This window comes from Paludisphaera sp. (genome assembly GCF_037189885.1).
In the GTDB taxonomy this organism is placed as follows: domain Bacteria; phylum Planctomycetota; class Planctomycetia; order Isosphaerales; family Isosphaeraceae; genus Paludisphaera.
In genome coordinates, this window is record NZ_JBBCIR010000037.1 from 1 (window position 1) to 55,290 (window position 55,290).

The following is a 55,290-nucleotide window of genomic DNA, read 5'->3' on the forward strand; positions in this document are numbered from 1 at the left end:
GACGAAGACGCGCTGGCCCGCCGCGCCGTCGAAGCGGTAGACGTGGGCCGAGCGGCCCGGGTCGAGCGTCGCCGACCGGGCCTCGTCCAGGCCGAGGGCCATCGCCGGGGCGGCGGCGACGTCGATCAGCCGGAACGCGTAATCCGTCGCCGTCGCGCTCTGGGGATCCAGGCGGAGGTAATACTCGCCCGCCTGGGTCAGCGTGAACGGGCCGTCGTCGTTATACGCCCAGCCGGAGCTGACGGACGAACCGTCGGGGTTGAACAGCGTGTAGTAGGTCAGCTCGGAACCGGTGGCGAGGCTGTCGAACAGCAACCGCTGGCCGGGGGCGCCGGTGAAGCGGTAGAAGTCGGCCTCCTGGTTCGGCGTGGTCCCGCTGGTCGCGGCCCCCAGCGTCAGCGGGGTGGAGTCCGCGGCCAGGTTCAGCAGCCGGAAGCGGTACGAGCCGGTGGAGGTGGCGTTGCTCCCCCGGATGGTGAGCGTGTACGTCCCCCCCTTGGGGAGGGCGAGAGGCCCGTAGTCGGACGAGTCGATATAGGCCGTGTAAAAGACCAGGCCGTCGGGGTCGGTCAGGGTGGCGTACAGGGGATCGTTGCCGCGGTCCTGGCTGTCGAAATAGACCCTGGTCCCGGCCGCGGCCGAGAAGGTCGACGTCACGACCTGGCCGGCGGCGAGCGTCCCCGAACGGACCGCGCCGAAGTTGTCCGTGGGCGCCGAGCCGGTCCCGGAAACGGTCGCCTTGAAGGCGTAGCCGATCGAGGCGGCGTCGCTTCCGCCCTGGATGGCCAGGTAGTACGTCCCGGTCTCCGGCGCGAGGACGCTGGTATCGCTCGTGCCGTTGTACCACCAGTTACCGGCCAGTTGCCGGCCCGACGGGCCGTAGAGCGTCCATTGCGCCCCGAAGCTGACGTCGCCCCCGGTCAGCGCCTGGAGGTCGAGGGCGATCGTCTGGCCGGCGGCGGCCGTGAACTTGTAGAGGTCGGTCGCGCGCCCCGGGGTGAGCGTCCCCGACCGGTCGGTGCCGGCCGTGTAGGCGACGGCCTGGTCGAGGTCGGAGAGGCGGAAGGAGTAGGCGCCGGTGGCGTCGCCGGAGCCGTCGACCACCAGGCGGTAGGTCCCGGCCTGGGCGAGCGTCACCGGGCCGCGGTCGCCCTGCAGGTCGGCGAAGCCGAGGACCGTCGCGCCGGCGGGGCCGTAGAGGGCGGCCCGGATCCCGGCGGCGGCGGCGCGGCCGTCGAGGTAGAGCCGCTGGCCGGGCGAGCCCTCGAAGGTGTAGGCGTCCTGCTCGCCGGGGGCGGAGATCGAGCCGGAGGCCGTCGCGCCGAGCGTCAGGGCCGCCTCCGAGTCGGCGGTGGCGTGGATCCGGAAGGAGTAGGAGAAGGCCGCGGCGCCCCCGCGGCCGGCGACGGCCAGGTAGTAGGTCCCGGCCGCGGGGGCGTCGAACTCGCCGTCGCCGGAGCCGCCGCCGCCGGGGTAGAGGTAGTCGCCGGCGAGCCGGCGGCCGTCCGGGCCGTAGACGTCCCACTGGGCGCCGAAGGTGTCCCCCGCGCCGCCGAGGTTGTCGAGGTAGGCGCGCTGGCCGGCCGCCAGGCTGAAGCTGTAGGTGTCGACCTCGTTGGTCGGGTTGAGCGTGCCGTCCCGCCTCGTCCCGACGGCGTACGCGACGGTCGGGGCCTGGTCGAGGTCGGAGAGTCGGAAGGAGTAGGCCCCGGTCGCGTCGCCGGAGCCGTCGACCACCAGGCGGTAGGTCCCGGCCTGGGCGAGCGTCACCGGGCCGCGGTCGCCCTGCAGGTCGGCGAAGCCGAGGACCGTCGCGCCGGCGGGGCCGTAGAGGGCGGCCCGGAACCCGGCGGCGGCGGCGCGGCCGTCGAGGTAGAGCCGCTGGCCGGGCGAGCCCTCGAAGGTGTAGGCGTCCTGCTCGCCGGGGGCGGAGATCGAGCCGCTCTTGAGCGTCCCGAGCGTCAGGGCCGCCTCCGAGTCGGCGGTGGCGTGGATCCGGAAGCTGTACGAGAAGGCCGCGGCGCCCCCCTGGCCCTCGATCGCCAGGTAGTAGGTCCCGGCCCTGGGGGCGACGAACTCGCCGTCGCCGGAGCCGCCGCTTGCGCCGGGGTAGAGATAGTCGCCTTGCCACCGGCCGGCTTCGTCGTAGATTTTCCACTGGGCGCCGAAGGTGTCCCCCGCGCCGCCGAGGTTGTCGAGGTAGACGCGCTGGCCGGCCGCCAGGCTGAACCGGTAGGTGTCGACCTCCTTCGTCGGGTTGAGCGTCCCCGACTGCGTCGTGCCGACGGCGTACGCCACGGTCGGCGCGGCGGCGACGTCGATCAGGCGGAACTTGTAGTCCGAAGCCCCCGCCTTCCGCCCCTGGACGCCGAGCAGGTACGTCCCGGTTTCCGCCAGCGGGAAGAGCGTCGAGTCGCCGCGCGCGTCGTTCCCGCTGAGCCAGACCACGTCCCCCGTCGGGTCGATCAGGTAGACGTACGTGCTGTCGCTGGTCCCCTGGCCGTCATAGATCAGCCGCTGTCCGATCGCGCCGTCGAACTTGTAGAAATCGGTCTCGAAGTCGGGCACGCCTCCCTGGACGACCTGCCCCAGGCTGAGGCTGGGGGCCGCCTGCGGCAGCGCGAGGATCCGGAACTTGTAATCCCCCGTGCCGGTGATCCGGACCTGGTACGTCCCCGACATTCGCAGCACGACCGGCGCGGAGGACGGGTCGGAAGTGGTCAAAGCGGAGGAGATCGAGTAGACCGCGTTGCCGGCGGGATCGATGAGCTGGACGGCGGCGCCGGAGCCGGGTCGGAGGTTGTCGAAATAGACGAGCTGGCCGGCCGACGCCGGGTACTCGATCGTCCGGCTCTGGCCAGCGGCGAGCGTCCCGGACTGGACCGCGCCGAAGTTCGACCCGAGCGCGACCTCGGGGGGCGTCACGTCGAAGATCCGGAAGCTGTAATTCGGCTCGGCGAGAGTCCCCCCCGGCCCCGCGACCGCCAGGGTGTACGTCCCTGTCCAGGGCAGGAGGCCCTCGAAGTCACTTCTCAAGCCGGCGCCGGCCAGGTGGGTGCCGTCAGGTCCGTACAGGAACCACGAGCCGGGGGCGTTCGCGGTGGTGGCGTCGAACAGCAGCGTCCGGCCCGCCGTCGCCTGGAACTGGTAATAATCGGTCTCGGAACTCGACTCGAACGACCCTTGGACCTGGACGGGGCCGCTGTTCCCCTCCAGCAGCGAGACGTCGACGATCGAGATCGATAGCAGCGTCCGGTCTTCCAGGCACGTGGACCACGGGGCGAACCTCGCCCGCGCCCTCGCCTCGTTCCGCCGCCGGGCCCGCCGCTCCTGGCCATGCTTCCGATGCGTCGATCGCTTCATAGGGATGCGCCTTCCTCTGGTGCCGAGTCGTTGGTGTAGGGGCCAAGGCCCGCGTCGCGGGTGCCTGGGAGGGGATTCCGTTGCCTCTGAGTCCGTCTCCGCCCTTCGTGGGCATGATTGGGATATTATTAGCCCAGCTTCAGATTCAAGGGATTGATGGCGTTCGGTCTTGTCGAGATAGTGCAGGAGGGAAAGAGTATTGTTGTTGCTTGAACATTTCAAGCATCTACCGCGATTACATGCTGGATTTCAATGGAGCCCGCGTCCAGGGTTACAAGCATGAGAACGATGATGGCGAGTGGTCGATGAAGCCACGTTCGTCTCGGCGGAGACTATGTGTACCTCGCGCGGGCAATCGCGAGCCAGCCGCCGACACCGGTCTCCCCGGGCCGTCGTGGTCGCGTCCGACCGAGGCGGCCTGCCGAGGGCCGTGGCGCGATTCCGCGAAAAATTCGACGGCTCCCCCTCGCCAGCCACGCCGTCGCCGGTTATACTCCCCTGGGTCGAGTCCGCCCTTCGCGGCGGAACACGAGGTCGAAAGCAGTCGCTGATACTCGGCGACTTTCATTCGACCATCGGCGGTCGACGACTCAGGGGCGGTAGCTCAATTGGGAGAGCGCAGCGTTCGCAATGCTGAGGTTGAGGGTTCGATCCCCTTCCGCTCCACTGGCCGACGCCGGCCGACACTCACGGGAAAGAGCGATTGACCCGAGGTATACTGGCGCATACCATCGCGGGTTCATCGCACGGAGGCCCGTCCAACGCCTCGTAAGCTCCCCCCGCCGGTTCGATCCGCCAAGATGACAGGGCCGGCGGGGGGCCTTCCTTAGCCTCGCCATGGCCGACGAGTCACGGCAATGCTTCGAGACCCCCTGGGCGTCGTCCGCCTCCAGCTCGGCATCCTCGCGTCGGTGCTCCTGAGCATCTTCTCGCTCGCCGCCTTCGCCACGTTCCTCGTCTGCGTGGGCGGCGCCTACTACTTCATGCCGGCGTTCGGCGGCTGGCTGTTCCTCCTCATGGCCGTGCCGTCGCTGGGCGTCTCGCTCTACATGGGCGCCCTGGTGCTCGTCGCGACGTTCGGGATGATGAGGGAAGCTTCCAGGAGCGCCGAGTCCGCGAGCGACGTCGCCGGCGAGTTCATCGCCACCGCGTCCCTCGCCGTCGGTACCGCGAGGACCGCCGTCGAGACGGCCGCGATCGCGGTTGACGCCGGCAAGACGGCCGTCGCCGTGGGCCGAAGCGCGACCCGGGCCGTCGGCGCGGCCGTCGAGGTTGCCGCCGGCAAGCGGAAGGTCCCCAAGGTATCCCTCCGGCCCGCCAAGGTACTGGGGGCGATTAGCAAGGCGGCCGGCACCGCGGCGAACCTCGCCGAGGCCGCGGAGCGGAAGGTGGAGGCGAAGGGGCTCCCGGCCCCGGCCGCCGGGCCGAGGAAGACGGCCCGGACCAAGGTCGTGGGCGTCACCCACCGGAACGAGGACGGCTGCGACCGGCAGGAACTGATCGCGCGCCATTGCAAGCCGGGCATGAGGCTCGCCCTGGTCCACGAGGCCGACAATCCCGTCGACCCGAACGCCGTCGCCGTCTACGTCGAGGCCAAGGGCGTCCTCGGCCGCAAGCGGCATCGGATCGGGTACCTGAAGACGGGGCTGGCCGCGACGTTCGTCGCCGAGATGGGAACGGGGCTCACGGCGAGCGCCGTCATCCTCGACGTCACCGGCGGCGGCGAGGGCCTGAGCCGTGGGGTCAACATCCTGATCGAGCTGGGGTGACGTCGTCCCGGTGGACGTGTCGCCTTCTCGCGGAACGTTCATCGCAAGGTCTCCAGTGGACTATAGGCCAGGTATCCAGGGGCCCGGCCGGGTCGAAGGGATCGGGAAGGCTTTGCCTCGGGAGAGGCATAGGTAAGCGGGATAGGGGCGGCGGCGAGGAGGGTGGGGTGTCACAAGCGGCGCGGTCGTCAATCTCCGACACGGCTCTCGCTGCCCCCCCCCCCCTGCATTTAACGCATCGAACGCCTTTGCACGCCGTCCCCCGGGCGGTCGCCACAAGTCGTTAGAGCTTAGGCCGATCCGCTGAATCGGCCCGAGCCCGGATTTTCGGACCCCCTACGCATTTAACGCATTTGCTCCGACGCCCCCCGAGCAAGTGCGTTAAATGCGTAGGGGGGGGGTGGGACGGCCCCGACGCGGCGAACCGCCTAGACGGGGCCTAAGTCGTTGCGCCTCAGAAGATTGGCGGCCCCTCGGGGGGGGAAGTGCGTGGAAGTGCGTTCGATGCGTTAATTGCAGGGGGGGGGGGTGTCGGAAGGTCCATCCCCAGCTTCCACGTCGTGACGGGCTTCGAGGAGCCGGTCACGCCTTTCTTGACCACTCGGTGGATCAGCCCGGAGTGGGTCATCCGCCCCAGCAGGCGGCCCAGGCGGTCGGCCGGCATGTTGGCGCCGAAGACTTCCCGGTAGATCCGCGACTGCGGGAGGCCGTCGGAGCCGGCGTCCTTCAGGGCCTTGAGGAGCTTCTCCGCGTCGGGGTCGCCCAGGCGGTCGCCGAAGATGAACTCGACCGAGCGGACGCAGTAGTCCCACAGCTCGAGCGCCGCCTCCAGGTGGGGCGTGGCGATCTCGAACGAGGCGTCGGCCGCCGCGTAGATCGCCGCCATCCGCATCGCCTGGGCCGGGCCGCGCACCAGCATGTCCCCCAGGTGCCCCGGGCGGGGCTCGTTGAACCTCTTGAGCGCGGACCGCCACAGCTCCTCGGCGTCCGCGTCCAGGGTCATCGGGATCCGGGCCGCGTCCTCGTGGGCCCGCATGAAGTCGGCCGAGCGCCGGAGGACCTGGAGCATCGGCGCGATCATCGACTTCCGGAACGCCCGCCCCCCCCGATGGCCGGAGAGGTCCTTGGAGCGGATCGACCAGCACCAGAGGAAGCGGTTGCCCAGCCCGTTGGCGACCTCGGCGAGCGAGAGCTGCTCCCGGATGGCGCCCGGCGTGGTGTGGCCGATCAGCGAGATGTGGCCCCCCGTGCAGGTCACCGGGTTCTTGCGCGACAGGGCCCCGTTGTCGCCGTGGTCCCACATCTGCCGCAGCACCACCGAGAGCGAGTCCCCCTGGCGCGTGAAGACCGACAGGATGCGCTCGAACTCCGGCTCGTACATCAGCAGCCGCTTGTCCTGGACGCCGCGGACCATCCCGCCGGTCCTCAGCTCCATCTCGTCGCCGACCTCCTCGATCAGCTTCTCGCCGGAGTTGATGCCGGCCTTCACCCGCTCCTTGCGCCAGTCGTAGTCGATCGCGTCGAAGTTGTCGCCGACGTACCCCCAGCCGGTCCCCTTGCGGCCGAGGGCCGTGGGGCCCACGATGCACGCGAACAGGTTGAGGTGGTGCCGGGTCGACTCGTGGACCCAGTGCGGGCCGTGGCCGACGATGGACCCGAACGCGGTCAGCATCTGGAGCAGTATCGCCGGGAGCGACGCCTCGGTGTAGGGGTCGATCGCCTCCACCATCGCCCCGATCGGCCCGTGGAACGCCTTCGCCGAGGGGGGGGTGGGGTGGTCGCGGATCTCGAACTCGTCGTCGTCCCGCGACGGGGTCGTGACCTCGATGATCGTCAGCCCCCCCTTGACCTTCCGCACCACGTCCGTCGACGTGTACCGATTCGAGTACACGGCGTCGAGCGTCTCGGCGCACAGCAGCGCGACCCGCCGCATCGTCGCCTTCTGGAGCACGATCTCGGCGTGGTGACGGCAGTTGGCGACGCCCGCGATCGAGCAGGCGATCTCCAGCAGCGTGTCGTCGCCGCCGATCCGCTCCAGCTGACCGGCGCGCTCCAGGTCGTCGGCCACGGTGGTCGCGTCGACGCCGACCCCCTTCGAGTGCAGGACCAGGATGGAGCGGAAGATCACCTGGTGCGCGTCGCGGAAGAAGTCGTCGGGGGACAGAAGCGAGGCCACGTCGGCGACGAGGGTCTCGTCCCGCGCGTCGGCGGCCATCAGGCAGCCGGCCAGGACGTTGCGCTCGGCCTCGATGTTGGCCGGCGGCATCCGGTCCCCCAGCGCGGCGGCGGGGAAGCCGATCACCGGCGAAACGGGGCGGGCGCCGGGAGCGGGGCCGGCGGGGGGCCTGGGTAGGGCGGTCATGGCTCAGGCCCCCCCCTTCAGCGTGGACCCGGACGTCAGCGCGAGCGCCCGGTAGCGGACGATCGGCGCGCCGAACAGCGGGCAATCCGGGTGGGGCTCGATCTCGACGCCGATCCGCCCGCGGGCGGCCAGGTCGTCCAGGGCGGCGATCAGGGCGGCCGAGCCGACGCCCTTCAGCACGGGCGACGTCGCCAGCTCGTGGAAGGTCGGGGGGAGCTTGCGGGACAGGACCGCGACGGCGGTCAGGATCCGGCCCTCCAGCACCCGGAGGTCCGTCGCGTCGCGGTGGGCCCGGCCCTTGGTGCGGCGGTCAGCGGACATCGGCGCCCCCTTCCGTCTCGTCGAGGGGGGCGGACCAGACGACCAGGTCGGTCCACGCCGGCCAGGCATCGGCCGGGACGGGGCGGGCGACGGGCTCGATCGTCGGCCGGGGGGCCGTCGCCCGGCCGTGGGGCGTCCTCCCCAGGGGCTCGATCGCGGGGGGGGCGGAATGAAGCGCGCGGGGGTCCCTCGCGGCGGGACGACGCCCGCCGCGGCGAATCTCTCTGTCCATGAATGGGGCTCGTAAGCTGGGATCGTCCGCCGTGCCCGATCCGCCAAGACAGGGCGAGGGCGGTCGATCGTTCCGGGTTGTCGGGCATCGGATGGCGTCACCCGAGCCGCTTCAAGGTTACAGCCCGCCTGGATAGGCGGCAACGGATGCGTGCTCGGGACACGTCCCGATCGCACGGGGTTTGCGGGGGGGCGTCCGGTCAGGACCGGCGCCGGGCCTTGGTCTCGGCCTTGGCCTTGGGCTTGGGCTTGGTCTCCGGGCCGGGATCGGGCTCGGCCTTCCCGGCCGCCGCGGCCTCGGCCCGCTTGCGCGTCGGGTACTCGCCGACGATCTCCAGGCCCGCGGGCGTCCGGCGCGCCAGGCCCCAGCCGCCGGCCGTCTTGACGACCTCGGCCGGGGGCGACAGCACGCCCTCGCGCCGCAGCGACTCGTATTCCTTGTCCGCGAGGTAGCGGATCGTCGCCGACCGGCCCTTGATCCCGGGCAGGGTCGACTCGACCGCGGCGAGCTGCTCCAGCGTCTCCTCGGGCAGGGTCACGTTGATGACCTTGTGCTCCCGGCCCGACGTCCTGGTCTGTTTCGGCCGCTTCTCTTCCACGCTCTCGACTCCCATGGCCCCGGCCGCGGCACCGCCCGCGTCGACGGGACACTACCCGCGTAGTCCCCAGCGGTCAAGGGGGCCCCGGGGGATTCCGCCCCCGGGGCCCCGGCCCGTCTGCCGGCCGGCGGGGCCAGCTCGAACCCCCCGCCGCCGGCCGGCGTCCCGGCCTTCCGGGCGGCGGCGGCCTCGCAGCGGCGGCGGTTCTCTCGCCGCATCCAGACCATCCGCTCGGCGAAGGTCCGGCAGTCGTGATAGCTCGCCGGGAGGGCCGCCTCGTCGATCGCCGCCGCTTCCGCCTTGACCCTGGTCGCGTTCATCTCCGGTCCCCCCTCGCCTCGCGTCTCGTGGCCGTCTCTCTCGCGTCCACAACCAGATAGTACCTGCTCAGTCCTCATTTGTCAACGGGGCTCCCGGGATTTCCCGCCGATCCGTCCCGGCGGCCGATCGGGGTCAAGCCGCGCGCGCCCTCGCGCCGATGACGTGTCGTGACGTGGGATGGATATCCACCCGGGGAGGCGAGAGGGAGACATGGAAACGGATCAAGGCGCGAAGAAGCGTGGACGTAAACCCGCCCAGAGGCCCAGGCCGGAGGAGGGGGAGCGCCTGAAGCGGACCATCATGATCGAGGCCGAGGTGGACCTCCGGCTCACCATCCTGGCGGCCAAGCGGGGCGTGTCGCGGAGCGACATCGTCGACGAGGCGCTCCGGGCGGCCACCCGGGGCATCGTGGTTTCGTTCCGATCCGGGAATCCCGGAGAAGAGGCGACGGCCGCGTAGACCTTGCGGCCGCGACCTTGTCGGATGTGCGAACCTTGATGACAGCCCCTCCCCCGCCCCGGCCGGGGGAGGGGAGGGGGCGAGAGACGGGCCGCGACCGCCATCCTGGCCGTCGCGGCCCCCGTCGCGCGCGGGGGGCCCCGCCTCGCGACCGTTGGCCCGACTCTAGCGCCCCCCGCCCGGCGCGTCGAGGGCCGTCCGCCGGACGCCGGCCCGGCGCATGAAAAAACCGCCGCCACCCTCGGCCGAGGGATGGCGGCGGTCGGTCTCGACGGCGGGATCGCGAGCCCCCTCGCGATCCCCGATTAAGGCCCCGGGATCGACCACCCGGGATGGTAGGCCGGCGTCGACCGCGGGCCGTTGTGGCCCCGGGGCTCCCGTCGAGGACGCGCGCATCGTATCGGGATCGGCGCGCGCGTCAACGCCAAAAGGAAACGCCGCCGGCCCCCTCGCGGGAGACGGCGGCGGGTGTGCGGTTCGGCGGTCGCCGCGCGGCATGCGGCGGCCCTCTTGGCCCCCCGGATCGACCCCGCCGCGGGTAGGCCGGACGTCGGCGTCCGGTCGTTCGGGCCCGGGGAGGCACCCGGCCGTACAGTCCCCCATCATCCCGCAATCGGGATAGGCCCGTCAATCACGTTTGGATGCAGTTTCCGCGTTATTCGCCGCCCCAGTTCGGCAGCGTCGCCGGGCTGACCTCCCCGCCCAGGGCGGCCTGGATGAGGGCGTCGGCCTGGCCGGCGACGCCGACGAACAGCGACGGGTTGGCCGCGACGATCGCCCGATACTGGGGGCCCGGGAAGTAGAGCGACCGCGTCCAGCTCTCGGCGTCCGGGTCGTGGGCGGCGGTCGTGGAATTCCAGCCCCGGGCCAGGATCTTGACCTCCTCCCGGGCGTGGTTGAGCGTGATTTCCTCGGCGTAGATCCAGGCGTCGACGACGCGGCCGGGCTCGCGAGGGTCCGGGACGGGGACGTTGATGACGGGCATTGTCGAGGTCTCCAGGGTTAGCCGACGAGGCCGTGGACGTCGGGCTGGAGGCAGAGCAGGACGCTCCCCCCGCCCGCCGACTCGATGACCACCCGGGCGAGGCCGACCTGGTGGCCGGTGTAGCCGCGGTTCGCGATCCTCAGCCGGTGGACCCCGGCGGCCGGGGCGATTTCGAAGACGAATTCATGCCAGTCGGTCCACGTCCCCGTGACGCCGGTCTCGTCGATGAGCACCAGGTCGCCGACCGTCACCCGGAGCCGGCCGTGGGTCGACACGCGGCGGGCCGTGATCTTCAGCCGGCACGGCGACCCGTCGAAGGCCAGGTCCTGGTAGCAGGCCGATTCGGTCGAGCTGCTGTTGTTGGCGAAGAGGGACGCCGACTGGTCGGGCCACGAGTTGGCGCCGGGGCCGTAGACGCGGCACCAGTTGGACCCGACGCCCGGATCCCAGGTCCAGCCGACGCCGGCGCCGGTCGGATTCGTGACGAAGTTGCCCGGCGTGAGGGCCGGGACCGAGAAGTCGCCGTTGACGACGGTCGGGATGGCCATCAGACCTCCCGGCCGTAGACGTCGACCACGAGGCCCCGGACGTCGCCGCCGATCGCCGTGATCGAGGGCTTCACCGCCGCGAGGGCCGGGATCGAGCCGAGGTTGAACGCGGTGAACGCCGTGGGCGCCGTCGTCCCGCCCGCCAGCGTGATCGCCAAGGCGAACAGGTTGGAGCCGCCCACGGTTATCTGGACGCTGGCCCCGGTCGTGTTGACGATCGCCGAGAGGACGACGTAGGCCGGGACGGCCGCGACGGGGGAGGCGACGAGCCGCCCGTCCATCTCGCCCGTGGAGCCGGCCGATGTCGTCGGGGTCGACCAGCGGCCCAGGTGGATCAGGCCCTTGGGCGGGGTCCTGAAGATCCGGTCGTGGGCCAGGAACTGGCCGGACGACCCCGCCGGCAAGCTGTCCTGCTTGCCCGCCAGCCCGGTCGTCAGCGCCGTGGTCGTGGCGTAGCCGGCCAGCGCCGAGGCGTCGGCCTTGGTCGCCAGGCCGCTCGTCAGCGCGGACGTCGTGGCGTAGGAGGCGAGGACCGAGGCGTCGGCCTTGCCCGCCAGCCCGCTCGCCAGGGCCGACGTCGTGGCGTAGCCCGACAGCGCCGAGGCGTCGGCCTTGCCCGCCAGCCCGCTCGTCAGGGCCGACGTGGTCGCGTAGTTCGACAGCGCCGAGGCGTCCGCCTTGGCCGACAGGCCGGCCGTCAGCGCGGAGGTCGTGGCGTAGCCCGCGAGGTCGGCCGCGTCGGCCTTGTCGGCGAGGAGGCCGTCGACCTCGCCCTTGTCGTAGTATCCCGCCAGGGCCGAGGCGTCGGCCTTGGTCGCCAGGCCGGTCGTCAGGGCCGACGCGGTCGCGTAGCCGGCGAGGGCCGAGGCGTCGGCCTTGCCCGAGAGCAGCCCGTCGACGTCGTCCTTGTCGTAATAGCCCGACAGGTCGGCGCCCGCGATCGCGATCCACTCCAGCGCGCCGTTGAGGACCTTCGTCGGGTCGCCCGACGCCGGCAAGGCGTCCTGCTTGGCCGCGAGGGCGTCTTGCGCGTCGGTCCAGTCCTGGGCCAGCGGCACCGACGCGAGCGTGTCGCCGACGGACGCCGTCCCCTCGGACAGCGTGAGCGTGGTCCCGGCCCGGCCCGTCGCGACGACGACGCCCACGAGGGCCTCGTCGGCGTCGAAGACGCCCAGGCGCAGGGGCAGCTCGGCCGTCGGGGCCCCGAAGCTCGGGGCCTCGCTCGCCTTCAGGACGACGGCCCCCGCGTCCACCGCGATGACCTCGCCCCGGCAGTTGTTCAGTCGCAGCCAGTTCATCGGGCCCCCCCCACGCATTCGAGGCAGTCCTGGACCGACTTGTCCCGCCCGTCGAGGGCGCATCGGCCGTAATTGCACCCGCACTCCGCGGCCTCCCGATGGGGGCACTCGCGGGCGAGCTTGAGCAGCCGCAGCTGGTCGCCCAGGTCGGGCCGGACGTCGGGGGCGGCGAGGGCCTCGGCCTTCGCCGCGACGATCCGGCGGTATCCCTCTCGCTGGTCGGCGTCGGGGTTGGCCTCGGAGGTCAGCCAGCGATAGCGATCGTGGCCCGTCGCGGAGACCACGGCGTCGAGCTGGGATGCCGTCACAGGCTCAACTCCAGCGAGACGACCCAGTGAGGCACCCCGCCGACGTAGCTCGTCGCGAAGGACACCGACCACGGCGACGACGTGGCGGTCAAGGTTCCTTGCGAGGCGTCCAGCGTCTGCCATCCGGCGAAGATCGGGCCCCGGAAACACGGGGGGCCCCCCACCACGTTCGGGAAGTAGACGCCGATTTCATCGCAGCCGAATTGCAGCCGCGAGGCGGGCCCCGCGCCGACGGCCGCGGAATACCAGATCCCGCCGCCCTCGTGGACGTAGGCGAGGCTTCGCGTCATTTCCCCGCAGGTGCCGCCGCCGAAAAAATCGTAGAAGCGATGACGGAGCGTGGCGTAAATCGGGGGGCGCGAGGCGAGCGGGGCCGTATCGATGAGGCACCCCGGCGTGGGAGGATCGCACCCGCATCCCGTCTTCAGGCCCTTGAATTTGATCTGGTTCATGGGGCGTCGCAGGTCGCGAAGGCGTGCCAGCCCTTGGCGGTCCAGAGCATGATCAGGTTGACGCCGACGGCGATGTCCTCGTCGACGAGCCGGTTGATGACGTCGACCTCCCGGCCGTTGTGTTCGAGGGTCGCCTTGCCCTCGCCCGGCGCGCCCCACGATCCCGCCGCGATCTCCTCGCTGACGGTCCCGAAGGCCACCCACGTCGGGGGGGCCGAGACGCCCGAGGGGCCTCGTCGCGGCGATCCGACGGGGGCGTTCTCCCACGCGCGGACCGCCTTGCTGGTCCGTCGCCAGGCGTCGACGGTCGGCTTCACGCCGCGAGGTTCAGCCATCGTCAGGGCCCCGGGTTGTAGTCGAAGAGGGCGGGGGGGAGGTTGAAGAAGTCGAAGTCGGCCGTGGGATAGACGGGCACGACCTTGTAATTGGGCTCGGGCGGGCTGTCCGGGTCGTACGACCCGTCGTCCGGGTCCAGGAAGACCGGGTCCGATATCGGCTGGGCGTCCTTGTCGCGGATCTCCTCCGGCTTGCCGGCGACGATCCGACGCTTGCCCAGGTTGGCGATCATGAGATCCCAGCCGGCGACGATCACCTTGTCCGAGGGCGACGTGATCGGGGGGCGGAACGCGAAGGTGTAGGTGACCGTGTACAGGCCGCCCCAGTCGGGGTCGTTCGCCCGCTTGGCGGTGATGTCCTTGCAGAGCACGCTCTCGGCCGGGTAGCCCATCCAGGGGGCGTCGTTCACCCGGCCCTTGAACGCGGTGATCCATTCGGGCAAGAAACCCTGTTCGACCCGCGCGACGGTCGCGATCGGGGTGGGCAGCTTGATCGACGGTCCGGGGTCGAACGGATCCCCGGCGCTGTTGACGAGCGGGTTCCCCTCGCGGTCGTGGGTCGGGTAGAAGTCGACGTCGTCGCTGGACCAATCGAGAGTCGGCATGGCCAGCCAGGGGGCCATGACCCAGCCCGTCGCCGCGCCGCCCCCCTGGGCCCCGTTGTCCTTCTCGGGGTCGTGGGTCTGGTAGGCGAGGGTGACGGTGTAGTTGCGCCCGTCCGTCGCGTCCTGGGCGACCTCCATGCCGGTCAGCCGGGCCGCGGGGTCGCTCTCGGCGGCCGACGCGGGCGGGAGCGGCCACTGGTAGCCCTGGCCGGCGACGAACCCGGCCGCGGCGAGCTGGTCGCGCAGCGCCTTGGGGCCCGTCGCCAGGTCGTCCACGACGGCGATCAGCTCGACCGCGTAGGAGCGGCCGGTCAGGTTCGCCGAGTGCCGGGAGCCGGTCTTCTTCGGGAGGATCGACACGATAGCCATTGTTTATGCCATGAGCCCCACGACCGGGTCCGCGTTGGCCGCCGGGAGCCGCTTGCCGAGGCGTTCGATCGCCTTGACGGTCGCCTCCGCGGCCTTCGCGGTCCGCACGGTCCATTCGTTGTTGACGCCGCCGAACATGGTCCGGGCCGCGATGGACGACGCCTCCTTCGAGCCGAACTCGAAGGCCCCGGACTGGACGTCGCCCCGCTTCTCCTTCCTGGCCTTCTCGGGGGATTCCAGGGACGTCACCGCCTGGGTCGCGGTGAAGTTCAGCGGGGCGGAAGCGGCCTCCCTCGCGGCCTTGATCTTGTCGGCCGCCGACTTGTAGGCGTCGCCGACGCCGTCGAAGACGCCCTTGATGGCCCCGTCGATCTTCTCGACGTCCCCCCGCATGGAGGCCCACGGCTGTCGCATCTCGGCCTTGAACTTCTCGGCCTGCTTCTCGGCCTGGTCCATGAGCCGGCCGCTCAGCCGATCGAAGTAATCCCCGATCCCGGAGGCCCCCACGCCCGTCTTTTCGAGGATCCAGTCGAGGCCCTTCCCCAGCAGCCCCAGCGCGCCCGTCACCGTCGACAGCCCCGTCAGGATGATGCTGGACGCGACGTTGAACGCCATCCCCACCGCCTGCCAGGCGTTGGCCACGAAGCCGAGGGCGATTTGCCAGGCGTTCGAGCCCTGGCCCGACAGCTCGAAGAAGTCGAGGACGGACGACCCCCACGACATCAGCAGGGAGCCGGCCCCGCCGACGAAGTCCGTCACGACGCCCGACCACCAATTCCAGTTGTCCGTGACGGCCGCGATGCCGACGTTGATGACCTCCAGGGCCGAGCCGAACGCCGGCGAGAGCGAGGCCCCGACGGTGTCGGTCAGCGCCTGGACGCGGCCCCAGAACTCGGCCATCTGGGCGGCCGGGCCGGTCGCCTCGCGGGCGAGGGCGCCCTGGTCCTTCGCGAGGCCCCGGGTGATGAGCGCCATGCGGGCCTGGGCCTTCGCCGCGTTGGAGACTTCCTCCCCTTGCTTGGCCAGCCCGTTGGCGTAGGCGTACGCCTTGACGGTGGAGTCGTCGATGATGATGCCCCACTGTTTCAAGGGCTCGCTCTCGCCGGACATGCCCGCCCGGATCTTGCCGAGGGCCACGTCGAGCGGGACGTCTCGGAAGGCCGAGGCGTCGGCCGCCAGCTTCGCCAGGTTGGTCCCGAGCTTGGCGCTGTCCTCGGTGGCGTAGCCCATGCCCTGGAGCAGGGCGCCGAGGCTGTTGGAGCCCTCCAGGAAGGCGTGCTGGTTGGTGCCGAAGGCGACTTGCATCTCCTTGGACGCCGCGATGACCCCGTCGGCCGAGTCGCTGAAGGTCTCCTTCGTGGCGTTGAACGTCTCGTTCAGGTGGGCCGCGGAGGCCGCCGCCTTGACGCCCAGGTAGCCGGCGACGACGGCCACCAGCGACCCGACCTTGGCCAGGCTGGTCGCGGCCGAGAAGGCCGTCGAGACCACCGAGGACAGGCCCCCGACGATCATCCCCAGCCCCCGACTCCCGACCTGCCAGCCGATCTTGGCGAGGCCGCCCCCGAACTGGAGCAGGCCCGCGCCGGCAAGCAGGCCCGCCCGGCCGACGCCCAGCACGCCCCCGGCCAGCCCCGGCAGCCAGGTCGCCGCGCGCCCCAGGCTCTGGATGGAGCCGGCCCCGTACAGGACCGCCTTCCCCCAATCCCGCCGCGAGGCGGCGGCGGCGAACTTCCCGAAGAAGTGGGCCGAGCGGCCGGCCTCCTCGCCGATCTGCTTGATCGACTCGCCCGCCCGGAACAGGGACGCGCCGAGCGTGACCCCGGCCATGACGATCCGGCCGAGGCCCTTGGCCGCGCCCAGGGCGCCCTCGCCCCCGAGCCTGGCGAGCCGCGCCGTGAACAGGCCGAGGTCCAGCCCCACGAGGCCCAGCCGGGCCTTGTACGAAGCGTCGCGGACGGCGATCAGCCCGGCCCGGGCCTTGTCGAGCCGCGCCCGGAGCTTGTCCGCGGCGGCCCCGTCCTCCATGAAGGCCAGGCGCAGGCGGCCGACGCCCACCGCGGCCGTCACCGCGGCCCGGCCCAGGTCGCCCACCTCGAGCGCGCCCCGGGCCATGCCGGAGGCGGTCCCGAGCCGGGCGAGGATCCCCCCGTGCGTCTTCTCGAAGGTGCGGGAGAACGACTCCGCCTGCGCGGAGGCGGACGCCAGGCCGGCCTTGAAGCCGCTGGCGTCGGAGACGACGGGGACGACGAGACGGCCGAGCATGGGTCACACCTTGTAGGACTTGACCGCCCCCCGGATCCGCCCGTCGACGAGCGGGGGGACGATCCCCGGGGCTTCCGCGAGGGTCTGCATGAGGGCCATGGTCATGAAGGGCCGGGGGGCCTGATCCTCGGTCCCGAACTCCACGTAACCGGCGTATTCCTCGGCCTCGCCGAAGACGCCGACGACGAACCCCCCGCCCGGGAGCGGCCGGACGCCGACGTCCGAGCGGAGCGTCCCCTCGTCGACCGGGGCGTTGCCCTTCGCGTGGCCCGCCATCGCGACGGCCGCGGCCCGCAAGGCGGGCCCGACGAGCCCGTCGATCTCGCCGGACAGCCGCCGGCAGTTGGCCTGGAATTGCCTCAGGCCCTTGATTTCCTTGGGCATGCCCTGAACCCCATGAGGAACCGCAGCTGCCGCTGAGCGGGCGTCTCCGGGACCGGCATCCGGAGCACGAACGTATCCAGGTCGACGTTCTTGTTCCCGTGGATCGCGGCCATCCAGTAGGCGACCACCGCCGCCGCCGTGTAGGGGTCCGGCCGGGGGTCGATCCGCCAGTAGGCCATGTAGCGGGTCAGGTCGCTGGACGACATGCCCGCCTCGATCTCGCCGACGGTCCTATGGACGGACGACGCCACGCGGAAGGCGAACAGCGCGGCGTCGTCCTCCCTCAGTTTTTTTCCGCGTCCTCGACGTCCTGGGCCGACAGGGCGTTCAGGTCGGTGAGGGCCTTCATGAACGGCGGGAAGACGTTCAGGCTCAGGGCGTTGAGGGCCGCCTCGTCGTCCTGGGTGAACAGGGGGGCGCCGCTCTCGTCGATCGCGCTGGCGATCAGCAGGCAGGAGGCGATCTCGGCCTCGGTGCGGGCCTTCGCCCGGCGCTCGAACTCGATCCGCTGGCCGACGGTCAGCTCGCGGACCCGGACGGTCTTGCCCGTGCCCGGGATCTCGACCTCGGCCTCGCGGAGCCTGGGGGCGACGGCGAAGAAATCCAGCTTGCTGTTGATGCTCATGCGGGGGACCTACTCGGGTTCATGGGGGAGGACGACGCCGCGGGCCCGACGTCAGGCGGCCGGCGCCAGGTCGTAGACGACCAGGCCGGTGACCCGGATGACGAACTGGCTGGTGGCCTTCGCGCCCCGGGCGTTCAGGTTGGGGTTCCAGCCGGTGATGTAGCCGTCGAAGTCGATCGTGAGGTCTTGCTCGCCCGGGACGGTGATCCGCCAGGGCTTCGTGACGCCGACGATCGACTGGAGGTAGAGGTGATCCTCGTCCGCCGGGTCGAAGTCGATGTCGATCGTGGCCGAGCCCGAGTCGGCCAGGCCGGGGCGGCTCTCGGCCCGGGCGCTCGCGTAGTTCGTGGTCTCCACCTCGGCCGCCGACTCTTGCGGCGGCTGGATGTTGGTGACGCCGTCGATCGGGGCGTAGGTCGTCCCGGTGCCGGCCTTGTTGACGCCCAAGCCGACGCCGGCCGTGATGTATGCCATCCGCGGTGTTCCTGTCAGAGGGATTGGATCTGGAAGTCGAGGAGGGCCTGGCGGGGCCAGGCGGACGACCCGGCGCCGGGGGCGCCCTGGACGTCCACCCCGTTGACGAGCCAGGCGTCTCCGATGAAGACGTCGCCCACCCGCCCCACGAAGTCCGTCAACAGGGCCTTCACGGCCCCGGCCAGCGCGTCGAGGTCCTCCGGGGTCTCGGCCCAGCACGAGACGCGGAGCCGCGTCGTGGAGTGCGAGCGGCCCCCGTAGTCGCGGCCGTCGAACCCGCCGATGAACAGCGTCGTGACCGCCGGGTGGACGGGGGGCTGGGGGAGGCCGTCGGGGTGGACCCGATCGCCGACGAGGGCCCTGATCGCGAGGTCTCGCGAGAGCAGCCACTGGACGGCTTCTCGGAGGCTGGCCGGCCGATGGACGGGGACCACGGATCGCCCGAGCGAGCCGAAGGGGTTCAGCGACCCCAGGGGGCGAAGCGAGCCGAGGACGGCCACGGTCAGCCTCCCTTCTCGATCACGAGGCAGACCAGCTCGCGATTGCGTTCCTCGACGTTGAGGACGCTCGCGATCTCGAAGGTCCGCGAGGCGCCCTTGAGGCGGAATCTGCCCTCGGACGTCACGCCGTCGCGATGGCGGATCGCCAGCCGGTGGGTGACCTCCGACTCGACGCCGCCGCCCTCCAGCGTCTCCCGCATGGACAGGGGGCGGAGTTCGGCGAAGGCTTCCCAGAGGACCGCCGGGACGGTCTTCACCCCGCCCGCCGGCCCCCGGCCGTTCGGCTGGTCGACGATGTACTCGACCCGAGACCGCATGCGTCCGGCCCTCATGGATAGCCCCCCCAGCGGGCCGGCGAGAGCAGGCCGTCGAGGCCGGGCAGCTCGGCGACCGAGACGCCCGGGACGACGCCCTCGCGGTTCTCGTAATGGGTGCCGACGTGGAGGAGCATCCAGTCCTTCAGGCTGGCGGGGACCAGCTCGGCCGAGGCGTAGCCGGCCGTGTAGACCACCTCGACGGCCCCCAGGCCCGGGCGGACGCGCGGCCAGTCGTGCGAGTGGGCCGGCCGGAGGCGGCCGGGGGGGCCCTCGTCGACGTCGTAGGCGGACGGGTCGAGGACCTGGACGACGCCGTCGGCGTCGCGGTAGGAGACCGAGACGACCGAGAGGAGGGCGTCCTCGATCCGGATCTCCCGGACCAGCCGGCCGTCGACGCATTCCGGGGCTGGCCAGCGCTCCAGCCTCAGCGACCAGGTCGTGGGGAGCAGCGTGCGCGACGTCGCCTCCTCGGCGGCCTCGCGCGCCGAGCGGATCAGCCGGAGGATCGCGGCGTCCTCCAGGTCGTGGTCGACCCGGAGGTGGAGCTTGGCCTCCTCCAGCGTCAGCGGCTCGGAGGCGGGCGGGACGACGAGTCGGCGGGCCATTTACTTCGCCTTCCTCTTCGACGGCTTCTCGGCGGCGGGGGCTTCCGTCTCCGGCTCGGGTTCCGGCTCCGGCTCGGGGGCCGAGGGCGGGTCCGGCTCGGGCTCCGGGAACGGCTCCAGGGCCTCGGCGTAGCCGCCGGACACCAGGTCGATCGCCATGGCGAGCGGGACGTCGGCCTCGGCCCCGGCGTCGACGCAGCCGCCGGGGCCGGCCAGGATGGTCAGCATGCGGATCTTCACGTGGGGCTCCGGGGGATGGGGGCCTCCCCGGGCGGCGCGAGGGCCGCCCGGGGCGGGGCCCGGCGATCAGCCCAGCTTGCAGCGCGTGAACGCTTCGGCCAGGATCGGGGCGCCGTCGACCCACCGGCGGCTGATGAAGCCGACCTCGTTCGTGTCGGCGTAGCGCTCCACAAGCCGCTGGATGCGGAGGTCGTCCACCTCGGCGATCCAGTAGTAGCGGAAGACGCCGATGGCCCCGACGTACAGGCCGGTCGTGAACGTCGCGGGGACGTATTCGCTCTCCGCGACCGGGATGCCCAGCAGGCGGTCGGGCTGCCCGGCCTGGACCGACGGCTGCCAGAGGTACTGGTTGGTGGAGTCCTTCAGCTTCGAGATGGCCTCGATCGCCGCGCGGCTCCAGACCCAGCGGCAGGTGGGGTCCGACCTGTAGCCCGGCTTCAGGCTGTACTTCATCGCGATCAGGGTGTCGGCCCCGATCGCCGTGGTGGTGTTGGTCCCGGTGACGTCGCGGGACGTCGGGACGCCGCTGGAGGACGCGGTGAAGATCCCCAGGGGCCGGCCCGTGCCGCTGCCGGTGAGGTAGGCCTTCTCCTCGGTCACGGCGTTCTTGTAGACGAGCTCGTCGCGGATGAGCGCCTCGACGTTGGAGTCGCGGTCGGAGGCCTCGATCGAGACCTTCGAGAGCTTGCTCATCAGGTAGGGCTTCAGGTCGCGACGGTCCACCGCCATGGTGGTGTCTTCCGTCACGGCCCCGACCTCGGACGTCCAGTCGGCGTCGGCCATGCGCGAGGTAAGCCGGGGGACGCCCAGCGACTTCGCGGCGCGGAGGCGCTGGATCCGGGCCAGGCCGCGGACGAACACCATGTCGTCGATCGCCTTGACGATCTCGCCCGCGAGCTGCGTCGGGGTGACGAGGTAGCCGCCCTTGCCGTCGGTCCCCAGGACGGTGTCCCGGAACTCGCGGGGGATGCGGGAGAAGGGGATCTGGCCCGTCGCGAGGTAGTCGGAGTAGGCCGAGCGATACTCTTCCGACGCGCGGAAGTCCGCGGCGGTGCGGGCCTCGCCCTTCGGCGACGCGGCCCCGGCCGAGCGGCCCTCGGAGCCGATCGGCGGCGAGACGCGGGAGTCGGCCGAGTCGAGGTCCGCCTCGGCGGCCTCCACCGTCTCCATCGTCTCGTACTGGTCCTTCAGCGACTGCGCGGAGTCCATCAGCCGATTGATCTCGGAGCGGTCCTCGGCGGTCGGGCCGCCCTCGCGCTTCTGGGCGTCGTCGAGCTTGGTCCGGGCCTGGGTGATCAGGCCCGCTCGCTCCTCGCGGAGCTGCACGGCGGTCTTCATCGTGTGTTGGTCCAGGGGGGAGATGGGGGGGAAGCGAGCGGGGGGGACGGAGGCCTCGTCAGTCGGCCGCCGCGATCATCAATTCGACCTCGGCCCGGAAGGCCCAGGGGTCCACCGAGGCGGCCGCGCGTCGGGCCCCGTCCAGCGAGCGGACGGAGACCTCCGTGGCGCGGTAGGCCGGATAGGCCACGATCGAGACGTCGTCGATCCGGGCGAACTCGGTGATCTCGCGGATGACGCCGTCGGGGCCGGAGCGCCAGAGCTGCCCCCGGTCCGGGTCCTCGTGCATGTAGAACCGGAACGACATCTCGCTCAGGTCGCCGCGGTCGATGAGGGCCATGTAGTCGCGGGCCATCTGCGTGTCGGGCGGGTCGGCCTCGACGCGGAGCCCCCGCGAGTCCTCCGCCAGCCGGAGCGTCCCGTTGCGGGTCCGGCCGAGGATGAGCGACGGGTCGTGGTTGACCACCAGGCGGACGTCCGCCCCCGCGATGGCCGCGGCGAACGCCCCGGGCCGGATGACCTCGCGGAAGCCCCCGAGGTCGTTGCTGAAGCTGTCGAAGACGGCCGCGTAGCCCACGATGCGGCCCTTGCCGTCGACCTGGTCGACGCGCAGCTCGGCCGCGGGGAGGGAGCGGGTGTCAGGCTGCGGGCGGGTCGACATCGGTCGGGCCTTCGGTGGGGGTCGGCTGGACCGGGTCCGGCGCGCCGACCCGGTCCAGCGTCGTGAGGTTGAGTTGGACGGTGTACTTGTCGCCGCCGGCCGACTTGCCGATCGGCGAGGCGTTCTCCTTGCGGCAGACCTGGTCCCGGTTCATCCAGCCGTTGCGGATCGCGACCTCGTAGGCCTGATACCGCTTCAGCAGGTCGCCGCGGAGCAGGGCCTCGACGGTGTGCTCGGCGTAGACGCCGGCCTTGCGCTCGGCGGGGGAGAAGAGCTTGAGCGCGGCCTGTTGCTCGAAGGCCACCAGCCACGGCATGAGGGCCGTGTTGAGGTAGTCCTGGTTGCTCGATTCGAGGTTGGCCAGGTGGGCCTGGGAGTAGTCGCCGACCTTGTGCGGGGGGGCCCGCCACGGCCGGGCGACTTCGAGGACCTGGTACTTCCGGGCCTCCAGCAGCTGCGACTTGTCGGGGTCGATCGTGGTGGCGGTGTAGGTGCCGCCCTCTTCCAGGACGGCCGTCCCGTGCCGCTTGCCGGGCCCCTTGAACCGCGCGTTCCAGTCCTTGATGAACTGGAGCTTCTTCTCCCGGTTCTCGAACTTCTTCGGCAGCGAGATGACGCCGCCCGGGTCCGAGCCGTTGCGGAAGAAATCCCCCTGGAAGGCCTCCTCCGCGAGGCCGACGCCGATGGCCCGCTCGATCAGCTCCACGAAGGACCATCCCGAGACGCCGTCGAAGCCCAGCCCCGCGAGGTGGAAGACCTTCGACGAGGGGAGCTTCTGCCCGTTGGAGAGGTGGTACTCCAGCGCCCGCGTGGCGGGGTTGCGGACGACGACGATCGAGGACGGGTCGATCAGGTGGAGCGAGGCCGGCCGCGAGCCCTTGCGGACGATCTCGGCGTAGCCGTTGCCCCAGAGCAGGGCGTGGACCATGAGGGCCTGACGCCAGCAGATCGCCGTGGTCTCGCCGTCGGGGGAGACGTTGAGGAGGTCGTCCACCGGGTGGTCGGCGGCGATCAGGCGGCCGCCGTCCTCCTGCCGCCGGTAGACCCGGCACGGCAGCGCCGCGACGTCGGTCGCCAGGACGTTGAGGACCGCCAGGAGGGCAGGGAACTTCACCGCCGTCCAGGGGTTCACGACCATGCCGGCCGTGTCGTCGACGGGGGGGAAGAATACCTCCTCCCCGAGGAAGCCGCGCGCTTCCGGTGCCGGCGTCGGGGCGGCGCCCGCGTCCGCCGTGAAGCTGCCGAATGAGGCGGTCATAGGATGAGCAGCTCCTCGGAATCGTAGACCGTCGCGGACGACTCGCCGCCGCCCGACGTCGCCGCGGCGATCGCGTTGACGAGGGCCGAGAGGCCGTCGACCTTCTTGCGCGGGCGGTTCTTGTCGATCTTGATGTTGCCGTTGGAGTCGCGCACGGCGACGGCGTTGGAGGCGTTCCAGCGGAGGATGGGGTTCCCGCCGTGGCTCAGCCGCTCCGAGAGGATGAGCCGCAGCAGCTCCCGCGTGGGGACCGTCACGGACATGATGCCCTGGGAGAAGAACTCGACGTCGATCCCGTCCTCGTCCCGGAGCGCCAGGCAGAGGTCCAGGGCCTGGGCGCGGTCGACGAACAGCTTGCGGAGCGAGTGCCCGGCGTGCAGCTCCTGGACGCGCTTGCGGATCCAGCGGTAGTCGACGACGTTGCCCGGGGTGAGCGTGATGAGGCCCATTTTGGCCCACTCGCGGTAGGGGGCCTGGTGCTTGACCTCCAGCTCCTCGATCCCCTCCTCGGGCAGGAAGAACATCGCGTGGACGTCGAAGCCGTCGTGGACGTCCCCCTTGATCCAGGCGAGCGCCGAGAGGTCGTCCACCGTCGAGAGGTCGAGGCCGGCGAAGATGGCGTCGGAGGGCCCCAGGGGCGTCGGCGGGGCGCCGCAGGCGTCCCACCGCTCCAGCGGGACGAACGCCGTGTCGGCGGCCGTGATGATGTTCAGCCGGAGCCGCTTGAAGACGGCGAAGAGCGCCGGGTTGCGCCTGGCCTCCTCCAGCTCGCGGCGGAAGTCCTCCTCGCGGATGGTCACGCCGAGCGAGGGGTTGGCCTTGCGCCACGTCGCGGGGTCGTCGAGGTCGTCCGTCTCCAGGGCCCGGTAGACGACGCCCAGGTGGGAGATGTCGTCGTAGACCCCTTCGTTGACCTTCTCCGAGTACTCCCGCTGTTCGTGCCAGACCCCGTCGGCCGACTCGCCGGCGGTGGTGATCGAGCCAAGGATGGGCTGGGTCCGCGCGGCCGAGCCGTAGGCGAACACGTCCCACATGTCCCGCTTCTTCTGGCGGTGCAGCTCGTCGAAGACGACGTGGGAGGGGTTGGCCCCGTCCTTGGAGGCGACGTCGGCCGAGTTGGCCTGGATGACGCCGTGGTTCAGCTCGCAGGCGGCCCGCTTCTTCGGCTTCCAGAGGCGGAACATCGGCCGGAGGACGTCGGGCGACGCCTCGATCATCCGGGCCGCCTCGTCGAAGATGATGCCGGCCTGGCTGCGGTCCACGGCGTTGACGTGGATCTCCGGCGCCGACTCCCCGTCCAGCAGGCAGAAGACGAGGATCAGCGCGCTGAGCATGGTCGACTTGCCGTTCTTCTTGGCGACCTCAAGGTAGAACCGGCGGAACCTTCGCGTGCCGTCCGGGTTCCGCCACCCGAACAGTCGCATCAAAAAGTCCTTCTGCCAGTCGAGGAGCCGAAGCGGTTTCCCACCCCACCGGCCCTTGGATTGCCGGCAGTGGGCCTCGATGAAGGCGATGGCCTTCAGGCCCGGCGTCTCGTCGAACCAGCAGCCCTTCCCGACCGCCAGGCGGTCGGAGGCGTTGCGGATCCACTTCGGGTCCGGCGCCGTCCGTCGCTGTGTCTGATCCACGATGGTTCATGTTCGGTCGGTCGACCTTTGGAGGGGAGGGGCCGAGGGGTCAGCCCGCGTCGGTCATGAGGAAGTCCGCCAGCGGGTTCGCCGGCGTCTCGGCCTTCGCCGCGACGCGGGAGCGGGAGCTGGGGGTGAGCCCGAACTCCACCAGCATCCGCCGGTAGAGGTCCCGGGCCTTGTAGTCGAGCGGGTCCAGCCGGATGAGCGCGTGGGCCTCGCAGAGCAGGGCGAGGGCCGGCCGGTCCCCCTCGGTGAGCAGCCCCACCGAGGCGAGCATCGGGGCCAGCTCGTCCCAGTGCTCGCGCGCGAAGTCGAGGCCGTCGGAGTCGCAACAGAAATGGTCGGGCGGGTCGAGGTCGGCCTCCGGGAGCCGGGGCTCGGCCCGGTTGATGCGGTCGGCCCGGTCGCCGTCGAGGATCTTCAGGGCGGTCGGCTTGGGCTTGCGGCCTCTCATCGATCGGAGCCCCCCGGGGTTGATTCGCCAATTTCGTCACGGCGCGCGCGAGCCACCAACCACGGTCTGCGGCCGAAAGGCCGCGGAAGATTCACCCCCCCCTGGGGGGGCTTCAGGCCCGCCGCGAGGCGTGGAGGCGGCTGTGGCAGCCGTGGCAGAGCGTCTGGAGGTTTTCCACGACCAGGCCGAGGTCCGGGGCGTCCCGCAGCTCGACGACGTGGTGGACGTGGGTGCCGGGCGTGAGGCGTCGGGGCTTGGCCTGGGAGCACAGCTCGCACAGCGGCGAGCGCCGGAGCTTCATCGCCCGGACGGACCGCCACGCCTTGGAGTTGTAGAAAGCCTTCGACTCGCCGTCCCGCCGCGTCCGGTCATAGTCGCGATGGCGCGAGGCCGACGCGCCGGGCGGCTTGTGGTACGGGATCTTCGAGGGCACGTCAGCCCCCGAGGATCGAGGCCAGCATCTGGATCACCCCGGCCGCCATCATCGCCACCCACGTCGCCGTGAGCAGCGAGGGCCGGGGGACGGCCGGCGCGTCGACGCGCCGGGCGATCGGCCGGCGGAGCATCAGGGCGGGGTAGGGCTCCGCCCCGCCGATAGTCTTGGACATCATCGTCCCTCCAATCTTCAGGGGTTCGCGGAAGCGTCCGGGTCGGATTCGAACCGCCTTGGCCATCCTGGGAGGATGGCGCATCACCGCCAATGCTTCGGACGCGGGGTGTGCGGGCTTCAGGCGGCGCCCGCGCGCGGCGGATACGGCCGCGCCATGCCGTCGACGAGCGGCCTGAGCGCGTCGTCGATGACCATCACGTACTTGTGCTTGTCGACCTTGTGGATCAGCGGGAACCCCGCGATCGATCCATAGACGGACCTGGCGCTCCGGGCGTGCCTCAGCACGCCGTCCGGACAGGCCACGTCGAACGAGCCGTGCCGCTTGCCAGGTAGGTACGCCCAGCCTCCCGCCTGGTAGATCCCGCCGTGGTGGCCTTGATCGGGATCCGCGTAGGACACGACCAGCCGGACGTCCGGGCGCGACCTCTTGAGGAGCATCAGCGCGATCCGGATGATCCGCGACACGGGAGTTCTGTGGGCCCTCAATGCGACGCGGGTCAGCTCACACACCTCGCGTTGCTCGAGGTCAAATGGGCGGCCGATGTTGTGGTTGGCGCCCCGGCTGAACAGGACCACGCCGAGGAACTCGCCCCGCTCATGGACCGCGATCCGCAGGATGTGTCCGGCCGGCACCGTGGCCGTGTAGTGCCACGATGAGCACGCCTGGACGACCTCACGGTAGGTCGCCTCGCGCAAGTGCAGGTCAGCCGCCATCCGCCCCCCCGGCCTCGGCCCGAGAGCGGGCCAGCCTGGCTTCGAAGTCGAGCCGTTCGTTCCGCCGCCGGAGCGCCAACCAGCGGTCATAGGCGGCGAGGATCCCGGACCAGACCAGCAGCCCGATCCCGACCCACTCGCCCACGCGCTGCTGGGTCGCTTGCCCCACGGCGAATACGGTCGCGGCCGCGGCCACCGTCCCGATGTTGCCGGCGTGATAGGCGAGCATGGCGATCCTCGTGGCGCACGAAGAAGCCCTCGCCGCGGCGTCGCGGGAGGGCCTCGCTTGAACGGCATGGGGCGTCCGCCCCGACACCTAGAAGTGCTATACAAACGGCGTCCGGAGAAAATTTCCCGTCCGATTATCTCCGTTGGGCGTCGGAACTTGCGCGGGACGCGATACTTCGGATCCCGGGCAAAAACCCCGCGGGTGACCTTACGCGCGCGTGGCCGGTGTCACCCCGCACCGCCCAGGGCGTCGGCCGGGTCGACCACCCGGACCGTGTACCACCGGCCCGTCACCGGGTCGAAGCCCGCGTCCATCCCGGCCGGCGGCCGGCCCTCGTGGATGACCACGTCGAGGAAGCATCCCGGCGCGGCCCCGTGGGGCAGCCGGCCGTACCTCAGCCAGCGGAGCCCGTCGCCGTCGCCGGCGGGGGGGCGTCGGGGGTCGGCCCGGGGCGGCCAGGGCGCTTCGTCGCGCCCCCCAGGCTGGTGGATTCGGAGGGCCGGGCGGGCGGCGGTCGGCATGGTCGCTCCCTCGCGATGTCGAGCCTAAATCAGCATTCGCCGAATTGTAGCAATCCCGGGCCCGAATCCGCTGATCCTATCCCCGGAAGTTGCGCCCCCACGGTCATGGGGGCGCGGCAGGTCGACCGGGCCCCGGCCCGGGAGGCCCGGTGCGAAGCCGCACCGCCGCCCCGGGCCCGGACGGTGCGAAGCCGCACCGCCCGAGACGGTGCGAAGCCGCACCGCCCCCGGGGCCCCGCCGCACCCAGGAGCCGAAATCATGAAGCGCCGAGCCGTCATCTACTGCCGCACAGCGACCCGACTCCAGCACGACGGCGGCACGTCGACTCTGAGGCAGGAGGGCGAGTGCCGGGACTACGCCGCCCGGAACGGGTTGGACGTTACGGCGGTCTACGTCGAGACCGGCGCGTCCGGCAACCGGGCGATCGGCGAGCGTCCGGGGCTGGATCAGGCTATCGATTCGCTCGCCAGAGACGACGTGCTGATCGTCGCCGATCTTACGCGCCTCGCTCGGGACTCGGAAGGGTTGCAAACGATCCTACGCGTCGTCGCCCACCGGGACGCCAAGGTGATCGCGGTCCGCGAGAAGGACCGCCCCGCGCCCAAGCCCCGGGCTGTCGTCTACATGCGGAGCGACCCATACTCGGCAGGTACCATCACGGGCGTACCGCTCGCCGTGCAGGAGGCTACTTGCATCGACTACGCGAAGCGCGCGGGGTGGGAAGTCGCGGGAGTCGAATGCGACGCCGGCACCACGGCCGCGGCGTCGATCGACCACCGGGGGGGACTCCGAGCCGCCGTCGATCGGCTCGAGCAGGGGGGATTCCTAGTCGTCCACGACGCCACGAGGCTGTTGGAGCCCGGCTCCAAGACGGCCGTCGGGATCATAACCAGAATCGTCATGAAGGGGGCGCGGATCGTCTACGCGACGGGGAAATGGTCCGTCCCGCCCGGGGTACACGGGGGCGGTGCCTGAGATGACCGCCGCCGTCGTCTACCTCCGAGTCAGCACCGACGACCAGGCCGGCGAGGGCGTCTCGCTCCGGGCCCAGGAGGCGGACTGCCGCGCCTTCGCGGCCCGCGAGGGCTTGCCCGTCGCCGCCGTCCACTCCGACCCGGGCATCTCGGGGGCGACCCCGATCAACGCCCGGCCGGGCCTGCGCGCCGCCGTCGACGCGCTGGGCCCCGGCGACGTGCTCGTCGCCTACAACCGCTCGCGGCTCTTCCGGGCCGACCCCCTGATCGTCGCCCTGATCGAGCTGGAGGTCTCGGCCAGGGGGGCGCGGATCAAGGTCGCGGCCAACGAGGGCACCGGGTCCGACTCGGCGGCCGACGTGCTGACGCGCCGGATGATGGACGCCGTCTCGGAACACTGGAAGAACAGCGTCCGCGAGGGCACCCGCCGCGCCCGGGAGGAGAAGCGGGAGGCCGGCGAGCGCTGGGGCCAGATCGCCTACGGCACGAAGCTGGCCGAGGACGGGATCCACCTCGTCCCGGCCCCCGAGGACGCCGGCCTGGTGGAGGCCGTCGAGCGCCTCAGGGCCGAGGGCCTCTCCTACCGCAAGATCGCCGAGGCGCTCCCCGGCCTCGGCTACCGGCCCAAGGAAGGGGCCGAGCGTTGGTCCCACACGTCCGTCCGCCGCCTCCTCGGCAAGGTGAAGCCCTGGCGCGCCGCCAAGCGGGCCCGGGAGCTGGCCGCCGCCCTGGGAGCCGTCGGCGTCCATCCCATCCCCCGGAGTCCCGACCCATGCCCCCCGCCGCCGCCCCCCCCAGCATCGTCGACCAGCTCCGCGACGCCCTCGACGCCGACCCCCGCAGCCTCTACGAAATCGCCGCCGCCGCCGAGGTCCCCCGCCAGTCCCTCGGCCGGTTCGTCCGCCGCGAGTGCGGCCTGACCCTGGAGACGGCAGCTCCGGTTGCTCGCGTCCTCGGTCTATCGCTCGTGCGCACCGAACGCCGCAAACTCCACCGCCGGAACTGACATCCTCAATCGACCAATACGTCCGGTCGGAGAAAATTGCTTGGCACCTCACGGACTGCCTTGATTTGTGGGTTACATGCGCATAAGATGTGGCGGACGGGAAGACTGACATCCCGTCTGAGGACATGTAGCCTTCTGGTGCTCAGCGTCTCTCCCTTGGCCTCTGTCCTCGCACTCTGCATCAACTTCTTCCGTTCTCCCAGTCATCGGCATGGCACTCGAGGGACGCTGCTGAAGCCGGGTAGAACGCAGAAACGGGGAGCCACGAGTCATGTTACTCGCGACTTTTCGACTGCGTTCCTGCTGTCGGCTCCCCCGAAAGGGGAAGCCGAGGCATGAGCGCTCAGAAGTCCGCTAAGCTGCCGTCCGCTGTATCGGCCCGGAAGCAATCCGACGCGCCCCCACTCGCGCCGGATTTCGAGGCGTGGGAGGGGATCGCCGAGGTTCCGGGGTCCGTCTGGGCAAGGGCCGTAGAGGCCCTGGCTTCTCGTTCTCCAGAGAAACTTCTCACTATCACCTCACAAGCCAGCCTCTGCCTCCTTGCGTACGTCATCTCGCACGATTCCGCCCGGTTGCTTTCGCCTTGGAGGGAAGGCTTTGTCGCGGGGATCGTGTTCTTGACGAGCGTGCCGATTCTTCGCTTCCATCTTCCTCGAGTGGGCAGGAAGCGTTCCCATGCCCCGACTGCCGAGGGGAAACAAGCCGCATCGACTCAATCTCGAAATGTCCGAGCAGGTGCACTCGAAGTTGATAGGGCTGCTAGACCGGACAGGAGCCGACAGCCAAGCCGAGGTCGTTAGACGTGCCTTGGCGCTGTACGACTTCATCTGGACGCATGTCGAAGAAGGCTCACGCATCATCGTCAAACAGGACAGCAGTGAGCACGAAGTTCGGCTGATATGACCCTGCGATTTTCGATCTATGTGAGGAGCGAGGATGGGCGATCGAGGTCATCGCAAACGCAGGAAACGGCCTCGTAAGAGGTCGGCCGGCAACGTCATTCACACCGTAGCTTCATCGATGTCCCCTTCACCTCCGGGTTATGATTCCGCCTTCGCGCAGGTGATTGTTGGCGACGAGCTCTCGTCGGTGCACGCCGACCCCACCGCGACCGCCCCACTAGAACCAACCGTTCGAGGGTTGTCGGACATCGATAATTCGCAGGGCGCGATCGAGACAACCACGGGAGCGTCCGCGGATGCGGACGCCCCCCCGATCACGGCGTCGAGGAGGCCTCTCCCCTTCAAGATTAGCCGCTTCAGGCCTAGATTTGGATAGCCGCAGGTTGTCATGCTCTGGGAACGACGAAGGCGACCGGCCTCTCGCAGGGGCCGGTCGCCTTGCGTTACCGATCATCGGGACATGGTTCGGTCAGTCGACCGCATGCCAGTCGTCGCACACGCCGCCGGCCTCGAACGCATGGACCAGCGGGACGATCGCATCCGCCGGGCCCCGGGCCCGGACCCTCATCAGGTTCGGAGGATCCTTCGCCCGACGCTCGCACCGCTCGACGTCGATCCGCCACGCCTCGCCGGGGACGTGATCGACGATCACCCGCCGGAGCGTCCGCTCCAGGTCGTCATGCGACGGCGGGCCGTCGCCGCTCCACACGGCCCCGATCACCAGGGATGCCCTCGACATCACGCCACCCCCGCCGCGGCGACCGCCGGCAGCTCGCGGATCCGGAGGTCCTCCGGCCACTCCTCCATGTCGCCCCCCTTGGGGTGCGAGAGCGACAGGCCGACGGGGTTGCCGCCGAGCTGCTTGACGAACAGCGCCGTCCCGGCCAGCTCGCACTGCATCGCCACGCCCCGGATCCACTCCGGGTCGCACGGCCGGGGCTCGCCCCTGAGTCGGCTCTCGCCGCCGGCGATGACCCACCGGATCCCCCCCAGCCGGCCGCCGAAGTCCAGCGGCGCGAGCAGGGGCTCGGCCGAGACGAACGCCAGCGCCGCCAGGTGCCGGACGGACAGCAGGGCGTCGACCCGCCACAGCGAGTCGGGGTGCCCGCACGTCGTCCCGAGCCACACGTTCTCGCGCCGCGTCTCGCGGCCCCACGGCCACAGCGTCCCGACCATCTCCGGCCGCTTGGTCAGGACCAGGAAGTCCAGGTTGGGGCACTCGTCGATGATGTCGAACGCCCGCCGCCGGTGCGGGACCAGGTCGGCCCGATCCTCGAACACGTCGGCGTACGACGCGAAGAACACGCGCCGCCGGACGCCGTCCGCCTCGGCCTTCCGGTCCCACTTCCGGGGGAGGTCCCAGTAGGCGGGGACGCCCACCGCCCGGGCGCTGCCCGGGCCCCACTCCCCCAGGTTCGCGGCGTTGCGCCGCGAACCGTCCTCGGCGTAGCAGTTGAGGCATTCGGGCGCCTCGCCGGTCCCGTCCCGATGCCTCGCCGCGTGGGCGCAGCCGCGCCACGGATTCCAGGTGTGGTCGCACCACTCGATGCCGGTCAGGTATCCCATCACTCACCTCCGATCCGTGAAAAGGTCACCGCCCACACCCAGGGATCGGCGTCCCAACTCGCCTCCCCGTTCAGGGCCTGCCAGGTCTCGCGGAAACGGCCCTTGGGGGGCAGCTCCATCGGGTCGTCCAGCCAAGGGAAGCCCTCGGCCGCGGCGTCGTCCTGGCTGATCCGATGCAGCCGCTCAACGCGAACGTCCGTGATCTCCAGCACGATGCGGCAGGCCCAGCGGGGCATGAAGATCGAAGGCGTCCACCGATCCGGGTAGTGGTGCCAATGCGGCTCGTCGAGGGACGATCCGTCGGCCCGGTAGAGCGCGTAATCGCGGGCCTTCAACGGCTCCTCTCGCGGGTCCACGTCCAGCCGGGGCGCGAACGTCTCCCGCACCCACAGCCGATCTCCGACGGTGCCGTAGGGGCAAAACTCGGCGATGCCCGCCGCGCCGCTCCTCATGACCTCCACGTCGGCCCGCCACGTCGTGAGCGGGATCCACATGCCGAGGCCCGCGTCGTACCTCGCACCCGGCGGCGCCCACCGATATCGATCACCCTCGCACGGCTCCGGCTGGGGCTTCAACACCCGCCGCGTCTGCGTCTTCCGGCCCGACAGGATGGCCTGGACCATCGGCCCGCTGAATAGGATGGGCCGTTCCTTCAATTGGGTAGTCTTCATATGGGCAGCGTCCCCTGGGTCTGTTCCTGGGCCTCGACGGCGTTCGCCTTCAGGGCGAATTCCCTCGCGGCCTTGAACGCCTCGGCGTACCGCGGCGAGAACGATCCGTCCTCCTCCTGGCCGCGGCGGTAGGCGGCCCAGATCCGATCTCGGATCGACTTGGGGAGCCGGAACCAGTGGGCCTTGCAGCCCCACATGGAGGCCGGGACCACGGCCCCGCATCCCGGCCAGCAGCAACGGCGAGTCTTCATGGGTTCCCCCTCAAGCGAACGAAGTAGTACAGGGCCAGCCACGCCGCCGGCCCGAGCCACGCGACCACGACGACGCCCGCCGCGGCCCTCATGACGACCCCTCGCATCGCGTCTCCGCGGCCGTCCGTTGCCGCTCGCGGTTGAGGTCCCAGAGACGGCCCGTCATCCGGCCTTGGCGGCCGTCGGGGGTCTCCCAAATCACGTTGTACCCGTCGCATTCGACGACTTCGGCGACCAGCTCGCCGCCGACGAACTTCATCCGCAGCGTCTCGCCGATCCGGATCCGGTCGGCGGGGTCGACGGTCCCGCTCAAGAGCCACCCCCTTCCGCCTTCAGTGCCAGCGAGTAGGCTTCCACGGCCTCCCGCCTCGTCTTGCGCACCGGGCCGGCCGCGTGGCAGGCCAGCGACAGGCAGCGGACGTATCGGCCCGGGAGGTAGTTATGCCCGGGGCAGAAAGCGACCTCGCAATCGCCGCCGCACCAGTGGCACCGGACGCCGGGGGCCACCGCCGGCCCCCGGATGATCGCCTCGCCGCTCAATCCCCACCCCCTTCCGCCGCCCGGAACGCCGCGGCCGGGTCCGCCGGGTCCGCCTCGCCGCTCGTCACCAGGCCCGTCCGCGAGTTGATCGTCACCAGCCGGGCGAGGGCCTCCGAGGGGGCGTCCACCGCCTCCCGGTCGCAGACCCAGAAGTGCAGGTAGGGGCGGGCGAGGAGCCTGACGCCGGCCGACCGGGCGTACCGCGTCGTCGGCTCCACCCGGCCGTCGGGATGCACGACCAGGTCGACGGTCCCCGAGAGCCGATCGACCGGCAGCCGGGATCGCGGGGGGGAGAGGGCCGCCCACCCCGTCGCGTCGACCACCGCCCCGGCCAGCTCCACCCCGCCGGCCGAGGGCGTCGCCGCGGGCCGGGGGTAGAGCGCGTACGCCGAGGCCAGCACCGGGGCGGTCAGCCCCCATGACTCCTCCTCGGTCCACTCCATCGGGTCGTCCGGAGTCCCGTCGCCGTTCTCGTCCCGGCCGTTCCACCCGTTGTCGACGTGGCCGTCCCCGTCGTCGTCCAGGCCGTTGACCAGCATCAACCACTCGGCCGGGCCGTCGCCCCGGTCCAGGCCCGTCAGCGGCCCGGGGCCGGGGTAGTTGACGAAGCCCTCGGGATTGGCCGAGGCCACCGGCCCGCACACCGTGTAGGACCGCCCCGCCAGCTCGACGCGGTCGCCCAGCCGGACCCGCCAGGCCCACGCGGTCGGCTCCTCCAGCACGCGGATCCCGCCCTCGTCCCGCGAGACTTCCTGTTCGAGGATCAGCGCGCCGGCCGGGAAGCCGGCCGGGAACGTCGAGCGGATCGAGACCCGCCCGTCCTTGATCGCCGGGGGGAGGCTCAGCGGCTCGATCCGCGAGTAGGCCAGCGGCCTCGACGGGTCGATCGACCCGTCCGCCAGCCGGGCGACCGGGAAGGCCGGATCGGGGACCAGCCTCAGCCCCGCGGCCCCGTCGCGCTGGGCCCTCGCGATCGCCGCCGTCAGCTCGCCTTGCACCAGGCGGGCGGCCGAGTCGACCCGCCGCGAGTCCCACATCGTCCGCACGACCGGGGCCGCGACCGCGAAGAGGATGCCGACGATCACCAGCACCACCAGCAGCTCCACCAGCGTGAAGCCCCGGGGGATCGCCCGGTACTTCTCCTCCCCCAGCAGCGTGACCAGGCCGGATTGCAGCCTCGCCAGGCAGTCCGGGCAGTAGTCACGCTCCCCCTGGCAGGCGACCACGACCTTGCGCACCGCCCACCCCTCCAGCCGCGCCCGGAACTCCAACGCCTCCACCTGGTCCTCGGCCTGGTCGTAGGGGCAGGCCCTCGCCAGCGCGACGTCGCAGCCGTCGCACGCCAGCGTGACCGTCACCCGCTCCGGGCGGATCAGCCGCTCCAGCCACCCTTCCTCGAAGTCCACACCCGCCGCGACGTGTCGAGACATGATCGCTCTCCTATGGATGGTAATCCTCGGCTCGGCTCAGTACCGCCCCGACAGCGCGTCGCGGAGATAGCCCCCCAGCACGGGCCACCACCCCTCGCGACAGCCGCGACGGATCACCAGCTCCCCCAGCACGATCCAGAGGGCGCCGGACAGGACGACGACGTCGAAGGTCACGAGGCGCGACCACCAGGCCCACGCCGCCGCGAGGGCCTCGCGGGACCGGGCCCCCCGGTCGTGATAGGGCCCGGGCGCCCCGTCGTCGGCGACGAACCGATCCGACCGATCGCGGTGATTGAGGCAGACGAGGTGGAGGACGATCGCCGGCGGATAGGCCGCCAGCCGGAGCAACGCGCGCAGCATCTCTACAGGCTCCCGATAAGAAGTGAGGAACCCGCGACGGTCCCCCCGTCGCGGACGCGACGGAAGGGTCAGGCGGCCGAGGTGTAGGCCGTGGAGGTGACGCCCCGGGGACGGCCGGTCGCCGTCCGCCGGGGGAAGGGGCCGCGCGTCAGGAGGCGCGGAAGTAGGACACCGAGGCCACCGAGGCGACCATCCTGGACGTGTCCCGGTGCAGGTAGGCTTCCTGCGTCGATTCGGTCGTGTGCCGGAGGATTCGCATGAGCTGGCGGGCGTTCAGCCCCCATTCCTCCCGCGCGTGGGTCGCGAACGTCCCGCGGAGGGCGAACGGCGTGAGGACCTCGATCCCCAGCTCCTCCCCGGCCCGCTTGATGGCCTCGGTCGGGCGCGACCCGTAGGCCCCGCCCGTCCACGGCCCGCGGCCCTTGCGGCCCGGGAACAGCCACCCCGGCCCGGCCATCGGCAGCCACGTCGCCAGGACCTCGGCCAGCTCCTCCGGGACCGGCACCGGCCCCTCGGCCGACTCGGTCTTCAGCCGGTTCGCCGCCCGATGCCGGACGTCCACGATCCGGTCGTCCAGCCGGACGTCCTCCAGCCGGAGATGCAGCGCCTCCCGCAGCCGCATCCCCGTGTAGGCATACACCGCGAACAGCGCGTGGAGGCGACACCCTTCCCAGTCCACGGCGCGGGATTTCAGGTGGGCCAGCACCCTCCCCACGGCCTCGATCGAGTGCAGCTTGCTCCGGACCTTCACCGACTTCCGCGGCCAGACCCGCTTCCACCGGGGCCGCCTGTCGATCCACTCCTCCTCGACGGCGATGTTCACCGCCGCCTTCAGGTACCGCAGCTCGCCCCGGATCGTGTTGAGCGACACCGATTCCGACCGCGCCGCCACGAACCCGGCGAGGAACTCCGTGGTCAGGTCCGCCGGGGACTCGGCCCCCAGCCCCCGGCAGAGCCGGAGCACGTACGCCATCTTCTTCCTGGTGCCGGCCGCGCGTTGCGGCCCCGTGTAGATGCGATCGATCCGACGGGCGAACTCGCCCCAGGGCATCCGCTCCCGATCCCGCTCCATCGCGGCTCGCTCCAGCGCCGACGCCCGGCCCGGCCCCCACCGTGGTGCCGACGACCCGGGGCGCCCGGGGCAACTTAGGACGCCGCGCCGCGAGGCGGACGTGAATTCCCGACGACTTTTCGACGCGCGGCGGCGTGACCGTCCCCCCGGGTACAATCGTGCCGTCACGCCCCCCGGATCCCTTCGCAATGCTGAGGTTGAGGGTTCGATCCCCTTCCGCTCCACTTCACCTAACTCACTTCGCCGAAAGCACTAACAGCTTACCCGCCGACGGTCGGCGGAGCGGCCCGGAAGTCTCGACCGAGTAGTACCGGTACTACTCGCCCGGACGAGGGACCGCTCGATGTCGACGCCCACCCCATCCCGCCTGCCCAAGTACCGCCACTACAAGCCCAAGGATCTCGCCGTCGTCCGCATCGACGGGAGGGACTACTATCTGGGCCGATACGATTCGGAGGAGAGCCGCGAGAAGTATCGCCGGCTCCTGGCCGAGTGGCTCGCTCGCGGCCGGGTCGGGCCGGACGGCGCCCCGTCCCACGCCGAGGCTCGGGCAAGCCTTTCCGTCAACGAACTGATCCTCGCCTACGTCAAGTTCGCCGACGGCTACTACCTCAAGGACGGCCGGCCGACCGTCGAACCCGGCAACATCCGGCTCGTGCTCAGGCTCGTCCGCCGCCTCTACGGTTCCGCCCCCGTGGGCGAATTCGGCCCCCTGGCCCTGAAGGCCGTCCGCGAGGAGATGGTCCGGGCGGGCAACTGCCGCGCCGAGATCAACCGCCGGGTCGGGCGGATCGTCCGCATGTTCAAGTGGGGCGTCTCGGAGGAGCTCGTGCCCCCCGGCGTCCACGAAGCCCTGCGGACGGTCGCGGGGCTCCGCAAGGGACGCACCTCGGCCCGCGAGAAGCCGCCGGTCAAGCCCGTGCCGGCCGAGGACGTCGAGGCCGTCCGCCCCCACGTCTGCCGTCAGGTCTGGGCCATGATCGAGCTCCAAAGGTTGACCGGCATGCGTCCCGGGGAGGTCGTCATCATACGGACGGGCGACCTGGACGCGAGCGGCGACGTCTGGGTCTACGCCCCGTCCAGGCACAAGACGGAGCATCACGGCAAGGATCGAGAGATTTATATCGGCCCTCGCGGGCAGGAGCTGCTCGGGCCCTGGCTCAAGGAGGACCGAGAGGCCTTCCTGTTCAGCCCGGCGGAGGCGATGCGGGAACGCCGCGAGCTGATGCGGTCGCGTCGCAGGACGCGAGTCCAGCCGAGCCAGCGTGACAGATCCAAGGCCCGACCGCGGAAGCGGCCCGGCGAATGCTACACGGTGGCCAGCTACCGCCGGGCCATCCAGTCGGCGTGTCGCAAGGCCGACGTCCCAAGCTGGCACCCCCACCAAATCCGTCACGCCAGGGGGACCGAGATCCGCAAGCTGTTCGGCCTGGAAGCCTCGCGGGTCGTCCTCGGCCACGAGGACGTCCGGGCCGCCCAGATCTACGCCGAGGAGGACAGGGACAAGGGCATGGAGGTCATGCGTCGGATCGGGTGACGATCGCCCGATTTTCGGGCGAAGTCCCCGGCGGGGTTGACGTAGGCGGCGGGCGGGGGCGAAAATCGACCTCGGTATCAGCAAGGCTTGGCACCCCGAGGGCACCGATCGCGATGCCTGTAGAGCCCCAAAACAAGCAATGGGTGGGTGCCCTTCCGGTTGGTTGCCCATGCCCGGGAGTTCCGGGTACGGGAGCCGCTGCATCGCGGGGTTGGCTCTCGCGACTTCGGCCAGATCTTATCATCCTGCGTGCCTTCACGGGCGCCGCGATGAGGTCTGGCCGTGCCTCCACGAACGCCGAGAAGCCTCCCCGCACCCAGTGTTTTATCAGCACATAATCAAGCGATCAACCTTTCCGGTCCCGCGTCCGAGGGGCTTTCGGGGAGGGGTTGTCGCCTCGAGGGCCGAGACCCCTCGAATCCAGGTCCGGCCTCCGGTCCCGCGGTACGCCACGCGGACGCGGGGGTCGTCCGGCATGCCGCCGAACCCTCCGGGGGGATCGGCATCTCGGACGAAGACCTCCTATCCGCCAAGCAAGTCGCCGCACTCCTGCCCCCTCGCCGCCTCGGCCGCAAGCCGCACATCTCCACGGTGCATCGCTGGTGGACCCACGGCTACCGCGGCGTCCGCCTGGAGTCCATCCGCATTGGGGGCCAGAGGTTCACGAGCCTCCGGGCCCTGCAGCGGTTCTTCGACCGCCTGTCACAGGCCGACGAGGACCCGTCCCCAGCTCCATCAAGGATGCTCGGCGCGGATAGCTCGGGACGACGTCGGAGTTCCGACCGACGGGAATCCGTCCGTCATCGCCGCATAGAGGAAGATCTCGACGAGCTCGGCCTCTGACGGGCGACGTCGTCGACCATCGCCGTAACGATCTCTCATCTCCACCCCTTTAGATGGAGACGGCGGGGGCCCACGCGAGACGGCCCACGCCGAACGGGACGGGACTTCATGAGCGGCCCCTGGAAGAACCGGGCTTCGGGACTCATCGGCCGCACGACGCGGCCGCCCGTCGTTCGGGCCGGCTTACACGGCGACCGGCCGCCGCGAGGCGGCATGCCATGCGGCCGCGTAGCCATCCCCCACACGCTCCTTAAGTGAGATGGAACCCATGCCTGAAGCGAACGACGACGCGGGACGAGCGGAGGCGGTCGACGCCGTCATCGGCGCCCTCGACCGCCATGGATTCGTCGTGAACTCCGAATGCTGGAACCTCCCGGCGGCCGTCGATGCCGGCCACCCCCTTCACGAAGCCGTCGCGGTCCTGGAGCGGACCTATCCCGGAAATCGGCTGCCCGCCCGCGGCAGGGCACTCTGGCGGCGACTCCTCCGGGAGACGAGGGCTCGCAATCACACGCTCTACGACGCCGCCGACGAGTTCACCGCCTGGTTGGAACGGACGACGAAGGTTCCGACGCCGGGGGGCGGATCAGTCTCCCAGCAGTTGGACGGCGTGCTGGAGGGACCAGGGCACCCCGTCAAGTGGAGGGACAAGATCCTCGACGTCCGACCTCAATCGTGGCGGCTCCTGAAGGTCCTCTGGGACGTGGACAAGGCCACCGTCGAGCGAGTCGAAGAGGCGGTCTGGGAGGGTGACGAGACCACATACGGAAACCTGAAATCGGCCGTCCACCGGGCGAACGTGGACCTCGCCGGATTAAAGGTCCCCTGGCGGCTTGGAATCAAAGGGGGCTACGTATGCAAGCGTGAGCCAAAGTAAAACGGTCGCCCCGCGGAGACCGAGATGGCGACTTGATGGAGACCGCGGCCCGCTAGATTGCTCTTGGAGACCCGGACGCTTGCCCCCAGGGAAGGGGATGGACGACATCAAGAGGGCCGAAGCGATGAACCGTAGAACCCCGGAACCCCCGAACGGCGTGGTCGTCCTCAGACGGCTTGTGGACGAGATCGAGCGAGGCCGCATCCGCCTCTACCGCAATCTCGTCGGCAAGCCCTACATCTCCTGCGACGTCGAGGAAGACGAGGACGATGACGAGCCGGGTCTCCCCGCGATCAACCAGTTGTTATTTGATATAGACGTCCGGAGCTGGCTGACCCTGTTCGCCTGGGAACGCGATAAAGTCCTTCTGACGGAGCGGGAGGCCAATCGCATCGTCCACGCACTCTCCGGCTGGTCGATGCGAGTAAAGACCTCGAAGATCACCGACCCGGAGTTGCTCCGCTTCATCGAAACGGAGCCCGTGGTCGCCGTCGTCATGGAGTTCATGGGCTCCCGGAAGGAGCCCCGTTACGAACAGGGCATGGAGCACCTGTGGAAGGAGTTGAGCAAGTTCGCCAAGGGCCGGGGGCTCCTGGTCGTCAACAAGAGCCGCTTCCCCGGCGGCCCGAACGTCCTCAGCCGTAAGCTGCGACAGTTGGTGCCCGTGCTCGAAAAGCTCGGCATCAAGGTCGCCATGACCCGCTCCAACGGCTGCAAGGCCGTGCTCAGGCGGTTGGACGATTTCAGCAAGGAACCGTCCGCCGAATCGTCCGCCCAGAAGTCTTATCAGGCGAACGACTTGTCGCCGGAGGACGGTAAGTCGTCCATCCTCTCGATTCTCCAGTCGAAGCTGTCCCGAGACCGTCCCACGGAAACTACATAAGGATCAACGGCCATGAGTTCGACGACTTCATGCGCGCGTGCAATCATTCGCCCAGACATACTTCGGTGGCTGCCCCCGAGGTGGGATCTCTTCATCGGCAATCGGCGTATCAAGCGAGCATTCATGAATCTCGTGAAGAAGGTCCGCCGGATGGCCGACGCGGGAGCGATCGTCGACCTGAACCAGCCATGTTTCCTCCTCTTCGGCGACAGCCGGAGCGGGAAGACGGCGATGGTCAAGCACCTCGTCCGCTGCATCATCTGCAAGCGGCTCGACGAGCAGACTTTCGACCCCTGCGACGGTTCGTGCGAAGCCTGCCGCCAGAGGCCCGAGCTGAGCGGCCTGCAGGGCCTCCAAGCTTCGCTCGCGGCTTACGGCCCGGACGGAAAGGAGTCGATCCCGATCCAGTTCGCCGTCGTCGATTGCACCCTGATCCATACGCCGGAACAGCTCCGCGACCATCTCGTTTCCATGAGCAATGAGTCCGGCGGCATCCGGATATTCTACTTCGACGAGGTGCACCGACTGACCAAGAGGGGCATGGACGAGATGCTGCTGAAGGCCGTCGAGGACAAGGAGGCCATCTGGTTCTTCAGCACCGCTAAGCCGGACGGCCTGGAAGACATGTTCCTGAACCGGCTCCTCAAGCTCGGCACCGAACCGCCCTCCGAGGAAGAGATGGCGTGCTGGCTCGCCGATCGCTGCAACGACTGGGGGATCAGGGCGGAGCCGGAGGCCATCATGCGGGTGGTCGAGAAGAGCAACCGGGTCGTCGGCACCGCGTTGCACGCGTTGGCCCAGGCGTCCCTGGACGACGACGAAGGGCTCACCCTGGATTTCGTGGAGGAGGATTGGGTAGTTAAGCTCGACTGATGACGGCCATGCCGACGCTCGGATTCCGACGTGAATAGGCTGCCGCACTCTATTGAAGATGTGCGGCAGCTCTTACGTATGATAATTGATAATTAATAAACATGAGGTTATATTGATGTGCGATGGTTTGAAGCGGCTTTCGCGGACGAAGGACGAGTTGCTCTCGGGGGCGAGGAGACGGCGCCAAATCAACCCGTCGATCCGTCGCCGGCGAATGATCGAAGCCATCGGGAGTCCGAAAGTGAATAAAGGCTCGATCACCGGGGCGAACGTCCGACGGCGGACGCGAAGACGCGACGGACGCCCACGGGGGCGTGGAGCCCCGTCTTCGCGGTGATTCGCGGGCCCCACCGCGACGGCCGCCGGGATTTGATGGTCGCCTTCCCGTAGCCCGATCGCACCCCCTTCACGGCCGACCACGTCCGTCAGCGACGCCGGGAAGGCCTGGAACGCCGTGACGTCCGCTCATGCCTCTTCCTTCGAGAAGGCACCCGACGGTCGACCGCGGCCCAACTTCGGCGCCCGCCCATACCTCCATCAGTTCACAGCGACGTCCGGTCAGGCCGGCGCCGACCGTCTCAAGCCGTGTCGGAGGCTCGCTCGACCGTCGAGAACCCGTCTCGCGGCTGCAGCATCCTGGACGGTTCGGACCTCGCGGCCACGGCTCGCATCACCCGACCTCGAAACCTGGCTGGAGCGAACCGATGGGAGGGGTATGGAAGTTACGAAAGCCGTGAAAGTCGTGCCGATTCCCGGATTTCGTCGAGCCTCACTCTTGGCCGAAATACAGTGAAGAGCCCCGGTGAGTGAATCTCACCGTAACCGCTTGATCCAGCAGCAGAAGAAGAACTAGCACTAGTAGAAGCATTCCACCTTCACCACACGACACACCAAACGAATCGCGTCCACGCCGCTTCGCGGACGAGACTAGACACGGAAACCGGACCAGGATCAGAGCATGGCTTTGTGCCTTCGGCACAAGCCGAAATATGTACGGACGTTTAGAACGACGAGTCGAGGAAAAGGATGACGGAAGGATCTCGGGCGGCGAAGCCCGCACGATCGGTCCGAGGCCTGGACGACCCCGACGCACCCACCCCTAGGGGCGGGTGCGGCCTCGTCCCCGCCCCATTGAAAGCGAGGACTAACGATGTCTCGAGACTCGAATCGGTCCGGAGACCGACGACGACTTCCCGGGCCTCCCCGCGTCCTCAGCGACCTGGAGCAGGCCGTCGCCCCGCCTCGGGCCTTACACGTCATCGTGCCGCACGAGGCATGGCGGAGGGCCCGGACGGCCGCCCTGGACTCGGGCCTGGCCTTCAAGGACTACATGGCCCTCCTCATGCTGTCGGCCAGGCCCATCCGTAGTCAAGGCGACGGCCAAGCGGCCGCCGCCGTCGACGCCGACGGGCACGGCCCGGCCGGGTCATCGCACGAGGACGGCCCACGGCCCTGAACCATCGAGCCCGGCGTATGCATCCCGCACCGGGCGACGGGCCGCCGACCACGCGGCCAGGCGACCGAGAGGTGCCGATCGCCCCCGGTCGTGCCGACGAGCACGGGGCCCCCGAAGCCCTGGTGGAGCGGCCCGGACGATCATCGACGGAGATCCTGATGGCGAGACGACTCATAAGGCGACGCCCCCGGCCCGGCCCATGCCGCCCTAGCTCCGCGAGGAGGGGGGCCATGTCTATGGCGTCGAGGCCGAAGGCCTGGGGCGGATGTCCCTACCTTTGCTGCAACTGCGGCGGCGACCCCGACCGCCCCACCGTCGTCATCGTCGCCGAGGTCTAATCCAATCTCGGCGCCAGCGTCGCCGACGCCGCCGACCTCCCGGCCGTCCAGGTCGTCCGCGACCACGATTTGAAGCCCGACCGCCTCCTCTAGGTCGAGCATGACGCGGATTGGGCGTTCACCCGCGGCCGTACCGGCCTCCCGGAGCGTTTCGACCTGGTCGCCTTCCAGCGGGGTCGATCAGGCCTGGCCCGCCATCCCGAACGGCACCGCATCCCCAAGGCCTTCGTCCAGCGGCTTATCGGTGCCCACCGGATGCCCCCCAAGGCCGAGCCCCGGTGGTGCTCCACCCCCCCGGATCGCCGATCGTTCGGGTACATCGGTCGGCGATCAGGCCCATGCGGGTCCGACGCCCGGGAGGCCGAATCGTGAAGACGCTGGCGGAGCTACGGGGCGAATGTGCCGCTCTCGGGATCGCCTTGGAGGCTCGGGGACGTGCGGGCAAGGAGCCGTTCCTCGCCGCCCTTCAGGACTACCACTGGCGGACGGCCCATCCAGACGAGCCGCTTCCGGCCCAGGTCATGCCGATGCTCCTGGGCTCATGGAACGACCTTACATCCGCCGAAGCCGCGGCCATCGAGCGGGACCAGCACGCCTGGTGCGTCCAGGAGAAGAAGGACGGCGTCCGGGCCCTTCTCCACGTTGGTCGAAACGGCGTCAGGATTACGGGCCGCACGATCTCGCAGGTCAGCTACCGCCTGTCGGAGTTCCAGGCCAACCTCCCCCACCTCGTCGCCGGCCTCGACCGCCTGGCCGGGACCATCCTGGACGGCGAACTCGTCTGCCCCGTCGCCGAGATCGACACCGGCGCCACCACGTCGGCCCACCCCCTGCAGGCCGCCGTCGCGATCCTCGCCGCCGGCCCCGAGAAGGCCCGGCTCATCCAGGATCGTCAGAAGGCCCGGCTGCGGTTCCACGCCTTCGATCTGCTGTCCCACCTGGGCCGGGACGTCACGCATCTCCCTCTTTACGACCGGCTCGAGTTGCTCCGCCGAGCCGCGGAGGCCGCCGACAATCCCCACCTGGAGATCGTCCCGACGTACGTCGCGGCCAAGGCCGCCTTCCACGACCGCATCGTCGAGTCCGGCGGAGAGGGGACCGTCTGGAAGCGGCTGGATTCGCCTTACGAGCCCGGCGAGCGATCCCGCCTCTGGCTCAAGCGGAAGGCCGAGCTGACCGTCGAGGCCGTCGTCATCGGGTCCAAACCCGCAACCCCCGGCAAGGGTCACGAGGGCCTCGTCGGGGCCGTCGAGTTCGGCCGTCGAGGGGCCGACGGGGCCATGAGGTCGATCGCATGGGTCTCCGCCTGGCCGGACGACGAACGTCGCTCGATGACCCAGGTCGGCCCGTCCGGCGAGCTTCGACTCTCCCCGGTCTACCTGGGACGCCGGGCGTGGATCGCCGGCCTGGACCTCGCCGCTAAGTCCGGTCGGATGCGGCACGCACGCCTCGTCTCCTGGATCGACCTTTGACCGGCGGGGCCGTAGAGACGTCGACCGGTCGAAGTCTCGGAGGATCGGGCGACGTCTTCGCCGCCGTTCGGCTTCACGAATTCTCGGTTGGAGCCATAATGCGGGGCCGATGGCGACGGATCCCGAGACGCGACCACTTGCTTGTTCGGGGCCTTGGAGCGATGGTGGCGGCAGGAAGCCGAGGCGGTGACCATGGAACAGGCGACACATTCGGCCATCGTGAATTTCATCTGGGGCATCGCCGACGATGTCCTGAGGGATGTCTACGTCCGGGGGAAGTACCGGGACGTCATCCTGCCGATGACGGTCATTCGGAGGCTGGATTGCCTCCTGGAGCCGACCAAAGACGCGGTGCTGAAGCAGAAGGCCCTGCTGGACAAGGCGGGGATCGTCAACCAGGAAGGGCCGCTGAGGCAGGCGGCGGGGCAGGCGTTCTACAACACGTCGCAGTTCACCCTGAGGAGGCTGCTGGACAACCCGAAGCAGCTCCGGGCGAACTTCGGCGACTACCTGGACGGGTTCTCGGCCAACGTCCAGGAGATCATCGACAAGTTCGATTTCCACAACCAGCTCAAGAAGCTCGACCAGGCCGACGCCCTGGGGCACCTGATCGAGAAGTTTCTCTCGCCGAACGTCAACCTGAGCCCGCTCCCCGTCCTGGACGGTCGCAAGGAGGTCAAGCTCCCCGGCCTCGACAATCATTCCATGGGGACCGTCTTCGAGGAGCTGATCCGCAAGTTCAACGAGGAGAACAACGAGGAAGCGGGGGAACACTGGACGCCCCGCGACGTCGTCCGGCTGATGGCCGAAATGGTCTTCCGCCCCATCAACGGCGGGATCACGGACGGAACCTACCTAATCTACGACGGGGCCTGCGGCACGGGAGGGATGCTCACCGTAGCGGAAGATGCCCTCAAGAATTTAGCCGAGGACCACGGCAAAGAAGTATCGGTTCACCTATTCGGCCAGGAAATCAACGCCGAGACTTACGCCATCTGCAAGGCCGACCTGTTGCTGAAGGGTGAAGGGAAGGAGGCGGACAACATCAAGTTCGGCTCCACGCTGGCGGCCGACGCCTATCCGTCCACTCAGTTCGACTTCATGCTCTCGAACCCGCCCTACGGCAAGAGCTGGAAGACCGACCAGGAGCGAATGGGGGGGAAGAAGGATCTCCAGGACGCCCGGTTTCTCGTCCAACACGGGGACGACCAGGAATTCTCGATGGCCACCCGGTCGAGCGACGGCCAACTCATGTTCCTGGTGAACCTGCTGAGCAAGATGAAGCCCGAAACGGGGAGCCGGATCGCCGAGGTCCACAACGGCTCGTCCCTGTTCACCGGGGACGCCGGCCAGGGGGAGTCCAACATCCGGCGTTGGATCATCGAGAACGACTGGCTGGAAGCCATCGTGGCCCTGCCGCTGAACATCTTCTACAACACCGGCATCGCCACCTACATCTGGGTCCTGACGAACCGGAAGTCGCCGAAACGACGTGGCAAGGTCCAGCTCATCGACGCCACGTCCTGGTTCGAGCCCCTCCGCAAGAACCTGGGGAAGAAGACCTGCCGGCTGGGCGAGGAGCACATCCAGAGAATCTATGACGCCTTCCACGACATGACCGAGTCCGAGCAGTCGAAGGTCTTCCCCAACGAGGCGTTCGGCTACTGGAAGGTCACGGTGGAACGTCCCCTGCGGGTCGTCGGCATCGACCCCCACCGGCCCTACTCGCCGAAGGAGATCAAGGCGTTCAAGGCCGAGGGGCGGGTGGACGAGGCCGGCCTCCCGGTGGTGAGGAAGGTCCACAAGAAGACCACTCCCGACCCCCTGCACGGCCTCTTCGAGATCAAGGTCGGTGGGAAGTCCCAGGTCGTCGAGTACGAGTCCGATTCCGACCTCCGGGATTCCGAGCAAATCCCACTCCTGGAAGAGGGGGGCATCGCGGGCTTTCTCCAACGCGAGGTCCTGCCCCACGTCCCGGATGCCTGGATCGACCCGTCCAGCACGAGGACCGGGTACGAGATCTCGTTCACCCGACATTTCTACAAGCCGCCCCAGCTTCGGAGTCTGGCGGAGATTCGGGCGGACATTGAAGCGTTGGAACGACAGACGGAGGGACTGCTTCAGGAGATCTTGGTGGATGTGGAGGGGGTGGTATGAAGCCGCTCCGGCCGTATTCGAATTACAAGAACTCCAATGACCCCTGCATCCGTCTGGTCCCAAGACACTGGAACGAGAGAAAGCTGAGACATTGTGGCCGAATTGTCGGCGGATCAACCCCGAGCATGGGTCGTCCAGATTTCTGGAACGGCGATATCCCTTGGATCAGCCCAAAGGACATGAAGTCGTCGAATCTATGGGGTTCAATTAATGGTATCACAGAGACTGCCCTGAGCGAGACCTCGATCCAAGCCTACGACCCACCCGCCGTACTCATGGTAGTTCGGGGGATGATTCTGGCTCGACGAGTTCCTATTGCCGTAACGCATGTGAAGGCTGCGATCAATCAGGACATGAAGGCGATTATCCCTTCTCCTCACGTCAATGCCCATTTCCTTCTACATGCTCTAGAAGCCTCAAACGATCGACTTATGGGATTGACCGAGGAATCAGGCCATGGAACGAAGCGGCTCCCCACGGAACGGTGGCGGGATCTGAGGCTCCACATTCCCCCGCCCGACGAACAGGCCGCCATCGTCCGTTTCCTGGATCATGTCGACCGGAAGATCCGACGGTTCATCCAAGCCAAGCGGCGGCAGATCGACTTATTTAGCGAACAGAGGCACGCCCTGTTGTCAGAGGTTCTGCCCGACGAGGGCAGAGACCAGACGAGCAGCGAATCTAGCGATTGGACCGGCAGGCAATATGATACATGGAAGGTCGGCCACTTTGCTCGCGTTGGGAACGGGTCGACACCGTCTCGAAGCAACATCAATTACTGGTCTGACGGTGATTTCCCCTGGCTCAATAGCTCAACCGTGAACCAAGGGGTGATAACACGAAGTGACCAGTTTGTCACAAGTCAAGCTTTGAAAGAATGCCATCTTCCAATCGTTCCTCCCGGAAGCGTCCTCATGGCGATTACGGGCCAAGGGAAAACACGCGGAACATCGGCCCTCCTCGCGATGGAGGCGACGATCAACCAACATCTAGCATTCATAACCATCAAGAAACCGATCGTCACGCCAGCCTATTTACATGCCGCATTGACAGCCATGTACAGGCGGCTGAGGGCCATGAGCGACGATTCAGGTAGCACGAAGGGTGCCCTAACCTGTACGCAAATCCGACATCTCAGCTTGCCAATTCCGCCTCCGTGCGAACAAAGCCGCATCCTTGACGATTTGTCGATGTCTACAGCGAAGATCAACAGGCTGTCAACGCAAGCAGAAGCGGAGATCAAGCTACTCCAGGAATACCGCACCCGCCTCATCTCCGACGTCGTCACCGGCAAACTCGACGTCCGCGAGGACGCCGAGCACCTCCCTGAGGACCTGGGCACCATCGACTCCGAAGATGACTACCTCGGCTCCGACGATGAGGACTCCCTGGACGACGACTCCTCCGTGTCGCTCTCCGACGCCACCGACAAGGACTGACCCATGAGTCCTCCTCCCGCCCGGCCCCAGGTCTACCACATCACCCACGGGAAGCACCTGGGGCGGATCATCGCAGACGGGGGCCTATGGTCGGATGCGGAGATCCTGGCCCTGGGAGGGCCGGAGATGCCGATCGGGATGGCGAAGATCAAGAAGCGGAGGCTGGAACAGCAGGTGGTCCACTGCCACCCGGGGACGAAGGTCGGGCAGTACGTCCCGTTCTACTTCTGCCCCCGGTCGGTCATGCTCTACCTGCTGCATTGCGGGAACCACCCGGAGATCACCTACCGGGAAGGGCAACGGCCGATCCTCCACCTGGAGGCCGACTTTCATAAATTCGTGAACTGGACGAGGAATCTATATTCCCCGTGTTGATGGACGACACTAGCGGGAATGGTGTAGTGAGTGGGTGGCCCGTGCAGTAGAATCGCTTGCTCAACCGAAGCACCAGTGGCCCGTGGTGGCAGCAATGTGTCAAGACCGTTGTTCGCCAATTATTTCATGGAGGCATGTCGTGAAAATGAGTAAAGTGACGCGTCTTGGAGCCAGCCTGTTTGGCACGACGAAGAATTGGGCTTTATGCTTCAGGAAATGGATTTGTCGGCCTTTGTCGAAATACGCGAGCTTATATGCCTTGATAATTGCCGTGTTCGCGGTCGCGTACTCCCGGATGCCGGGCCAATTTCATCACACTACTGTGAAATTCGAGCGATCTACGATTGCGGACCGTGCAGCTATCAAAGAAGGCCTGAGGCAAATCATGGTTGATTCTTATCGGTCAAACAATAATGACGGCGCGATTCTTAAATCGAATGAGTGGGTCGCAAACGTCAACGACCTCAACCTCGTCGATTTCCGGTATGACGACGGCCGATTTCGAGGAACGGTTAGACTTCCTCGTGTACCCGAATTAGGGCGAAGCGATTTTGATCTTATTGGATTCGACGGCCCTTCTGATCCTGAATTCGAAATTGAAATGGATTGCTTTGGCAAGGATGGGCTTTTGCTGAGTCCTTTGCCTTCCGAAGGCCAGACAGTGGTTTCTGTTAGGATGACATCGAATACTTCGGATAAACCGATGCACCGGCTCGCTAGTATTAAGAATCCAGATGGTTCCATTGTTGCTGGCTTGCTGCGGATTCCTAACTTGCTGCATAATCAGATGGTTGCCCATGTCGCGGCGAACGAAGGATTCCCCGGACATGCGTCCGGAAATTGTTCGCGAATGCTTTACCTAAGCACTGTGTCCATCACGACGCTGGGCTACGGCGATATCTTGCCCATCACCACCCTCGCTCGAACTCTGGTTGCCATCGAGGCGATTGCTGGCACCCTCGTTATTGGTTTTATATTTCAGCCGTGGCAAATCAGCAATAGTTTTACCGAGAGGGGTTGTCAAAAGAATGAACGCGGTCGTCCGCGGACCGGCTGAAGGACCAGACGGATATGCTTTACTCGACCCACGGCGACATCCTGAAGCACGAAGCGGATGCCCTCGTCAACACCGTGAACTGCGTCGTGGTGATGGGCCGGGGGATCGCCCTCCAGTTCCGCCGTGCGTTCGACGACAACTACGAGGCCTACCGCAAGGCCGCCAACGCCGGGGAAGTCGTCCCGGGCCGGATGTTCGTCTTCGACCGGGCCACCCTGGAACGGCTCCGCTGGATCATCAATTTCCCCACCAAGCGGCACTGGAAGGCCGCCAGCCGGATCGAGGACGTCGAGGCCGGGCTGGTGGATCTGGTGCGGGTCATCCGGGAACTGGGGATCAGATCGATCGCGATCCCTCCCCTGGGCTGCGGCCTGGGGGGCCTGGACTGGTCCGAGGTCCGTCCCCTGATCGAGCACGCCCTGGCCGCCGTTCCGGAGGTCGACGCCTACCTGTTCGAGCCCGGCAAGGCCCCCCCGGCCCGGGAGATGGTCAACCGGACGAGGCGTCCGAAGCTGACGACGGCCAAGGCGGCCATCCTGGGCTTGATGCGGAATTACCTCGCCGGGGTGATGGACGTCGGGGTCTCCCTGCTGGAGATCCACAAGCTGATGTATCTCCTCCAGGCGGCCGGCGAGCCGCTTAAGCTGGACTACAAGCAGGCCGTCTACGGCCCGTACGCCGAAAATCTCCGCCACGTCTTGAAGGCCATGGAAAGCCACTACATCCATGGGTATGGTGAAGGAGGGGACGACCCGAGGAAGCCCATCGAGCTGGCCGAAGGGTCCGCCGAGGAGGGCTATGAATTCCTCCGCGGCCATCCCGAGACGCTGGAGCGGTTCGAGAGGGTCAGTGGGCTGATCGAGGGGTTCGAGTCCCCCTACGGCATGGAGCTGCTGGCCACCGTGCATTGGGTGGCCGATCGTCAGGGAGCGAGGACGGTCGACGAGGCCGTCCTGAAGGTCCACGGCTGGAACGCCCGCAAGACGATGTTCACCCCCCACCAGATCCAGGCGGCGTGGGACCGGCTCGTTCGGTCGGGCTGGATCGACGGACCTCACGATGCCGACGGACACGTCTGAAAAAGGCCTCGAATCCCTCGTGGTCAACTCCCTCATCGAGGAGGCCGGGTACCTCGCCGGCCGCCCCGAGGATTACGACCGCGAGCACGCCGTCGACCTGACTCACCTGCTCACCTTCCTCCGGTCCACCCAACCGGACGTCGTCGAGGCGTTGAACCTGGAGGAGCCGGGCCCGTCTCGTCAGCAGTTCCTCCACCGGCTCCAGGGCGAGATCACCAAGCGGGGCGTGGTGGACGTCCTCCGCAGGGGGATCAAGCACGGGCCGGTCACGGTGGACATCTACCACGGGATTCCGACCCCCGGGAATGCCAAGGCCGCCGAACTCCACGCCGCCAATCGATTCAGCGTCACCCGCCAGCTCCGGTTCAGCAAGGACGAGACGAAGCTCTCCCTCGACCTGGCCGTCTTCCTGAACGGGCTCCCCCTGGCCACGTTCGAGCTGAAGAACTCGCTGACCAAGCAGACCCACGTCGACGCGATCAACCAGTACAAGCGGGACCGGGACCCCAAGGAGCTGCTGTTCCTCCCCGGCCGCTGCGTGGTCCACTTCGCCGTCGACGAGTCCCAGGTATGGATGTGCTCGCAGTTGGAAGGCGACGGCAGTTGGTTCCTCCCGTTCAACCGGGGCTGGAACCACGGGGCCGGGAACCCTCCCAACCCCTCGGGGATCAAGACCGACTATCTGTGGAAGGAGATCCTGGCCCGGCCCAGCCTGGCGGACGTCCTGGAGAACTACGCCCAGTTCGTCGAGGTGAAGGACGCGAAGGGGAGGACGCGACGTCGGCCGGTCTTCCCCAGATACCACCAACTCGACGTCGTCCGGAAGGTGCTGGGGGACGTGGGGAAGAACGGGGCGGGGTCGAGCTACCTGATCCAGCATTCGGCGGGGTCGGGGAAGAGCAACTCCATCACCTGGCTGGCCCATCAGCTCGTCGAGTTGAAGAAGGGCGGGGAGCCCGTGTTCGACTCCGTGATCGTCGTGACGGACCGGACGGTCCTGGACAAGCAGCTCCGGGACAACATCAAGCGGTTCGCCCAGGTCTCGGCGGTGGTGGGGGCGGTGACCCAGGGGTCGGGGCAGCTCCGGGGGTTCATCGAGCAGGGGAAGAAGATCATCATCTCGACGATCCAGAAGTTCCCCTTCATCCTGGACGAGATCGGCGACCAGCACCGGAACCGGCGGTTCGCCATCCTGATCGACGAGGCCCACTCCAGCCAGGGAGGCCGGACGACCTCGGCCATGCACTCGGCCCTCGCGGAGCAGGGGATACCCGAGGAGGAGACGGAGGAAGACCGGATCATCCGGGTGATGGAGTCGCGGAGGAAGCTCAGGAACGCCGGCTACTTCGCCTTCACCGCCACCCCGAAGAACAAGACCCTGGAGATCTTCGGCGTCGCCCAGCCCGACGGGACGTTCCGCCCCTTCCATGCCTACACGATGAAGCAGGCGATCGAGGAAGGGTTCATCCTCGACGTCCTGAAGAACTACACGCCGGTCTCCAGCTACTACCGGCTCATGAAAAAGGTGGAGGACGACCCCGAGTTCGACGTCAGCAAGGCCCAGCGGAAGCTCCGGAAGTACGTCGAGTCCCATGACCACGCGATCCGCCAGAAGGCGGAGATCATGGCCGATCACTTCCACGACCAGGTGATCGCCCAGCAGAAGATCGGCGGCAAGGCCAGGGCCATGGTCGTGACCAGCGGCATCGCCAGGGCGATCCAATACAAGCGGGCCTTCGACGCCTACCTCCTGGAACGGAAGAGCCCGTTCAAGGCCGTCGTGGCGTTCTCCGGCGAGCACGAGGTGGACGGCCAGAAGGTGACGGAGGCCACCATGAACGGCTTCCCGAGCCCGCTGATCCCGGAGACGTTCCGGAAGGACCCGTACCGATTCCTGATCGTCGCGGACAAGTTCCAGACCGGTTACGACGAGCCGCTACTCCACACGATGTACGTCGACAAGATGCTCTCGGGCATCAAGACCGTCCAGACCCTCTCACGCCTGAACCGGGCTCACCCGCAGAAGCACGACACGTTCATCCTCGACTTCATGAACGACGTCGACACCATCCAGGCCGCGTTCTCGGACTATTACCGGACGACCATCCTCAGCGAGGCCACCGACCCCAACCGGCTCCACGACCTTAAGGCCGACCTGGACGGCTACCAGGTCTATTCGCCCACCGAGGTCGCCACACTGGCCGACCTCTACCTCAAGGGAGCGGACCGCGAGAAGCTCGACCCGATCCTGGACGCCTCCGTGGCCGTCTACACGTCGGACCTGGACGAGGATCAGCAGGTGGCCTTCAAGGGGAAGGCCAAGGCGTTCGTCCGCACCTACAGCTTCCTGTCGTCGATCCTGCCCTACGCGAACGCCGACTGGGAACGCCTCTCGATCTTCCTGAACTTCCTGACCCCCCGCCTGCCGGCCCCCAAGGAGGAAGACCTGTCCAAGGGCATCCTCGAAACGATCGACATGGACAGCTACCGCGTCGAGGTCCGGTCCCAGATGGCGATCTCCCTCCCCGACGAGGACGCCTCGATCGGCCCCATCCCCAACCCCGGGGCCGGTGGCCGTCCCGAGCCCGAGCTGGACCGCCTAAGCCAGATCATCCGGGCCTTCAATGACCAGTTTGGAAACATCGAATGGAAGGACCAGGACAAGATCCAGGAGGTCATCTCCCAGGAGATCCCCGCCAAGGTCGCCGCCGACAAGGCCTACCAGAACGCCATCAAGAATTCCGACAAGCAGAACGCCCGCATCGAACACGACAACGCCCTCCAGCGGATCATGCTCGACCTGATCGCCGACCACACAGAACTCTTCAAGCAATTCAGCGACAACCCGGCCTTCAAGAAGTGGCTGTCGGACACGATCTTTCAGACGACCTACGCCAAATCGGCTCCGGGCTACCACGCCTCGCCGCCGGGGGCTGAGTCACGCTGACGATGCCTTGCCGAAAAGTTCTTGTACGGGTTGGTGTACCGACGTATCTTGGTCCGAGAGGCGAGTGCATGCCGCCGTCTAGACTCTTCGGGGGGTAGGATGACCGGTACGACAGCGTCGCCACTCGGCACGGACGAGAAGGGTAGGCTCCAGCAGTTCCTCAAACGCCGGCAATTGAACGAGCGGATGGTCAGGCTTCTGGAGGAGGTTAAGGAGGCCCAGAACCTCAAGCGAGGCGAGATCACCACCGCCAAGAACTCCACCTATGACGACATCGTCGAGTCTATCTCCAAGTCGTTGTCGAACGGGTGGATCTCGACCGAGGCCGTGACCCAGGTGCTGGAGGCGGCGGAGATCGCCGGCCGCCAGCATGTCTGCGTCTTCGAAGTCGCTCAGGAGGACCTGGGGAAGGTCCGCGAGAGCCTGAACAATCCCGCCACCCTCAACACACAGACCACGTCCCTGGAGGAGTTCTGGACGATCCCCCTCGAACCTTATACGAGGATCCTGGCGGACGCCCCGGACATCCACATCAGCAAGGTGGTCGCCGTCCGGAAGTACTGGGTCGAGCACGAAACGCCCAAGTCCGAAGACTACATCGAGATCATCCGCAAGCGGGAGAGGGAGCGAGCCGCTCTGATCGTCAAGCTGGACGCTGGTAGCCGACTACTCCAGTTTAGGGTGCCGATCCGCGAGCAGGCCCCCGGGGTGGACACGTCCTCAAGCGTCTACGCCTTCGTCTCGCAGATTGTCTATTCCCAGTACGGCGATCATGGGGCCGCCTGGCTGCTGAGGCTGCGTCCGTTCAAGATCGCCGACGCCTACAAGAATATCATCCTGAACCGGGACGACTTCGAGCTTCACGCCGACACGCCTGAGAACCAGTACCTCAGGAGCAGCATGAGCCGAAAGGGGGCCCCGGGGACCGGGCAGGACATCCGCGACTTCCCCGAGTGGGTGTACGACAATGGCTTCGCCCGGAGCAGTATAAAGGGCACCTGGAAGCGAGACCCGGCGGGCGTGGACGTCCGGATGCACTACGACCGGGTGAAGGTCAGCAAGGAACTGACGCGGCTCATGGCTCGGCTCTATTTCTCGAAGCCCTACTCCGACCAGGACGTGGAGCATGTCATCCTCCGAATTCGAGAGCATTTTTGAGCATGCCGCCGCCCTCGTGCGGATCAGATGCAAGGGCTTCCACGGCGTTGAGACGGTCCTTGCGGCCCTCAACTCGAGGGTCGTCTCGGGGCACTCTGACCCCCGAATCCACCGCGAGCTGTTCTTCGAACCTTGGATCGACTCCCAGCAACTGGGCGTCCCCCAGGACACGGCGGAAGAGGTGGCACGGGAACTTCACCAACTCAGCGTCCTGACTGTCTGGACGCGATTACGGTGCACCGAAGTCCCCTTCGACGAGGACGGGACGATCACGGAGACGAACTCGGCCGAGGAACTCGAGAGGGTTCGCTCCATCCCGTGCCCGCACTGCGGCACGTTCCACGACATCGTCCCATCTCTCGTGGAAACCCTCTACGCCCCGAACTTCCCGATGTCGGACCAGGTAGCTCCGTTCACGGCGGGGAGACTCCGGCTCGGCCTCGCGAAGCCGGTCGCTCAGGCCGACCGTTCCGACCCCAATACGCTTAGGTGCATTTCCATCATCCGGGATTCCTCGGTCCGAGACGAACCCTTCGCCGTCCTGCTGACCCGGGCCCTTGCCACCAACACGAAGGTCGAGCACGTCCCCGCTCCACATCAGGCTTGGATGGCCGCCTGGATGGGTCCGATCGTCATCACCTTGGGATTCCTCGTCCTCATCGGTCCCATCGTTAACTTCGCCGGGCAGGCCGCCGGCTGGGTCTGTGCGGCCCTGGTCATCCTCGTGATTTTCCTCGTCATCCGCGGGGACACTCAGGTGAAGCTGGCACCTTCCGCAGCCAGCCGATCACTAACGCGTTCGGGGATAATGGGGACACTCCTCCTTCTGACCGCTGGGACCACCGGACTCCAGGTCTCCCTCTCCAAGGGTGAAGGCG

59 protein-coding genes and 1 tRNA gene (1 of these 60 only partly in view) are annotated in these 55,290 nt (G+C 68.6%); 20 read left to right on the top strand and 40 right to left on the bottom strand.

The features are described from left to right. Positions 1–3,363 (bottom strand): pre-peptidase C-terminal domain-containing protein (locus WG209_RS12395; RefSeq protein ID WP_337175361.1); only part of this gene is annotated, 3,363 nt, incomplete at its 3' end. Between the two features lie 593 nt (positions 3,364–3,956). Between WG209_RS12395 and WG209_RS12400 the strand changes: the two genes are divergently transcribed. Both WG209_RS12400 and WG209_RS12405 read left to right on the top strand, forming a co-directional pair. Next, positions 3,957–4,029 (top strand) — tRNA-Ala (locus WG209_RS12400). A gap of 191 nt (positions 4,030–4,220) precedes the next feature. Then, positions 4,221–5,132, top strand: coding sequence for an HIRAN domain-containing protein (locus tag WG209_RS12405; RefSeq protein WP_337175362.1), 912 nt, complete (start codon positions 4,221–4,223; stop codon positions 5,130–5,132). A 454-nt stretch (positions 5,133–5,586) separates the two neighbouring features. Here WG209_RS12405 and WG209_RS12410 read toward each other — a convergent pair whose 3' ends face one another. The 4 genes from WG209_RS12410 to WG209_RS12425 form a co-directional block, all read right to left on the bottom strand. Beyond that, on the bottom strand, positions 5,587–7,494 hold the full coding sequence (locus WG209_RS12410) for a DnaB-like helicase N-terminal domain-containing protein (protein WP_337175363.1): 1,908 nt from the start codon (positions 7,492–7,494) through the stop codon (positions 5,587–5,589). Between the two features lie 3 nt (positions 7,495–7,497). After that, positions 7,498–7,815 carry a hypothetical protein gene (locus WG209_RS12415; RefSeq protein ID WP_337175364.1) on the bottom strand — a complete coding sequence of 106 codons (318 nt, stop codon included), beginning with the start codon at positions 7,813–7,815 and terminating at the stop codon, positions 7,498–7,500. Next, positions 7,805–8,047 (bottom strand): hypothetical protein, encoded by a 243-nt coding sequence (locus tag WG209_RS12420; RefSeq protein ID WP_337175365.1) that lies wholly within the window; start codon positions 8,045–8,047, stop codon positions 7,805–7,807. Before WG209_RS12420 ends, WG209_RS12415 begins: the two co-directional genes overlap by 11 nt. A gap of 199 nt (positions 8,048–8,246) precedes the next feature. Further along, positions 8,247–8,645, bottom strand: a complete 399-nt coding sequence (locus tag WG209_RS12425; RefSeq protein WP_337175366.1) for a hypothetical protein — start codon at positions 8,643–8,645, stop codon at positions 8,247–8,249. Between the two features lie 531 nt (positions 8,646–9,176). On the opposite strand from WG209_RS12425, the gene WG209_RS12430 reads away from it, so the two are divergent. Continuing rightward, positions 9,177–9,425, top strand: a complete 249-nt coding sequence (locus tag WG209_RS12430; protein ID WP_337175367.1) for a hypothetical protein — start codon at positions 9,177–9,179, stop codon at positions 9,423–9,425. 655 nt (positions 9,426–10,080) lie between these two features. On the opposite strand, the gene WG209_RS12435 is transcribed toward WG209_RS12430, so the two are convergent. The 26 genes from WG209_RS12435 to WG209_RS12560 form a co-directional block, all read right to left on the bottom strand. Continuing rightward, positions 10,081–10,410 carry a hypothetical protein gene (locus tag WG209_RS12435; protein ID WP_337175368.1) on the bottom strand — a complete coding sequence of 110 codons (330 nt, stop codon included), beginning with the start codon at positions 10,408–10,410 and terminating at the stop codon, positions 10,081–10,083. Positions 10,411–10,427: 17 nt separating this feature from the next. Further along, positions 10,428–10,958 (bottom strand): hypothetical protein, encoded by a 531-nt coding sequence (locus WG209_RS12440; protein ID WP_337175369.1) that lies wholly within the window; start codon positions 10,956–10,958, stop codon positions 10,428–10,430. Next, positions 10,958–12,256, bottom strand: a complete 1,299-nt coding sequence (locus WG209_RS12445) for a hypothetical protein (RefSeq protein ID WP_337175370.1) — start codon at positions 12,254–12,256, stop codon at positions 10,958–10,960. The genes WG209_RS12440 and WG209_RS12445 overlap by 1 nt, the downstream gene beginning before the upstream one ends. Continuing rightward, positions 12,253–12,564, bottom strand: coding sequence for a hypothetical protein (locus tag WG209_RS12450; RefSeq protein WP_337175371.1), 312 nt, complete (start codon positions 12,562–12,564; stop codon positions 12,253–12,255). The genes WG209_RS12445 and WG209_RS12450 overlap by 4 nt, the downstream gene beginning before the upstream one ends. After that, entirely contained in the window at positions 12,561–13,016 is a 456-nt protein-coding gene (locus WG209_RS12455) for a hypothetical protein (RefSeq protein ID WP_337175372.1), read from the bottom strand. The genes WG209_RS12450 and WG209_RS12455 overlap by 4 nt, the downstream gene beginning before the upstream one ends. Beyond that, complete coding sequence (locus WG209_RS12460; RefSeq protein WP_337175373.1) at positions 13,013–13,351, bottom strand: hypothetical protein; 339 nt, start codon at positions 13,349–13,351, stop codon at positions 13,013–13,015. The genes WG209_RS12455 and WG209_RS12460 overlap by 4 nt, the downstream gene beginning before the upstream one ends. Positions 13,352–13,353: 2 nt before the next feature. After that, positions 13,354–14,316, bottom strand: coding sequence for a hypothetical protein (locus WG209_RS12465; RefSeq protein ID WP_337175374.1), 963 nt, complete (start codon positions 14,314–14,316; stop codon positions 13,354–13,356). 12 nt (positions 14,317–14,328) lie between these two features. Further along, positions 14,329–16,587, bottom strand: coding sequence for a hypothetical protein (locus WG209_RS12470; protein ID WP_337175375.1), 2,259 nt, complete (start codon positions 16,585–16,587; stop codon positions 14,329–14,331). A 3-nt stretch (positions 16,588–16,590) separates the two neighbouring features. Continuing rightward, a complete protein-coding gene (locus WG209_RS12475) occupies positions 16,591–16,971 on the bottom strand; it encodes an HK97-gp10 family putative phage morphogenesis protein (protein ID WP_337175376.1) in 381 nt (126 codons plus the stop codon). Continuing rightward, positions 16,947–17,177 carry a hypothetical protein gene (locus tag WG209_RS12480; RefSeq protein ID WP_337175377.1) on the bottom strand — a complete coding sequence of 77 codons (231 nt, stop codon included), beginning with the start codon at positions 17,175–17,177 and terminating at the stop codon, positions 16,947–16,949. The genes WG209_RS12475 and WG209_RS12480 overlap by 25 nt, the downstream gene beginning before the upstream one ends. A 77-nt stretch (positions 17,178–17,254) precedes the next feature. After that, positions 17,255–17,596: a hypothetical protein gene (locus WG209_RS12485; RefSeq protein ID WP_337175378.1), complete on the bottom strand. Its 342-nt coding sequence runs from the start codon at positions 17,594–17,596 to the stop codon at positions 17,255–17,257. Positions 17,597–17,647: 51 nt separating this feature from the next. Further along, positions 17,648–18,070, bottom strand: a complete 423-nt coding sequence (locus WG209_RS12490) for a hypothetical protein (RefSeq protein ID WP_337175379.1) — start codon at positions 18,068–18,070, stop codon at positions 17,648–17,650. Between the two features lie 14 nt (positions 18,071–18,084). Beyond that, complete coding sequence (locus WG209_RS12495; protein WP_337175380.1) at positions 18,085–18,570, bottom strand: DUF3168 domain-containing protein; 486 nt, start codon at positions 18,568–18,570, stop codon at positions 18,085–18,087. A 2-nt stretch (positions 18,571–18,572) separates the two neighbouring features. Further along, entirely contained in the window at positions 18,573–18,887 is a 315-nt protein-coding gene (locus tag WG209_RS12500; RefSeq protein WP_337175381.1) for a phage head closure protein, read from the bottom strand. A gap of 11 nt (positions 18,888–18,898) precedes the next feature. Then, complete coding sequence (locus WG209_RS12505) at positions 18,899–19,492, bottom strand: head-tail connector protein (protein WP_337175382.1); 594 nt, start codon at positions 19,490–19,492, stop codon at positions 18,899–18,901. Continuing rightward, complete coding sequence (locus WG209_RS12510) at positions 19,493–19,732, bottom strand: hypothetical protein (protein WP_337175383.1); 240 nt, start codon at positions 19,730–19,732, stop codon at positions 19,493–19,495. Positions 19,733–19,798: 66 nt separating this feature from the next. Then, positions 19,799–21,070, bottom strand: a complete 1,272-nt coding sequence (locus WG209_RS12515) for a phage major capsid protein (protein ID WP_337175384.1) — start codon at positions 21,068–21,070, stop codon at positions 19,799–19,801. 58 nt (positions 21,071–21,128) lie between these two features. After that, a complete protein-coding gene (locus WG209_RS12520; RefSeq protein WP_337175385.1) occupies positions 21,129–21,731 on the bottom strand; it encodes an HK97 family phage prohead protease in 603 nt (200 codons plus the stop codon). Next, on the bottom strand, positions 21,709–22,989 hold the full coding sequence (locus WG209_RS12525; RefSeq protein ID WP_337175386.1) for a phage portal protein: 1,281 nt from the start codon (positions 22,987–22,989) through the stop codon (positions 21,709–21,711). Before WG209_RS12525 ends, WG209_RS12520 begins: the two co-directional genes overlap by 23 nt. After that, complete coding sequence (locus WG209_RS12530; RefSeq protein ID WP_337175387.1) at positions 22,986–24,617, bottom strand: terminase large subunit; 1,632 nt, start codon at positions 24,615–24,617, stop codon at positions 22,986–22,988. Before WG209_RS12530 ends, WG209_RS12525 begins: the two co-directional genes overlap by 4 nt. A gap of 49 nt (positions 24,618–24,666) precedes the next feature. After that, positions 24,667–25,074 (bottom strand): P27 family phage terminase small subunit, encoded by a 408-nt coding sequence (locus WG209_RS12535; protein ID WP_337175388.1) that lies wholly within the window; start codon positions 25,072–25,074, stop codon positions 24,667–24,669. A gap of 112 nt (positions 25,075–25,186) precedes the next feature. Then, positions 25,187–25,507 carry an HNH endonuclease signature motif containing protein gene (locus tag WG209_RS12540; protein WP_337175389.1) on the bottom strand — a complete coding sequence of 107 codons (321 nt, stop codon included), beginning with the start codon at positions 25,505–25,507 and terminating at the stop codon, positions 25,187–25,189. A gap of 1 nt (position 25,508) precedes the next feature. Then, positions 25,509–25,682, bottom strand: a complete 174-nt coding sequence (locus WG209_RS12545) for a hypothetical protein (RefSeq protein WP_337175390.1) — start codon at positions 25,680–25,682, stop codon at positions 25,509–25,511. A gap of 119 nt (positions 25,683–25,801) precedes the next feature. After that, positions 25,802–26,398: a protein Mom gene (locus WG209_RS12550; protein ID WP_337175391.1), complete on the bottom strand. Its 597-nt coding sequence runs from the start codon at positions 26,396–26,398 to the stop codon at positions 25,802–25,804. Next, a complete protein-coding gene (locus WG209_RS12555; protein WP_337175392.1) occupies positions 26,388–26,627 on the bottom strand; it encodes a hypothetical protein in 240 nt (79 codons plus the stop codon). Before WG209_RS12555 ends, WG209_RS12550 begins: the two co-directional genes overlap by 11 nt. A 227-nt stretch (positions 26,628–26,854) precedes the next feature. Beyond that, positions 26,855–27,148 carry a hypothetical protein gene (locus WG209_RS12560; protein WP_337175393.1) on the bottom strand — a complete coding sequence of 98 codons (294 nt, stop codon included), beginning with the start codon at positions 27,146–27,148 and terminating at the stop codon, positions 26,855–26,857. A 259-nt stretch (positions 27,149–27,407) separates the two neighbouring features. On the opposite strand from WG209_RS12560, the gene WG209_RS12565 reads away from it, so the two are divergent. The 3 genes from WG209_RS12565 (at position 27,408) to WG209_RS12575 (ending at position 30,032) form a co-directional block, all read left to right on the top strand. Next, positions 27,408–28,124, top strand: a complete 717-nt coding sequence (locus tag WG209_RS12565) for a recombinase family protein (protein WP_337175394.1) — start codon at positions 27,408–27,410, stop codon at positions 28,122–28,124. Between the two features lies 1 nt (position 28,125). After that, on the top strand, positions 28,126–29,043 hold the full coding sequence (locus WG209_RS12570; protein ID WP_337175395.1) for a recombinase family protein: 918 nt from the start codon (positions 28,126–28,128) through the stop codon (positions 29,041–29,043). A 761-nt stretch (positions 29,044–29,804) separates the two neighbouring features. Then, on the top strand, positions 29,805–30,032 hold the full coding sequence (locus WG209_RS12575) for a hypothetical protein (RefSeq protein ID WP_337175396.1): 228 nt from the start codon (positions 29,805–29,807) through the stop codon (positions 30,030–30,032). A 468-nt stretch (positions 30,033–30,500) separates the two neighbouring features. Here WG209_RS12575 and WG209_RS12580 read toward each other — a convergent pair whose 3' ends face one another. From WG209_RS12580 to WG209_RS12620, 9 genes are all read right to left on the bottom strand, one after another. After that, the gene (locus tag WG209_RS12580; RefSeq protein WP_337175397.1) at positions 30,501–30,770 is read right to left on the bottom strand and encodes a hypothetical protein; all 270 of its coding nucleotides are present in this window, start codon (positions 30,768–30,770) and stop codon (positions 30,501–30,503) included. Next, entirely contained in the window at positions 30,770–31,597 is an 828-nt protein-coding gene (locus WG209_RS12585; RefSeq protein WP_337175398.1) for a DUF5131 family protein, read from the bottom strand. Before WG209_RS12585 ends, WG209_RS12580 begins: the two co-directional genes overlap by 1 nt. Next, the gene (locus WG209_RS12590) at positions 31,597–32,268 is read right to left on the bottom strand and encodes a hypothetical protein (RefSeq protein WP_337175399.1); all 672 of its coding nucleotides are present in this window, start codon (positions 32,266–32,268) and stop codon (positions 31,597–31,599) included. Before WG209_RS12590 ends, WG209_RS12585 begins: the two co-directional genes overlap by 1 nt. After that, positions 32,265–32,519, bottom strand: a complete 255-nt coding sequence (locus tag WG209_RS12595; protein ID WP_337175400.1) for a hypothetical protein — start codon at positions 32,517–32,519, stop codon at positions 32,265–32,267. Before WG209_RS12595 ends, WG209_RS12590 begins: the two co-directional genes overlap by 4 nt. Positions 32,520–32,607: 88 nt before the next feature. Next, the gene (locus tag WG209_RS12600) at positions 32,608–32,832 is read right to left on the bottom strand and encodes a hypothetical protein (RefSeq protein WP_337175401.1); all 225 of its coding nucleotides are present in this window, start codon (positions 32,830–32,832) and stop codon (positions 32,608–32,610) included. Then, on the bottom strand, positions 32,829–33,059 hold the full coding sequence (locus WG209_RS12605) for a hypothetical protein (protein WP_337175402.1): 231 nt from the start codon (positions 33,057–33,059) through the stop codon (positions 32,829–32,831). Before WG209_RS12605 ends, WG209_RS12600 begins: the two co-directional genes overlap by 4 nt. After that, the gene (locus WG209_RS12610) at positions 33,056–34,489 is read right to left on the bottom strand and encodes a prepilin-type N-terminal cleavage/methylation domain-containing protein (protein ID WP_337175403.1); all 1,434 of its coding nucleotides are present in this window, start codon (positions 34,487–34,489) and stop codon (positions 33,056–33,058) included. The genes WG209_RS12605 and WG209_RS12610 overlap by 4 nt, the downstream gene beginning before the upstream one ends. 36 nt (positions 34,490–34,525) lie before the next feature. After that, positions 34,526–34,849, bottom strand: coding sequence for a hypothetical protein (locus WG209_RS12615; RefSeq protein ID WP_337175404.1), 324 nt, complete (start codon positions 34,847–34,849; stop codon positions 34,526–34,528). A 148-nt stretch (positions 34,850–34,997) separates the two neighbouring features. Continuing rightward, a complete protein-coding gene (locus WG209_RS12620) occupies positions 34,998–35,921 on the bottom strand; it encodes a tyrosine-type recombinase/integrase (protein ID WP_337175405.1) in 924 nt (307 codons plus the stop codon). Between the two features lie 343 nt (positions 35,922–36,264). Between WG209_RS12620 and WG209_RS12625 the strand changes: the two genes are divergently transcribed. The 14 genes from WG209_RS12625 to WG209_RS12690 all read left to right on the top strand — a co-directional run. Further along, a complete protein-coding gene (locus WG209_RS12625) occupies positions 36,265–37,458 on the top strand; it encodes a site-specific integrase (RefSeq protein ID WP_337175406.1) in 1,194 nt (397 codons plus the stop codon). 1,111 nt (positions 37,459–38,569) lie between these two features. Continuing rightward, a complete protein-coding gene (locus WG209_RS12630; RefSeq protein WP_337175407.1) occupies positions 38,570–39,178 on the top strand; it encodes a hypothetical protein in 609 nt (202 codons plus the stop codon). Positions 39,179–39,302: 124 nt separating this feature from the next. Next, entirely contained in the window at positions 39,303–40,061 is a 759-nt protein-coding gene (locus WG209_RS12635) for a hypothetical protein (RefSeq protein WP_337175408.1), read from the top strand. A 123-nt stretch (positions 40,062–40,184) separates the two neighbouring features. After that, positions 40,185–40,934: a hypothetical protein gene (locus WG209_RS12640; RefSeq protein WP_337175409.1), complete on the top strand. Its 750-nt coding sequence runs from the start codon at positions 40,185–40,187 to the stop codon at positions 40,932–40,934. A gap of 1,150 nt (positions 40,935–42,084) precedes the next feature. Further along, on the top strand, positions 42,085–42,390 hold the full coding sequence (locus tag WG209_RS12645) for a hypothetical protein (RefSeq protein WP_337175410.1): 306 nt from the start codon (positions 42,085–42,087) through the stop codon (positions 42,388–42,390). Between the two features lie 706 nt (positions 42,391–43,096). After that, positions 43,097–44,200 carry a hypothetical protein gene (locus WG209_RS12650; RefSeq protein ID WP_337175411.1) on the top strand — a complete coding sequence of 368 codons (1,104 nt, stop codon included), beginning with the start codon at positions 43,097–43,099 and terminating at the stop codon, positions 44,198–44,200. Between the two features lie 192 nt (positions 44,201–44,392). Further along, on the top strand, positions 44,393–46,357 hold the full coding sequence (locus tag WG209_RS12655; protein WP_337175412.1) for a class I SAM-dependent DNA methyltransferase: 1,965 nt from the start codon (positions 44,393–44,395) through the stop codon (positions 46,355–46,357). Then, complete coding sequence (locus WG209_RS12660; RefSeq protein ID WP_337175413.1) at positions 46,354–47,796, top strand: restriction endonuclease subunit S; 1,443 nt, start codon at positions 46,354–46,356, stop codon at positions 47,794–47,796. The genes WG209_RS12655 and WG209_RS12660 overlap by 4 nt, the downstream gene beginning before the upstream one ends. 3 nt (positions 47,797–47,799) lie before the next feature. Next, positions 47,800–48,171 (top strand): DUF4433 domain-containing protein, encoded by a 372-nt coding sequence (locus WG209_RS12665; protein ID WP_337175414.1) that lies wholly within the window; start codon positions 47,800–47,802, stop codon positions 48,169–48,171. A 145-nt stretch (positions 48,172–48,316) separates the two neighbouring features. Beyond that, a complete protein-coding gene (locus WG209_RS12670) occupies positions 48,317–49,228 on the top strand; it encodes a potassium channel family protein (protein ID WP_337175456.1) in 912 nt (303 codons plus the stop codon). Between the two features lie 14 nt (positions 49,229–49,242). Then, positions 49,243–50,307 (top strand): macro domain-containing protein, encoded by a 1,065-nt coding sequence (locus WG209_RS12675; RefSeq protein ID WP_337175415.1) that lies wholly within the window; start codon positions 49,243–49,245, stop codon positions 50,305–50,307. After that, on the top strand, positions 50,288–53,254 hold the full coding sequence (locus tag WG209_RS12680; RefSeq protein WP_337175416.1) for a type I restriction endonuclease subunit R: 2,967 nt from the start codon (positions 50,288–50,290) through the stop codon (positions 53,252–53,254). The genes WG209_RS12675 and WG209_RS12680 overlap by 20 nt, the downstream gene beginning before the upstream one ends. A gap of 186 nt (positions 53,255–53,440) precedes the next feature. Further along, positions 53,441–54,412: a hypothetical protein gene (locus WG209_RS12685; RefSeq protein WP_337175417.1), complete on the top strand. Its 972-nt coding sequence runs from the start codon at positions 53,441–53,443 to the stop codon at positions 54,410–54,412. Further along, positions 54,381–55,290: the 5' portion of a hypothetical protein gene (locus WG209_RS12690; RefSeq protein WP_337175418.1), read on the top strand. The gene runs 161 nt beyond the window's last position; 910 of the gene's 1,071 nt are visible here — the first part of the coding sequence; it begins with the start codon at positions 54,381–54,383; its stop codon lies beyond the right edge, outside the window. The genes WG209_RS12685 and WG209_RS12690 overlap by 32 nt, the downstream gene beginning before the upstream one ends.

Bases quoted from the DNA above. Each gene is read 5' to 3' on its own strand.
- WG209_RS12405 (WP_337175362.1), top strand. From the start codon at position 4,221: ATGCTTCGAGACCCCCTGGGCGTCGTCCGCCTCCAGCTCGGCATCCTC.
- WG209_RS12410 (WP_337175363.1), bottom strand. From the start codon at position 7,494: ATGACCGCCCTACCCAGGCCCCCCGCCGGCCCCGCTCCCGGCGCCCGC.
- WG209_RS12415 (WP_337175364.1), bottom strand. From the start codon at position 7,815: ATGTCCGCTGACCGCCGCACCAAGGGCCGGGCCCACCGCGACGCGACG.
- WG209_RS12420 (WP_337175365.1), bottom strand. From the start codon at position 8,047: ATGGACAGAGAGATTCGCCGCGGCGGGCGTCGTCCCGCCGCGAGGGAC.
- WG209_RS12430 (WP_337175367.1), top strand. From the start codon at position 9,177: ATGGAAACGGATCAAGGCGCGAAGAAGCGTGGACGTAAACCCGCCCAG.
- WG209_RS12435 (WP_337175368.1), bottom strand. From the start codon at position 10,410: ATGCCCGTCATCAACGTCCCCGTCCCGGACCCTCGCGAGCCCGGCCGC.
- WG209_RS12440 (WP_337175369.1), bottom strand. From the start codon at position 10,958: ATGGCCATCCCGACCGTCGTCAACGGCGACTTCTCGGTCCCGGCCCTC.
- WG209_RS12445 (WP_337175370.1), bottom strand. From the start codon at position 12,256: ATGAACTGGCTGCGACTGAACAACTGCCGGGGCGAGGTCATCGCGGTG.
- WG209_RS12455 (WP_337175372.1), bottom strand. From the start codon at position 13,016: ATGAACCAGATCAAATTCAAGGGCCTGAAGACGGGATGCGGGTGCGAT.
- WG209_RS12460 (WP_337175373.1), bottom strand. From the start codon at position 13,351: ATGGCTGAACCTCGCGGCGTGAAGCCGACCGTCGACGCCTGGCGACGG.
- WG209_RS12470 (WP_337175375.1), bottom strand. From the start codon at position 16,587: ATGCTCGGCCGTCTCGTCGTCCCCGTCGTCTCCGACGCCAGCGGCTTC.
- WG209_RS12475 (WP_337175376.1), bottom strand. From the start codon at position 16,971: ATGCCCAAGGAAATCAAGGGCCTGAGGCAATTCCAGGCCAACTGCCGG.
- WG209_RS12480 (WP_337175377.1), bottom strand. From the start codon at position 17,177: ATGTCGTCCAGCGACCTGACCCGCTACATGGCCTACTGGCGGATCGAC.
- WG209_RS12485 (WP_337175378.1), bottom strand. From the start codon at position 17,596: ATGAGCATCAACAGCAAGCTGGATTTCTTCGCCGTCGCCCCCAGGCTC.
- WG209_RS12490 (WP_337175379.1), bottom strand. From the start codon at position 18,070: ATGGCATACATCACGGCCGGCGTCGGCTTGGGCGTCAACAAGGCCGGC.
- WG209_RS12500 (WP_337175381.1), bottom strand. From the start codon at position 18,887: ATGCGGTCTCGGGTCGAGTACATCGTCGACCAGCCGAACGGCCGGGGG.
- WG209_RS12505 (WP_337175382.1), bottom strand. From the start codon at position 19,492: ATGGCCCGCCGACTCGTCGTCCCGCCCGCCTCCGAGCCGCTGACGCTG.
- WG209_RS12515 (WP_337175384.1), bottom strand. From the start codon at position 21,070: ATGAAGACCGCCGTGCAGCTCCGCGAGGAGCGAGCGGGCCTGATCACC.
- WG209_RS12520 (WP_337175385.1), bottom strand. From the start codon at position 21,731: ATGTCGACCCGCCCGCAGCCTGACACCCGCTCCCTCCCCGCGGCCGAG.
- WG209_RS12525 (WP_337175386.1), bottom strand. From the start codon at position 22,989: ATGACCGCCTCATTCGGCAGCTTCACGGCGGACGCGGGCGCCGCCCCG.
- WG209_RS12535 (WP_337175388.1), bottom strand. From the start codon at position 25,074: ATGAGAGGCCGCAAGCCCAAGCCGACCGCCCTGAAGATCCTCGACGGC.
- WG209_RS12545 (WP_337175390.1), bottom strand. From the start codon at position 25,682: ATGTCCAAGACTATCGGCGGGGCGGAGCCCTACCCCGCCCTGATGCTC.
- WG209_RS12550 (WP_337175391.1), bottom strand. From the start codon at position 26,398: ATGGCGGCTGACCTGCACTTGCGCGAGGCGACCTACCGTGAGGTCGTC.
- WG209_RS12555 (WP_337175392.1), bottom strand. From the start codon at position 26,627: ATGCTCGCCTATCACGCCGGCAACATCGGGACGGTGGCCGCGGCCGCG.
- WG209_RS12560 (WP_337175393.1), bottom strand. From the start codon at position 27,148: ATGCCGACCGCCGCCCGCCCGGCCCTCCGAATCCACCAGCCTGGGGGG.
- WG209_RS12565 (WP_337175394.1), top strand. From the start codon at position 27,408: ATGAAGCGCCGAGCCGTCATCTACTGCCGCACAGCGACCCGACTCCAG.
- WG209_RS12570 (WP_337175395.1), top strand. From the start codon at position 28,126: ATGACCGCCGCCGTCGTCTACCTCCGAGTCAGCACCGACGACCAGGCC.
- WG209_RS12575 (WP_337175396.1), top strand. From the start codon at position 29,805: ATGCCCCGACTGCCGAGGGGAAACAAGCCGCATCGACTCAATCTCGAA.
- WG209_RS12580 (WP_337175397.1), bottom strand. From the start codon at position 30,770: ATGTCGAGGGCATCCCTGGTGATCGGGGCCGTGTGGAGCGGCGACGGC.
- WG209_RS12585 (WP_337175398.1), bottom strand. From the start codon at position 31,597: ATGGGATACCTGACCGGCATCGAGTGGTGCGACCACACCTGGAATCCG.
- WG209_RS12590 (WP_337175399.1), bottom strand. From the start codon at position 32,268: ATGAAGACTACCCAATTGAAGGAACGGCCCATCCTATTCAGCGGGCCG.
- WG209_RS12595 (WP_337175400.1), bottom strand. From the start codon at position 32,519: ATGAAGACTCGCCGTTGCTGCTGGCCGGGATGCGGGGCCGTGGTCCCG.
- WG209_RS12610 (WP_337175403.1), bottom strand. From the start codon at position 34,489: ATGTCTCGACACGTCGCGGCGGGTGTGGACTTCGAGGAAGGGTGGCTG.
- WG209_RS12615 (WP_337175404.1), bottom strand. From the start codon at position 34,849: ATGCTGCGCGCGTTGCTCCGGCTGGCGGCCTATCCGCCGGCGATCGTC.
- WG209_RS12620 (WP_337175405.1), bottom strand. From the start codon at position 35,921: ATGGAGCGGGATCGGGAGCGGATGCCCTGGGGCGAGTTCGCCCGTCGG.
- WG209_RS12625 (WP_337175406.1), top strand. From the start codon at position 36,265: ATGTCGACGCCCACCCCATCCCGCCTGCCCAAGTACCGCCACTACAAG.
- WG209_RS12630 (WP_337175407.1), top strand. From the start codon at position 38,570: ATGCCTGAAGCGAACGACGACGCGGGACGAGCGGAGGCGGTCGACGCC.
- WG209_RS12635 (WP_337175408.1), top strand. From the start codon at position 39,303: ATGAACCGTAGAACCCCGGAACCCCCGAACGGCGTGGTCGTCCTCAGA.
- WG209_RS12640 (WP_337175409.1), top strand. From the start codon at position 40,185: ATGAATCTCGTGAAGAAGGTCCGCCGGATGGCCGACGCGGGAGCGATC.
- WG209_RS12645 (WP_337175410.1), top strand. From the start codon at position 42,085: ATGTCTCGAGACTCGAATCGGTCCGGAGACCGACGACGACTTCCCGGG.
- WG209_RS12655 (WP_337175412.1), top strand. From the start codon at position 44,393: ATGGAACAGGCGACACATTCGGCCATCGTGAATTTCATCTGGGGCATC.
- WG209_RS12660 (WP_337175413.1), top strand. From the start codon at position 46,354: ATGAAGCCGCTCCGGCCGTATTCGAATTACAAGAACTCCAATGACCCC.
- WG209_RS12665 (WP_337175414.1), top strand. From the start codon at position 47,800: ATGAGTCCTCCTCCCGCCCGGCCCCAGGTCTACCACATCACCCACGGG.
- WG209_RS12670 (WP_337175456.1), top strand. From the start codon at position 48,317: ATGAGTAAAGTGACGCGTCTTGGAGCCAGCCTGTTTGGCACGACGAAG.
- WG209_RS12675 (WP_337175415.1), top strand. From the start codon at position 49,243: ATGCTTTACTCGACCCACGGCGACATCCTGAAGCACGAAGCGGATGCC.
- WG209_RS12680 (WP_337175416.1), top strand. From the start codon at position 50,288: ATGCCGACGGACACGTCTGAAAAAGGCCTCGAATCCCTCGTGGTCAAC.
- WG209_RS12685 (WP_337175417.1), top strand. From the start codon at position 53,441: ATGGTCAGGCTTCTGGAGGAGGTTAAGGAGGCCCAGAACCTCAAGCGA.